The sequence below is a fragment of the Streptomyces sp. NPDC003943 genome, from assembly GCF_053605265.1.
This window is the reverse complement of sequence record NZ_JBSGIW010000026.1, coordinates 1-57,671: the sequence shown is the minus strand read 5'-3', so window position 1 is coordinate 57,671 and position 57,671 is coordinate 1. Positions and strand designations below refer to the sequence as shown.

The window sequence follows — 57,671 nt, the reverse complement described above, 5'->3', positions numbered from 1 at the left end:
GTCGCCCAGCGGATCGTGCGGGCCAAGCGCACGCTCGCCCGAGCGGGCGTGCCGTTCGAGGTGCCGTACGGGGCGGACCGGGCGGCCCGGCTCGGTTCGGTCCTGGAGGTCATCTACCTGGTCTTCAACGAGGGGTACGCGGCCACCGCGGGCGACGACCTGCTGCGCCCCGGCCTGTGCGAGGACGCCCTCCGGCTGGCCCGGCAGCTCGCCGCGCTGATGCCCGAGGAGGGCGAGGTGCACGGCCTCGCCGCCCTGCTTGAGCTCCAGGCGTCGCGGACCGCGGCCCGGACCGGGCCCGACGGGGCGCCCGTGCTGCTCGCCGGCCAGGACCGCACGCGCTGGAACCGGCTGCTGATCCGGCGCGGCTTCGCGGCCCTGGAGCGGGCCGTCGAGGCGGGCGGCGGCGCGCCGGGCGGCGCGACCGGGCCGTACGCCCTGCAGGCCGCCGTGGCCGCCTGCCACGCGCGGGCGGTGACGTACGCGGAGACGGACTGGGCCACCATCGCCGCGCTCTACGGGCGGCTCGCCGCCGTCGCGCCCTCGCCGGTCGTCGAGCTCAACCGGGCCGTGGCGGTCTCCATGACCGAAGGCCCCGAGGCCGGCCTCGCCCTCGTCGACGCCCTCGCCGCCGCGCCCGGCCTGGACCGCTACCACCTGCTGCCGAGCGTCCGCGGCGACCTCCTGGCCCGTCTCGGCCGGGCCGCCGAGGCACGCGCGGAGTTCGAGCGGGCCGCCGCCCTGACCCGTAACGAGCGGGAGCGGGCCCTCCTGCTCCAACGGGCCGCCCGGGCCGCCGAGTCCGGAGGTTAGGCTCACGGGCATGTCCCGCCGTACCGCACTGCCGTATCTCCCGCCGCCCCCGCCGCCCGCCGAGCTGCAGAGCTGGCCGGACCGCGCGGCCCGGCTCGCCGACCGGGCGCTCGCCCTGGACGACCTGCTGCGCCGCGGTCTCGGCGTCGGGCGGCTCGCGCTGTTCCTGACCTGGTTCCTGCTGCTCGAACTCGGCTGGGGGTTCGTCGGTGTGGGCCTCACGGCCTTCGACGGCGGCGCGATCGTGGATCCGATCTCCTGGATCCTCTGTCTGTTCAGCGGTGCCCTCGGGCTCGGCGTGCTGGTCCCGGCCGTCTGGCTGACCGTACGGAGCCTGCGCCGCGACCGGGTGGTGCGCGAGCGGCTCGTCGCGTGGGCCGCCCTCGACCGCGACGCCCCCGCCGACGCCCGGCTGCGCGCACCGGGGCTGAGCGTCTGCTGGCTGCTGCTGTCCTTCGCGATGTGCGCGGTCGGCCTGTGGACGGCCTTCGCGGTGCCGCTCAACGCCACGCGGGACAACGGGGGTTATCCCTCCGTCGTGTACGGGATGGGTGCGGCGCTCATCCTCTGGGTGACCGGTCTCACGGGCCTCGCGAAGGCCGTCGGCCACTATCGGATGGCGCTGCGCCTCAGCGGCCCGGTCAGCGGCCCGCGGGGTGACCGATCAGCATCGTCGGGGCTCCCGCGACCCGAGTGAGCAGCACCGTCGCGGAGTTGGGGCCCTTCGGCTTCACCTTGCGGCGGATCTCCTCGGGCTCGACGGCCGAGCCGCGCTTCTTCACGGTGAGCGTGCCGACCTCCCGCTCGCGCAGCAGGGCCTTCAACTTCTTGAGGTTGAAGGGGAGTTCGTCGGTGATCTCGTAGACGGCGGCGTACGGGGTGGCGCGCAGTTCGTCCGCCGTCACGTAGGCGATGGTCTCGTCGACCAGTCCGCCGCCGAGCTCCTCGGCGACCTCGGCCACCAGATGCGCGCGGATGACGGCGCCGTCGGGCTCGTACAGATAGCGGCCGACGGGCCGGACCGCCGGGTCGGGGAGCGTGCCCCCGGTGAGCGACGCGCCGCCGGGCAGCAGGGTGGCGCGGCGGGCGCCGGGCTCGGTGCCGAACCAGAGCACGGCCTCCTTCACGTCCCCGCCGTCCGAGATCCACTCCGCCTCGGCGTCCTCCGGCACCGCCTCGTGCGGGATGCCCGGCGCGATCTTCAGGGCCGCGTGCGGGGCCTTCCGGGCCGCCTCGACCGCCCAGGAGAGCGGCGGCGAGTACGCCTCCGGGTCGAAGATCCGGCCCCGGCCGCCGCGCCGCGCCGGGTCGACGAAGACGGCGTCGTACGGACTCGTGTCGATCTCCGTCACGTCCGCGCACCGCACCTCGATCAGCTCCGCGAGCCCGAGCGCGGCCGCGTTGGCGCGGGCGGCCTCTGCGGTCAGCGGGTCGCGGTCGACGGCGAGCACCCTGATACCGGCCCGGGCGAGCGCGATCGCGTCGCCGCCGATGCCGGAGCACAGGTCGGCGACGCTGCCGACGCCGAGCGCCTTCAGGCGGGCCGCGCGGTAGGCGCCGACGGTGGCGCGGGTGGACTGCTCGACGCCGTTCGGCGTGAAGTACATCCGGTACGCGTCCTCCGCGCCGAACTTCGCCACCGCCCGCTGCCGCAGCCTGGCCTGCCCGAGCGCCGCCGACACCAGCTCGGCCGGATGCTCCCGGCGCAGCCGGGAGGCGACGGCCAGCTCCTGGGCGGGGTCGTAGTCACGCAGGGTGTCGAGCAGGGCCTGCCCCTCGGGGGCGAGCAGGGCGGCGAAGGCGGCGAGGTCGGTCACCCCACCCATTGTCGTGGTCGCGGGCGGTGTGGGCCGCCCGGGGGATGGTGCGGGCGGCGCCGGTGGTGTCGGGGCGGTGGAGCGGCGCGGCGCTGACAGGATGCGGCGCCATGCAGCTAGTACGACAAAAGGGAAAGAGAAGCGCATTCCGCTCGGTGCGGGTGGCCGGCGCCGCCCTGCTCGTCGCGGCGCTCGGCTCCGCCTGCGCCGGATCGGGCGGCGACGCCACCCCCGTACCGGCGAAGGAGCCCAAGCCGGCCGCCGGACAGCAGGCCGCGGGCGAACAGGCGGCGGGCAAGCAGGCCGGGGCCGCGGGCAAGCAGGCGGCGAGGCGGCAGGGTCCGGCCGGGGCGCTCGACGCGTACGTGGAGCGGGTGCGCCAGGCGCGGGCCGCGCGCGTGGCCGCGGCGAAGAAGTGGGGCCTGGCCAAGCCGCCGCTCGACGCGCCCGAGCCGCCCGCGGTCAAGCCGAAGATCACCACCCGCAAGGGGTTCGAGACCGACGGCGAGGGCCTGCCGCCGGTCTTCACCACCGTGCCGACCAAGCAGAAGATCGTCTTCCTGACGATCGACGACGGCGCGGAGAAGGACCCCGACCTGCTCCGCATGATGAGCGACCTGAAGATCCCGTACAGCGCCTTCCTCAGCAACTACCTGGTGAAGGACGACTACGGCTACTTCAGGAAGATGCAGGACTCCGGCGTCTCGATCCACAACCACACGCTCACCCACCCCTATCTGCCCGGTCTCGACTACGACGACCAGAAGGAGCAGATCTGCGGGATGCAGGACATCATCCAGAAGCAGTTCGGCAAGCGGCCCCGGCTCTTCCGCCCGCCGTACGGCAACTACAACCAGGACACCCTGACCGCGGCCAAGGCGTGCGGCGTGAAGGCGGTCCCGCTGTGGGCGGAGGAGGCGTTCCCCGACCACATGGAGTGGCGCGAGTGGGACCGGGACCTGCACCCCGGCGACATCATCCTCACGCACTTCCGGGGCAAGGGGGACTGGAAGGGCACCATGCCGGACATGATCCGGCGGGTGATGAAGACGGTGACGGAGAAGGGGTACGCGGTGGCGAAGCTCGAGGACTACGTGTGAGCCGGGCGCGCCGGCTCACCGCCGCCCTGGCCCTGGCCGGCGCGCTGTTCGCCCTCCCGGCCTGCGCCTCCTCCGTCGACCCGATCGAACGGCTCGGCCGCAAGGCCGCGGAGAAGGTGACCCCGCACCCGCGTCCGCACCCCCGGCCGCACCCGGAGCCGGTGGCGGTGCGCGGACCCTCGGCGTCTCCCGCCCCCGCGGCGCCCCCCGTACCCCTCGTACCCCTCGCACGGAACCGCGGACACCGTCCGGGCGTTCCCCCTTCTCGGCCGGCGGAGCACGCCACGGGGTCGTGAATTGGCACTCCGCTTGACCGAGTGCTAATCGCGGTCATAGTCTCGGCTCTGGCACTCCCCGCAGGAGAGTGCCAACACAGCGACGGGCAGGTCCGGCACCCGCGACGACGGATCCACCTGGTCGCCACCTCAGACAGTTAACCCCGTGAGATCTCCGAAGGGGGAGGTCGGATCGTGACGACCACCAGCTCCAAGGTTGCCATCAAGCCGCTCGAGGACCGCATCGTGGTCCAGCCGCTCGACGCCGAGCAGACCACCGCCTCTGGCCTGGTCATCCCGGACACCGCGAAGGAGAAGCCCCAGGAGGGCGCCGTCCTCGCCGTGGGTCCGGGCCGCTTCGAGAACGGCGAGCGCCTTCCGCTCGACGTGAAGGTCGGCGACGTCGTGCTCTACAGCAAGTACGGCGGCACCGAGGTGAAGTACAACGGCGAGGAGTACCTCGTCCTCTCGGCTCGCGACGTCCTCGCGATCATCGAGAAGTAAGTCACCGAGGACCATCCAAGGCACCTCGCAGATGCTTTGAGCTGCGCCCCCGACCCCCATTCCCGCGGGCGTCGCGGGGCGCAGTTTCGTTACAACGATTTCCGAGAGGGCTGAACCGCTCCCATGGCGAAGATCCTGAAGTTCGACGAGGACGCCCGTCGCGCCCTTGAGCGCGGCGTCAACAAGCTGGCCGACACGGTGAAGGTGACGATCGGCCCCAAGGGCCGCAACGTCGTCATCGACAAGAAGTTCGGCGCCCCCACCATCACCAACGACGGTGTCACCATCGCCCGCGAGGTCGAGCTCGAGGACCCGTACGAGAACCTCGGCGCCCAGCTGGTGAAGGAGGTGGCGACCAAGACCAACGACATCGCGGGTGACGGCACCACCACCGCCACCGTGCTCGCCCAGGCCCTGGTCCGCGAGGGTCTGCGCAACGTCGCCGCCGGCGCCTCCCCGGCCGCCCTGAAGAAGGGCATCGACGCCGCCGTCAAGGCCGTCTCCGACGAGCTGCTCGCGACCGCGCGTCCGATCGACGACAAGGCCGACATCGCCGCCGTCGCCGCGCTCTCCGCGCAGGACCAGCAGGTCGGCGAGCTCATCGCCGAGGCCATGGACAAGGTCGGCAAGGACGGTGTCATCACCGTCGAGGAGTCCAACACCTTCGGCCTGGAGCTCGACTTCACCGAGGGCATGGCCTTCGACAAGGGCTACCTCTCCCCGTACATGGTGACCGACCAGGAGCGTATGGAGGCCGTCCTCGACGACCCGTACATCCTGATCAACCAGGGCAAGATCTCCTCCATCCAGGACCTCCTGCCGCTGCTCGAGAAGGTCATCCAGTCCGGTGGCTCCAAGCCGCTGCTGATCATCGCCGAGGACGTCGAGGGCGAGGCCCTCTCCACCCTCGTCGTCAACAAGATCCGCGGCACCTTCAACGCCGTCGCCGTCAAGGCGCCCGGCTTCGGTGACCGCCGCAAGGCGATGCTCCAGGACATGGCCGTCCTCACCGGCGCCACCGTCATCTCCGAGGAGGTCGGCCTCAAGCTCGACCAGGCCGGTCTGGACGTGCTGGGCACCGCCCGCCGCGTGACCGTCTCCAAGGACGACACCACCATCGTCGACGGCGCCGGCTCCTCCGAGGACGTCGCGGGCCGCGTCAACCAGATCAAGGCCGAGATCGACGCCACCGACTCCGACTGGGACCGCGAGAAGCTCCAGGAGCGCCTCGCGAAGCTGGCCGGCGGCGTGTGCGTGATCAAGGTCGGCGCCGCCACCGAGGTGGAGCTGAAGGAGAAGAAGCACCGTCTGGAGGACGCCATCTCCGCGACCCGCGCCGCGGTCGAGGAGGGCATCGTCTCCGGTGGTGGCTCCGCGCTCGTCCACGCCGTCAAGGTCCTCGAGGGCAACCTCGACAAGACCGGCGACGAGGCCACCGGTGTCGCCGTCGTGCGCCGCGCCGCCGTCGAGCCGCTGCGCTGGATCGCCGAGAACGCCGGCCTCGAGGGCTACGTCATCACCTCGAAGGTGGCGGAGCTGGACAAGGGCAACGGCTTCAACGCCGCCACCGGCGAGTACGGTGACCTGGTCAAGGCCGGCGTCATCGACCCGGTCAAGGTGACGCGCTCCGCCCTGGAGAACGCCGCCTCCATCGCCTCCCTGCTGCTCACCACCGAGACCCTCGTGGTGGAGAAGAAGGAAGAGGAGCCGGCGGACGCGGGCCACGGCCACGGTCACGGCCACTCCCACTGAGGCCAGTAGCTCTCAGTAGCTCTCGGTAGTTCGTAACAGGCCGAGGCCCGGTGCTCCCGTCGCGGGAGCACCGGGCCTCGGTGCGTTTCCGGATCCCTTCACGCCTCGACCGCGCCGAGCATGCCCATCAGCCCGAGCAGGTCGTACTGCCACCACCCCTCGACGATCTTCCCGTCCTCCCGGCAGCGGTAGACGGTCATCCCGGTCATGGCCACCCTCATGCCGGTGGGCTGGAGCCCCATGAAGTCCCCGCTGTGGGTCGCGTTCCAGGTCCAGCGCGTGCACACCCGGTCGCCCTCGGCGATCTGGTCGTTGATCTCGAACTCGAAGTCGAAGCCCTTCCGCCACATCTCGGCCTCGCGCCTGAGCGCGTCCATGCCGATGGTGTCCTGCTCGTTGTTCGGGTCGTGGTCGTGGTACGACTCCGCGACCACCTCGTCGAGCGGCGCCAGCTCTCCCTCGGCCCCGAGCAGCTCGAAGAGACGACGGCAGTTGGCCTTGTAGAGGGCCTCGTCCCGGACGACGTCCAGGTCGGTGAAGGTGGGCATCTCGTCGCAGAGCGCGACCATCTCCTTGAAGATCCGGTCCGTCTCGGGGAGCTGCGAATTGCGCATGGCCACGTCGTACGAGGGGAACTCGACGATCTCCACGACATGGGAGGAGTCGGAGCGATCCTTGCCGACGATGCTGTGGGTGGCGGTCCGCCTGCCCTTGGTCGTTTCGATCCACTGGTCCATCAGCCGGTTCAGGTCGTCCGCCCGGCTGGTCTTGAGATCGATGATCTGTACGAAGGTCATGGCGCCTCCCGGAGACGTCCGCGAGCCCGGTAGGACCCTTCCAGTCTAGGTCCGGGAGCGCGGGATGCCCTGGCAGCACGGGGGACGCGCGGGTCCGCGGGCCGCTAGGCCGAGTGCCGGAGGTCCGACGCCCGCACCTCCTCCGCGAACGGCTCGCCCCGCCCGTACCGCGCCACCTCCTCAAGGGCCTGGTCGGCCATCCGGTGCAGCTCGTTGCCGAGCGAGCCGGCCACGTGCGGGGTCAGCAGCACGTTGGGCAGGTCCCACAACGGGGAGTCCGGCGCGGGCAGTTCGGGATCCGTCACGTCGAGGACCGCGTGCAGCCGGCCGCTGATCACGTGCGGCAGCAGCGCGTTCTCGTCGACCAGTGAGCCGCGTGCGGTGTTGATCAGGGTCGCGCCGTCGGGCATCGAGGCCAGCTGCGCGGGGCCGATCATGCGGTGCGTGGCGGGGAGCTGGGGCGCGTGGACGGAGACGACGCCGCTGCGGGCGCACAGCTCGTCGAGGCCGACGAGTTCGACGCCGGGCGGGGGAGTGGTGACGTACGGGTCGTAGAGCAGGACGTCGAGGTCGAAGGGGCGCAGCAGGTCGAGGACCCGGCGGCCGATGCGGGAGGCGCCGACGATGCCGACGGTGCGGCGGTAGTTGCCCCAGGTGGCGGACTCCTCCAGCCAGGCGTGTTCGGCGCGCAGTTCGGCGTATCGCCGTGCCGAGCGGAGGACCTGCTTGCCGGCGAGGAGGATCGCCGCGAGCGTGTACTCGGCGACCGGCAGCGCGTTGGCGGCGGCGGCCGAGGTGACGCGGATGCCGCGCTCCCAGCACGCGTCGGTGATGTGGTGCTTGACCGAGCCGGCGGCGTGGACGACGGCCTTGAGGCGCGGGGCGCGGGCGAGGACGTCCGGGGTGAGCGGGGTGGCGCCCCAGCAGGTGAGGAGGAGTTCGGCCTCGGCGAGGGCGGCGGCGACCTCGGGTGCGGGCGCCGTGAGGTCGTGGGCGACGAGGTGCGGGTCGGTGCGGGTGAGGGCGGCGAGGCGGGCCCGGTGGGCGTCGGTGAGCAGGCGGTCGGAGACGCCCGGGCCCATGGCCAGCAGGAGTCGGGGGCGGTTGTCAGTGGCGGGGTGCATGCTGGGATTCGTGCTCCTCACTTGACGCTGCCGGCGGTCAGGCCCGCCTTCCAGTGGCGCTGGAGGGAGACGAAGGCGACGACGAGGGGGACGACGGCGAGCAGGGATCCGGTGACGACGAGGGGGTAGTAGCCGGGTTCGGCGTGGGCGTTGCTGTTCCACGCGTAGAGGCCGAGGCTCAGCGGGAAGAGCTTCTGGTCCGAGAGCATCACCAGGGGGAGGAAGAAATTGTTCCAGATCGCGGTGAACTGGAAGAGGAAGACGGTCACGAAGCCCGGCATGATCATGCGCAGCCCGATGGACCAGAAGGTGCGCAGCTCGCCGGCCCCGTCGATACGGGCGGCTTCGAGAGCCTCGTCGGGGATGTAGCCGGCGCTGAAGACCCGGGCGAGGTAGACCCCGAAGGGGTTGACGAGGACGGGGACGAGGACGGCCCAGTAGGTGTTGACGACGCCCACCTTGCTGGCGAGCAGGTACATGGGCAGGGCGAGCGCGGTGGTCGGGACGAGCACGCCCAGCAGGACGACGCCGAACAGCTGCTCCTTGCCGCGGAAGTCGTACTTGTCGAAGGCGTATCCGGCGGCGACGCTCACCAGCGAGCAGCCGAGCGCGCCCAGGACCGCGTAGAGGAGGCTGTTGAGGTACCAGTGGAAGTAGATGCCGTCGTTGTAGGCGGCGAGCCGGCTCAGGTTGCCGCCCAGGTCGAAGCCCTCGAAGGAGAAGGCGTCTCCGGCGAGGAGCCCGCCGGCGTCCTTGGTGGCGGCGGTGAGCAGCCAGACGAGGGGGAAGAGCATGTAGACGACGGCGAGGACGAGGGCGCCGTTGACGGCGGCCTTGGACAACCACACGCTCTGGGGGCGGTTGCGGGTGGTGCTCATGCGGCCTTCCCCTTCCGGCTGGTCAGCCTCGTCACCGCGAACGACAGCAGCGCCGCCGTCAGGGCGAGCAGTACGGCCGCGGCGGCGGCCAGGCCGTAGTCGTTGCGGTCGAACGCGGCGGTGTACGCGTACATGTTGGGCGTCCAGGTGGAGGTGACGGCCGAGCCCGTGCCCTTGTTGAGGATCAGCGGTTCGGTGAACAGCTGGAGCGAGCCGATGACGGTGAACAGGGCCACCATCACCAGCGAGGGCCTGATCAGCGGGAGTTTGATGGCGAGGGCCGTGCGCCAGGCGCCGGCGCCGTCGACGGTGGCGGCCTCCAGGACGGAGCGGTCGATGGCCTGGAGCGCCGCGTAGAAGATCACCATGTTGTAGCCGAGCCATTCCCACAGCGCGATGTTGACGACGGAGGGGAGGGAGCCTGAAGGGGAGAAGAAGTCGAAGCCGACGCCGCCGGCCTCCATGGCCTGGACGACCGGGCTGAGCTGGGGTGTGTAGAGGTAGACCCAGATCAGCGCGGCGATGATGCCGGGCACGGCGTGCGGCAGGAAGAGCGCCAGCTGGAAGAAGCGGCGGGCGCGGGCGAGCGCGGAGTCGAGCAGCAGGGCGAGCCCGAGGGCGCCGGCGAGCAGCAGCGGGATGTAGAGCAGGCAGTAGCCGAGCAGCACGCCGAAGCCCTCGCGGAAGGCCCGGTCACCCAGCGCCGCGGTGTAGTTGTCGAGTCCGCTGAAGACGGTCTCGGTGCCGCCGAAGCCGAGTCCCGACTGCTTCTCGGTGAAGAGGCTGAGCCAGACGGCGTAGCCGATCGGCACCACCATCACCGCGGTGAACAGCAGGAAGAACGGGGTCAGCAGGGTCGCCGCCGCGCGGGTGCGGGCCTTCACGGGATCAGCCCTCGACCTTCAGGCCGCGCTTGGTGAGTTCGGCGACGGTGGCGTCGTGGCCGGCCTTCACGGCGTCGGCGATGGTCGGGCCGCCCTTGGCGATCCTGCCGAACTGGTCCTTGATGGTGGTGTTGGTGGTGCCGGTGGTCGGCCCCCAGGCCCAGTTCTTCTGGATGGTCGCGCCGGACTGCTCGAAGAGGGCGTAGATGTCCTCGCCGCCGTAGTAGCTCGCGTCGAAGACGGACTTGGCGACCGGGCGCAGCGCGGTGGCGGCGGGGAAGGCGCTGGAGGTGCCGGAGGCGATGCGGGCCTTCACGCCGGCCTCGGTGGTGGACATCCACTCGGCGAACTCGACCGCGGCCGCCTTCTTCCCGCTGTCCTTGGTGACGGCGAAGGAGGTGCCGCCGAGCATGCCGCTGGCGGGGGTGCCCCAGTTCGGCATGGGCGCGACGGCCCACTTGCCGCTCTGCTCGGGCAGGGTGCCCTTGAGGACGCCCGCGCCCCAGGAGGCGCCGAGGTAGCCGATGGTGGTGCCGTTCTTCAGGGAGCCGGTCCACTCGGGGCTGAAGGAGGCGTTCTTGTGGACGAGGTCGGCGTCGAGGAGGCCCTGCCAGAAGTTCGCGACCTTGGTGGTGGCCGGGTCGGTGGTGTCGATCTTCCAGGTGTCGTTCTCCGCCTTGAACCACTGGGCGCCGGCCTGCCAGGCCATGGCCTCGAAGGTGGTCGGGTCGTCCGGGAAGAAGGTGGCGATGCGGGTCTTGGCGTCGGCCTTCTTGACCTTCTCGGCCGCCGACCTGAACTCGTCCCAGGTCCGGGGGACCTCGACCCCGTACTTCGCGAAGAGGTCCTTGCGGTAGTAGAAGGCCTGCGGGGCGGCGTCGAAGGGCACGGCCCAGCTCTTGCCGCCGAGGGTGGTGAGCTCGACGGCCTGCGGCAGCAGTTTGGCCCGGTCCTGCTCGGTGAACTGGTCGCCGATGTCCTGCAGGGCGCCGGAGGAGACGAACTCGGGGAGCGAGGCGTACTCGATGGAGACCAGATCGGGGGCGTTGCCGGCCTTCACCGCGTTGGAGATCTTGGCGTAGCCGCCGGCGGTGCCCGAGGGGATCTCCTCGAAGGTCACCCGGATGTCCTGGTGCGTGGCGTTGAACGCGTCGACGACGTCCTTGGAGCCCTTGGCCCAGCCCCAGAACGTGATGGTCACGGGCCCGGACGAGTCCTTGGAGGTGCCGGAGTCACCGTTTCCGCCGCAGGCCGTGAGGACGGCCAGGGCGGTGGCGGTGCCGGCTATGACACGGGTGGTTCTGGTCCAACTGCTCCAACTGAGGCTCACGGCACGGCTCCTGACACGGCGGCGTGGACGGGTTGGCCGTGATCCTGGGGCGGTTCATGAGCGAAGTCAAGAGCGAAAGATTGATTGATCGAAAAAAGATCAGACTGTCTGTGTCCGGGACGCGCCGCACGAGGCCCGCACCCGCAGCCGCGGCAGCAGACTCAGATGCCGCCTCGCGGGCTCCTCCCCGGCGCCGCCCGCGGACGCCTCCGCGAGCCGCTCCACGAGCAGTTCCGTGGCGTGCCGGCCCACCTGCCGCTTGGGCGGGGCGACCGCCGTCAGCGGGGTGTCGGCGAGCGCGGCGACCTCGTCGTCGTACGCGATCAGGGCCAGGTCCTCCGGCACCCGCACCCCGAGCTCGGCGAGCCGCTGCACGATCTGGATCGCGTCCACGTCGTTGTGCACGAGCGCCGCGCTCGCCCGCCCCTCGGCCACCGCCTCGTGCAGCGCCCGCACCGCCCGCTCGAAGCCCTCCGGGTCGGTCTCCGCCGGCACGGAGTCGATCACCGCGCGGGGTGCCCGCAGCCCCAGGGTGCCGAGCGCCTCGGCGTAGCCGGCGCGCACCGCGACCGCCGTCGGGCTGTCCCCGCGCGCCACCAGGAGCGGGGTCGCGTGGCCGAGTCCGAGCAGGTGGCGCACGGCGAGCAGCACCCCGTGCGCGTGGTCGGACGACACCCGGTCGAGGCCGTCGAGCGGGCTGCCCGGATCGGCCCGGCGCTCCACGAGCACGGCCGGCACCGGCAGTTCGGCGAGCCAGTCCCCGTACGCGAGCCGGTCCTCGGGCCCGCGCCAGCCGGGCGCCACCAGCACGCCCTCGGCGCCCGCCGCGAGCAGGCCCTCGGTGCGGGCCCGGTCCTCCTCGGGCCGGTAGTCGGAGATCCGCAGGATCAGCCGGGCGCCGGCCCGGGCGGCGGCCTCGTGGGCGCCCCGGATGACCTCGGCGAAGTAGTACGTGGCGGAGGGCGCGAGCAGGCCGAGCACCAGGCCGCCGGCGCCGGTCCCGGACCCCGTGGGCCCCGGGGCGCCCCGCGGCCAGGACACCTGGCCGTGCACCCGGTCGAGCAGCCCCTTCTCGGCCAGCGCCTCGACGTCCCGGCGCGCGGTCACGGGGGAGACGCCGAGCAGCCCGGCCAGGTCGGAGACGCGGGCCGTGCCGCGCTCGCGCACCAGGGCCAGCAGTCGGTCGTGTCGTTCGGCAGCACTCTCGCGCACGGTGCGGTTCCCCCTTGCGGTGGTGGGTGTCACCCGACCTTAGACCAGGCCGGGGTGGAGTGATCGAACGGAAGCAGTTTCGATCATTCGCTCCCTCGCCTCTTGACGTTCGATCGAAGCGTCTTCAGGATTCGGGCGACGCCGAGGTCCCAGCGAGTTCCAGGGAGCATCATGCCCACGCCGCCCGAGAACCGTGAGCTCAGCCCGTACACCGGCTGGACCCGCGCCCACTGGGAGGACGCCGCCGACCGCCTCCTGCTCGCCGTCCGCCCCCACGCCTCCCCCGGCGGCGGCCTGATCGGCCTCCCCGGCCCCCGCCCCAGCTGGTCCGGCGCCCGCTCCGACGGCCTGGAGGGCTACGCCCGCACCTTCCTCCTCGCCGCGCTCCTCGGCAGGGACGCCCACCTCGACCGCTACGCCGCCGGACTCGCCGCCGGCACCAAGAAACCCGGCGGCGACGGGCCCGACGCCTGGCCGCTCATGACCGACACCCGCCAGGCCGTCGTCGAGTCCGCCTCCGTCGCCCTCGCCCTGCGCCTCACCCGCGCCCGCCTCTGGGACCGGCTCGACGACCACGTCCGCCGGCGGACCGTCGACTGGCTGCTCCCCGCCCTGGATCCGTCCCCCGTCGACAACAACTGGTGGCTCTTCGGCCTCACCGTCGCCGGCTTCCTCCAGGACGCCGGCATCGAGACCGACCGCGCCGCCGCCACCATCACCCGCTCACTCGACCGGATCGAGCGCTGGTACCTCGGCGACGGCTGGTACAGCGACGGCGACAACCGGGCCTTCGACCACTACAACGCCTGGGCCCTGCACTTCTACCCGGTGCTGCACGCCCACCTCGCCGGCGACCGGGAACTGCTCGACCGCTACGGACCCCGCCTCCGCGCCCAACTCGACGACCACGTCCACCTCTTCGACGCCAACGGCGCCCCCGTCCCGTACGGGCGCTCCCTGACCTACCGCTTCGCCGCCGCCGCGGCCCCCTGGCTCGGCGCCCTCACCGGACACACCCCGCTCACCCCGGGCGCCACCCGCCGGCTCGCCTCCGGCGCCCTGCGCCACTTCCTCGACCGGGGCGCCACCGACGAACACGGCCTGCTCACCCTCGGCTGGTACGGCCCCTACGAGCCCGTCCTCCAGGCCTACTCGGGACCCGGCTCCCCCTACTGGGCGTCCAAGGGCTTCCTCGGCCTGCTGCTCCCCGCCGACCACCCCGTCTGGACCGCCACCGAGGAGCCGCTGCCCGCCGAACGCGCCGACACCGTGCGGCCCTTCGGCCCCACCGGCCTGCTCGTCCAGACCACCGCGGCCGACGGACTCGTCCGCCTCCACAACCACGGCAGCAACCACGTCGGGGCCGGCGAGCGGGGCGCGGACGACGAGCCCGGCTACGCCCGCCACGCCTACTCCACCCGTACCGGACCCACCACCGCCCCCGATCCCGCCGACAACCACTTCGCGCTGCTCCGGCCCGACGGCACCGCCACCGCCCGCGGCCCCGCCACCCCGCTCGGCGCCGGCCCCGACCGGGCCCTCTCCGCACACCGCCCGCTGCCCGGCGTCCGGGTCGTCTCCGCCGTCCTCGTCCACGGCCGCGCCGAGGTCCGCGCCCACCTCGTCCTCGGCGCCCCGGAAGGGACCCCCGTACGGCAGACCGGCTGGACGGTGCACGACGACGGCCCCACCTCGCAGCTCCACCCGGTCCACGGCTACGGCCCCGACCTGGCCCGACTCCCCAGCGGCGGCACCCTCCAGGGCCCGGCCCCGACCCGTACCCCCGCCCTGCACGGCACCACCACCGGCCCCGCCGCCCTCTTCGTCGCCCTCGCCTCCCTCACGGGAGAACCCCACCCGGCCCCCGTGGCCGACCTCGCAGACGTCCGGGTCACCGGCCCCCACACGCTCACGGTGACCTGGTGGGACGGCACCACCGCACGTCTCGCCCTCGACTGCTGAGGCGGCACGGGGACCGGTCCGAGAACGCCGTGCCGGCGACGGCGGCCCCGAACATCGGCGCGTACGAGGGCCCGGGCGTGGACCAGTGGACCAGTCGTACGAACGCGTCACTGCGGGCCGTACTTGCGGCCCGCCTTCGACGACACCCCGCCGAGCAGCGCGCGCGGTGCCAGCTTCACCACGCCCATCAGCGCCTTGTAGCGGGGATCGGGGATGGACAGCGTCTTGCCCCGGGCCAGGTCGGTGAGCGCCGCGGCCACCAGCTTGTCCGCGTCCAGCCACATCCAGCCCGGGATGTTGTCCGTCCCCATCCCCGCCCGCTCGTGGAACTCCGTCCGTACGAAGCCGGGGCACAGCGCCATCAGCCGCACCCCGCTGCCCGCGAGGTCCCGCGCCGCGCCCTGGGTGAACTGCACGACCCACGCCTTGGACGCCCCGTACGTGCCGCGCGGCACGAACGCGGCCACCGAGGCCACGTTCACCACGCCGCCCCGGCCGCGCGTGCGCATCGCCCCGGCCGCCGCCGAGGTCAGCCGCAGCACCGCCTCGCAGTGCACCTTCAGCATGGTCAGCTCGTCGGCCATGGACACTTCGAGGAAGCGGCCCTTGTTGCCGAACCCGGCGTTGTTGACGAGCAGATCGACCGGGCGCCTGGTGTCGGAGAGCCGCGTCTCCACGGTCGTGATGCCCTCCTCCGTGGAGAGGTCCGCGGTGAGCACCTCGGCCTCGATCCCGTGCCGGTCGTGGAGCTCGGTGGCCTGCTCGCGCAGCCGCTTCACGTCCCGGGCCACGAGAACCACGTCATGCCCGTCCGCGGCGAGCCGCCGCGCGAAGGCGGCGCCGATGCCCGCGGTCGCGCCCGTAATCAGTGCAGTCGTCATACGCGGCACGTTAGCCCGCGGCGTGTGAAGGCCGTGTGCGGGAATCCACCGCCCTCGACGCCTCTCCTTATCGCTCGCCGTACTTGTCGGTGTACCGCTGGACCAGCCCGAGCAGCCCCGACTCCATCCACTCGGCCGCCGGCTGCATCTCCGCCAGCAGCGTGCGGTCGAGGGTCGCCGCGTGGTGCAGCCGGGCGACCGTGATGTCGTGGTCGGGGCGGTGGACGACCTCGATGCGGTCGCCCGCCCTGACCTCGCCCGGGACGATCACGCGGCAGAACGCGCCGGGCCCGGCCGCCGACTCGTTGAAGCGCTTGACCCAGCCGGCCTCCTCCAGGAAGCCGGCGAAGGTGCGGCACGGGATGCGGCCGCCGGTCACCTCCAGGACCACGTCGTCGCCGACCCGCCAGCGTTCCCCGATCAGGGCGTTGTCGACGTCGAGGCCACGGGTGGTGAGGTTCTCGCCGAACGTGCCGGGGGCGAGGGCGCGGCCCAGTTCGCGCTCCCAGTGGTCCAGGTCCTCGCGGGCGAAGGCGTACACGGCCCGGTCGTTCCCGCCGTGGAAGCGCAGGTCGCAGACGTCGTCCCCGGCGACCCCGCTCGCGGCCGTCCCGGGCGGGCCCGGCGCCTCGACCCGTACGGCCCCGGCCACCGGCCGCTTGTCGATGCCGGTCAGGCCCGACGGGGCGTTGGTGTACTCCACGGCCTTGGCCCGGCCCGCGTTCACGCTCAGCAGCTCCATGGACTCCATGGCGGCACCCTAGATCGCTGTCTCAAAGTTGACCAGCGAAATTCGCCTGCGGCCCCAAGAGTCACTTATGCTCGACCTATGATCGAGGCCCGCCACCTCCGTGTCCTGCGCGCCGTCGCCGCCACGGGCTCCTTCTCGGCCGCCGCGCGCGAACTCGGCTGTACCCAGCCCGCGGTGAGCCAGCAGATGAAGGCGCTCGAAGCCTCCGCCGGCACCCCGCTGCTCGTGCGCACCGGCCGCGAGATGCGGCTCACCCAGGCCGGCGAGGCCCTGGTGCGGCACGCCTCCGGCATCCTCGCCGGGCTCACCGCCGCCGAGGAGGAGGTCGCCGCCATCGCGGGCCTGCGGGCCGGCCGGGTCCGCCTGGTCTCGTTCCCGAGCGGCAGCTCCACCCTCGTCCCGACCGCCCTCGCCGCGCTGCGCGCCGCCCACCCCGGCACCCGGGTCTCCCTGGTGGAGGCCGAGCCGCCGCGCTCGGTGGAGATGCTGCGCGAGGGCGACTGCGACGTGGCGCTCGCCTTCCGTTACGGGACCGGGCCGGACGCCGCGGGCCGCGACGCCTGGGACGACCTGGTCGTCCGGCCGCTGCTCGCCGACCGGCTCGTCGGCCTCGTCCCCGAGGACCACCGGCTCGCCGGCGCCGGCTCCGTCGCGATCGGCGAACTCGCCGAGGACCCCTGGATCGCGGGCTGTCCGCGCTGCCGCCGCCAGCTGGTCGACGTCTGCGAGACGGCCGGCTTCACGCCCCGCATCGACTTCGCCACCGACGACTACCCGGCCGTGATGGGCCTGGTGGGCGCGGGCCTGGGCGTCGCCGTCCTGCCGGCGCTCGCCATCGAGTCCGTACGGCCGCGGGGCGCGGTCACGGTCACCGTCGAACCGGCCGTCGAGCGCGAGATCGTCGCCCTGACCCTGCCCGACCTGGCCCAGGTCCCGGCCGTCGCCGCAACCCTCGACGAGCTCGACCGCGCGGCCGCCCGCGCGGCGACCCGGTCGGGCGCGGTGGGCGCGTAGCAACAGCCCCGCGGATTGCACCGGGCTCCCGGCCGGCGGCCCGCGCCGTAGCCCCGGGGGCGCGGGAGGTGGGGACAGGCCCCGGCGGCCGTTCGGCGCATCGGGCCCGGCCCGGGCCGTATGGCGACACGCCCGGCCCGCGCGGTGGTCTCGGCCCGCGTGGCCGTGGTTCGCCGTGGCGCCGGAGGGCGTCGCATCGCTCGCTCGGCGCGTGCTGCCCGCCGCCGTTCGGGTGACGTGCGGGCTGGGCCGTACGAGTGGTCCGCGGCCCGGCCGTACGGGTGACGCCACACCCTCGCCCGGCCGAGCGTGCGGGGGTGTACGGGCGTGCGCCCCGGGGCCGTTCGGGTGAGGCGGTGCGGGCCGTCGGAGTGAGTGCCCCGGACCCGTACGGGTGACGGCCCCGCCGCCGTACGGGGGACGACGGCGGTTGCGGGCCGGGACCGTACGGGTGAGACGGGTCCGGCCGAACGGGGTCGGCGCTTCTCCGGCCCCGGTCCGCCGGACGGGTCCTGCCCGCGCCGCGCGCCCCCGGGCCGCGCACGGTGCGGCGCCCGGTGTGCCGGCCCGTCAGATCCCGTACGGGCAACCCCGGACGAATCCCGGACGAGTCCGATCGGTGAAACGTTCCTTCAGGTCGTGGCGGCCGCCCTCGCCGTCGTCGCCGGGCCGGGTGGCCCGGCTGTCGTGGTGACCAGGCGGTTGCGCGCCCGGCCCATGAGTTCCTCGCGTTCGTCCTCGGTGAGGCCGCCCCAGACGCCGTAGGGCTCCCGTACGGCGAGCGCGTGTGCCGCGCACTCCGCGCGTACGGGGCACCGCATGCAGACCTCTTTCGCCGAGTTCTCGCGCGCACTCCGTGCCGCGCCGCGCTCTCCCTCAGGGTGGAAGAACAGGGAGCTGTCCACTCCGCGGCAGGCCGCGAGGAGTTGCCAGTCCCACAGATCGGCGTTGGGTCCGGGAAGGCGGGAGAAATCTGCCATTGCGCTTGTCCCCTTGAAACCGTGTCGAGTGGATACGGATTGGTGGGCGGGTGGATGGCTGATCGACGGGGGCCCTTCGCCCCTCGTGGGTCTCGGATACCTACGTCTACTGTCTAAGTAGATGTAAATATGACTCATTGCGAATCTAGCCACAGACACCGCAAAAAGGGAAGAAAACCCGCTAAATGGGGCATAGCTTCGGGTGAAGGACGGATGACCTGCGACGCTCTCCTCCGCTTACGGTCCCTCACGTAGAGTGCCGAAGGTCGCCGTCCGACCCGTAACTCTTTCGGGTGACCATCGTTGAGAGTGCGAGGCGGTTGAAGGAACAAGCGCTCGGGCAGGTGTCCGAGGGCGTCAACCGCACAGGTGACCCGACGTACCAGCCCTGGAGGCTCAAGGTGACGCGCATCAGCTGCGAGAGCCGCGGAGGTCAGTCATGACATCCGTCCTCGTCTGCGACGACTCCCCGCTTGCCCGAGAGGCGCTCCGCCGCGCGGTCGCGACCGTGCCCGGCGTCGAGCGCGTGACCACCGCGGCCAACGGCGAGGAAGTCCTCCGCCGCTGGGGCGCGGACCGCTCGGACCTCATCCTGATGGACGTGCGCATGCCCGGTCTGGGCGGCGTGGAGACCGTCCGCCGGCTGCTCTCCGCGGACCCCGGCGCCCGCATCATCATGCTCACCGTCGCCGAGGACCTGGACGGCGTCGCGCTCGCCGTCGCCGCCGGTGCCCGTGGCTATCTGCACAAGGACGCCTCGCGCGCCGAACTGCGGGCCACCGTCACCCAGGCCCTCGCCGACCCGACCTGGCGGCTCGCCCCGCGCCGTCTGCGCTCGGCCGAGATGGGCGCCGCGCCCACGCTGACCGCCCGCGAGATCCAGGTCCTGGAGGGCATGAGTCACGGCCGGTCCAACGCGGAGATCGGCCGCGAGCTCTTCCTCTCCGAGGACACCGTCAAGACGCACGCCCGGCGTCTGTTCAAGAAGCTGGGCGCGTCGGACCGGGCGCACGCCGTCGCGCTCGGCTTTCGCTGGGGCCTGGTCCGCTGACCTGCGGCCGTCGGCCGCATCCCCGTCCGCCGCGGGGCGGACGGGGTGGGCTTGTGTCACTTCCCCGCGGAATGCCGCATCCTTGAAGGCGTGGAGTTCCTCGGGGACGAGACGAGCGAGCCGGCGGAAGACAAGCGGAAGGGGAGGGCGCAGGATATGAGTCCCGGCGCACCTGCTCATAACGCTTCGGTGCACAACTACGGACACGGTGCCGCGAACCAAGCGGCGCCGGGGCACCATGGAGCGATGCGCGACGACGAGACCATGGGGTCACCCGTGCCCGCCGGGCAGGGGGAGATCGGTGCACTCGTACACCGTGCCGTGGACGGCGACGCGCAGGCCACGCACGACCTACTGGCGCGCGTGCACCCGCTCGCCCTGCGCTACTGCCGCACCCGGCTGAACCGGCTGCCCGGTGACGCCCGCCACTTCGTGGAGGACCTCGCCCAGGAGGTCTGTGTCGCCGTCCTGATGGCGCTGCCGCGCTACAAGGACACGGGCAGGCCCTTCGAGGCGTTCGTCTTCGCCATCGCCGGACACAAGGTCGCCGACCTCCAGCGGGCCGCCATGCGGCACCCGGGGTCGACGGCGGTGCCGTCCGACGAGATGCCCGAGCGGCCCGACGACTCGCTGGGGCCCGAGGAGCGGGCGCTGCTCAGCGACGACGCCGAATGGGCCAAGAAGCTGCTCGCCAACCTCCCGGAGAACCAGCGCGAGCTGCTCGTGCTCCGGGTGGCCGTCGGGCTGACCGCGGAGGAGACCGGCCAGATGCTCGGCATGTCGCCGGGCGCGGTCCGGGTGGCGCAGCACCGCGCGCTGAGCCGGCTGCGCGCGCTGGCCGAGCAGTAGTCCGGCGAGTAAGCCTCGCGAGGGCCGGATGTCCCTCACGTACACGTAGGAATGTCCAAAGATCCTTGCTGATCTTGCTCGTGGAATGAGACACGGCCGCAGCCCGTTAGCATGGACATCCGCACCGATCAAGGCCATTGGGGAAGGTGTCATGACCAACGTCGACGGAGTGCCCGAAAAATTCGCGACACTCGGGCTGACCTACGACGATGTGCTGCTGCTGCCCGGAGCCTCGGACATGGCTCCCGACCAGATCGACACCTCTTCGTACATCTCGAAGAACGTGCGGGTGAACATCCCGCTGCTCTCCGCCGCGATGGACAAGGTCACCGAGTCCCGGATGGCCATCGCCATGGCCCGCCAGGGCGGCGTCGGTGTCCTGCACCGCAACCTCTCCATCGCCGACCAGGCCAACCAGGTCGACCTGGTGAAGCGCTCCGAGTCCGGCATGGTGACCGACCCGATCACCGTGCACCCGGACGCCACGCTCGCCGAGGCCGACGCGATCTGCGCCAAGTTCCGCATCAGCGGCGTCCCGGTCACCGACCCGGCCGGCAAGCTCCTCGGCATCGTCACCAACCGTGACATGGCCTTCGAGTCCGACCGCAGCCGCCAGGTGCGCGAGGTCATGACCCCGATGCCGCTGGTCACCGGCCACGTCGGCATCTCCGGCGTGGACGCCATGGAGCTGCTGCGCCGCCACAAGATCGAGAAGCTTCCGCTCGTCGACGAGGGCGGGCTGCTCAAGGGCCTCATCACGGTCAAGGACTTCGTCAAGGCCGAGAAGTACCCGAACGCGGCCAAGGACAAGGAAGGCCGGCTGCTCGTCGGCGCCGCCGTCGGTGTCGCCGGCGACGCGTACGAGCGCGCCCAGGCCCTGATCGAGGCGGGCGTCGACTTCATCGTCGTCGACACCGCCCACGGCCACTCCCGCCTGGTCGGCGACATGGTCGCCAAGATCAAGTCGAACTCCTCGGTCGACGTCATCGGCGGAAACGTCGCCACCCGCGACGGCGCCCAGGCGCTGATCGACGCCGGTGTCGACGGCATCAAGGTCGGTGTCGGCCCGGGCTCCATCTGCACCACCCGCGTGGTCGCCGGCATCGGCGTCCCCCAGGTCACCGCGATCTACGAGGCCTCCCTCGCCGCCAAGGCGGCCGGCGTCCCGGTCATCGGCGACGGCGGTCTGCAGTACTCCGGCGACATCGCGAAGGCCCTGGTCGCCGGCGCCGACACGGTGATGCTCGGCTCGCTGCTCGCGGGCTGCGAGGAGTCCCCGGGCGAGCTGCTCTTCATCAACGGCAAGCAGTTCAAGTCGTACCGCGGCATGGGCTCGCTCGGCGCCATGCAGTCCCGCGGCGAGCAGCGCTCCTTCTCGAAGGACCGCTACTTCCAGGAGGGCGTCGCCTCCGACGAGAAGCTCGTGCCCGAGGGCATCGAGGGCCAGGTGCCCTACCGCGGCCCGCTCTCGGCCGTCGTCCACCAGCTGGTGGGCGGCCTGCGCCAGTCGATGTTCTACGTCGGCGGGCGCACGGTGCCGGAGCTCCAGGCGAACGGCCGCTTCGTCCGGATCACCTCGGCGGGTCTCAAGGAGAGCCACCCGCACGACATCCAGATGACGGTCGAGGCGCCGAACTACAGCAGGAAGTAACAGCGCGCGACGGAAGGGGCGGTTCCGGCATGTGGCCGGAGCCGCCCCTTCGGCGTGGGTCGGGGATACTGGTAGGCGCAGACACAGAGGGAAAGGCCACACATCGTGACTGAGATCGAGATCGGGCGCGGCAAGCGCGGCCGCAGGGCGTACGCGTTCGACGACATCGCCGTCGTACCGAGCCGGCGCACCCGGGACCCGAAGGAGGTCTCGATCGCCTGGCAGATCGACGCCTACCGCTTCGAGCTGCCCTTCCTGGCCGCCCCCATGGACTCGGTCGTCTCGCCGCAGACCGCCATCCGCATCGGCGAGCTCGGCGGCCTCGGCGTGCTGAACCTCGAGGGCCTGTGGACCCGCTACGAGGACCCGCAGCCGCTGCTCGACGAGATCGCCGAGCTGGACGAGGCCGCGGCGACCCGGCGTCTGCAGGAGATCTACGCTGCGCCGATCAAGGAGGAGCTGATCGGGCAGCGCATCAAGGAGGTGCGCGACGCGGGTGTGGTCACCGCCGCCGCGCTCTCCCCGCAGCGCACCGCGCAGTTCTCGAAGGCCGTCGTCGACGCCGGCGTGGACATCTTCGTCATCCGCGGCACGACCGTCTCCGCCGAGCACGTCTCCGGTGCCGCCGAGCCGCTGAACCTGAAGCAGTTCATCTACGAGCTCGACGTCCCCGTCATCGTCGGCGGCTGCGCCACCTACACCGCCGCCCTGCACCTGATGCGCACCGGCGCCGCGGGCGTCCTGGTGGGCTTCGGCGGCGGCGCCGCCCACACCACCCGCAACGTCCTCGGCATCCAGGTCCCGATGGCCACCGCCGTCGCCGACGTGGCCGCCGCCCGCCGCGACTACATGGACGAGTCCGGCGGCCGCTACGTGCACGTCATCGCCGACGGCGGCGTGGGCTGGTCCGGCGACCTCCCGAAGGCCATCGCCTGCGGCGCCGACGCCGTCATGATGGGCTCCCCGCTGGCCCGCGCCACGGACGCCCCGGGCAAGGGCCACCACTGGGGCATGGAGGCCGTCCACGAGGACGTCCCGCGCGGCAAGCTGGTCGACCTGGGCATCGTCGGCACCACCGAGGAGATCCTCACCGGCCCGTCGCACATCCCGGACGGCTCCATGAACTTCTTCGGCGCCCTGCGCCGCGCGATGGCCACCACCGGCTACAGCGAGCTCAAGGAGTTCCAGCGCGTCGAGGTCACCGTGGCGGACGCGCAGCACAAGCGCTGACGCCCCTGGCGTACGCAGAAGGGCCCCGCACCGGGTGGTGCGGGGCCCTTCGCCGTCCGGGGGGGGGCGGGCCTACAGCCGGTGCGCCGCGCCCGCCGGGGTCGCGCCGCGGGTGTCGAGGAGGAGCTGGGCCTTCACGGCCAGGCCCTGGAGGTCGTACGTCCGGTGGTGCTGGAGCAGGATCGTGAGGTCGGCGTGGGCGGCGGCCTCGTAGAGGGAGTCGGCGCGCGGGACCGGCAGGTCGCGGACGCGCCAGTCGGGGACGTAGGGGTCGTGGTAGCTGACGGCCGCGCCCAGGTCCATCAGACGACGGGCGATCTCGTCGGCGGGGGAGCCCTGGCGGTCGGCCAGGTCGGGCTTGTAGGTGATCCCGAGCAGCAGGACGCGGGCGCCGCGCGCGGACTTGCCGTGCTCGTTGAGGAGCGTGGCGGAGCGCTGGACGACGTATCCCGGCATGCGCTCGTTGACCTGGCCGGCGAGCTCGACCAGGCGCAGCGGGCGGTGGGCGCCGATGGTGTCCACGGGCACTCCGTGGCCGCCGACGCCGGGCCCGGGGCGGAAGGCGTGGAAGCCGAAGGGCTTGGTCTCCGCGCAGCGGATGACGTCCCAGAGGTCGACGCCGAGCTCGTGGCAGAGCACCGCCATCTCGTTGACGAGGGCGATGTTCACGTGCCGGAAGTTGGTCTCCAGGAGCTTGACGGTCTCGGCCTCGCGCGGTCCGCGGGCGCGGACGACCTTGTCGGTGAGCCGGCCGTAGACCGCCGCCGCGGACTCGGTGCAGGCGGGGGTCAGGCCGCCGATCACCTTGGGGGTGGCGGCGAAGTCGCGCGCCCCGCCGGGTGTCCGGCTGCCCGGGTCGAGCCGGCCGGGGGAGTACGCGAGGTGGAAGTCGCGCCCGGCGCGCAGCCCCGAGCCGGTCTCCAGGAGCTCGCGCAGCAGGCCCTCGGTGGTGCCGGGCGGCACCGGGGACTCCAGGAGGACCGTGGTGTGCGGGCGCAGCCGGGCGGCGAGGGCGCGGGCGGCCGCGGTGACGGCGCCGAGGTCGAGCGTGCCGTCGGGCGCGGGCGGTGTGGGGGCGCAGATGACGGCGGTGCGGACCCGGCCGAGCTCGGCGGGGTCGGTGGTCGTGCGGAAGCCGGCGGACAGCATCCGGCGGATCTCGGCGGCGGTGAGGGAGCCGTCGACCGGGGGGCGTCCGGCGGCGAGTTCGGCGACGGGGCGGGGGTCGGTGTCGTAGCCGATGGTGTCGACGCCGGCCGCGGTGGCCGCCTGGGCGAGTGGGAGTCCGTGGTGGCCGAGGCCGATGACGGCGAGATCAGCGGGCATGGGGGATGGGCCGTCCTTCCCAGAAGCCGGTTAGCCGGAGGGGACGCGGTGCGCAAGCCCTGTGGACCGAAGGTGACTGACGCAATGTCAGACTAAGCGTAAATATGACCGATATGCGGCATTGCCGGGACGAAGGTCGCCGAGTGTTATCCACAGGGTGGGACAGGGGCGGTGGCTGAAGTCGGTGGGCCGGGACAGAATCAAGTCTGTGAGCCGGACCACACAGGCCCGGTTCGTGTGCTGGACAGACGGGGGACGACGGGAGGCACCAACCGTGAGGACAGCGACACTGGGACCCGCCGAGCGCACCCAGGCGCTCGCGGCCATGGCCGAGCGCGAACTGGACGTACTGGTCGTCGGCGCCGGAGTCGTCGGCGCGGGCACCGCCCTCGACGCCGTCACCAGAGGACTCTCCACCGGCCTCGTCGAGGCCCGCGACTGGGCCTCCGGCACCTCCAGCCGGTCCAGCAAGCTGATCCACGGCGGTCTGCGCTATCTGGAGATGCTCGACTTCGCACTCGTCCGCGAGGCCCTCAAGGAGCGCGGCCTGCTCCTCGAACGGCTCGCCCCCCACCTGGTCAAACCCGTCCCGTTCCTCTACCCGCTCCAGCACAAGGGCTGGGAGCGGCTGTACGCGGGCTCCGGCGTCGCCCTGTACGACGCCATGTCCGTCTCCTCCGGCCACGGCCGCGGGCTCCCGGTGCACCGCCACCTCAGCCGGCGCGGCGCCCTGCGCGTCGCCCCCTGCCTCAGGAGGGACGCCCTCGTCGGCGCCCTGCAGTACTACGACGCCCAGATGGACGACGCCCGCTTCGTCACCACCCTCGTCCGCACCGCCGCCTACTACGGGGCCAGGGTCGCCAGCCGGGCCCGGGTCGTCGGCTTCCTGCGCGAGGGCGAGCGGGTGGTCGGCGCCCGCGTCCGGGACGTCGAGGCCGGCGGCGAGTACGAGATCCGCGCCCGCCAGATCGTCAACGCCACGGGCGTGTGGACCGACGACACCCAGGCCCTCATCGGCGAGCGCGGCCAGTTCCACGTCCGGGCCTCCAAGGGCATCCACCTCGTCGTGCCCAAGGACCGCATCCACTCCAGCACCGGACTCATCCTGCGCACCGAGAGGTCCGTCCTCTTCGTCATCCCCTGGGGCCGGCACTGGATCGTCGGCACCACCGACACCGACTGGGACCTCGACAAGGCCCACCCCGCCGCCTCCAGCGCCGACATCGACTACCTGCTCGAACACGTCAACGGCGTGCTCGCCACCCCGCTCACCCGCGACGACGTCCAGGGCGTCTACGCGGGCCTGCGCCCCCTCCTCGCCGGCGAGTCCGACGCCACCAGCAAGCTCTCCCGCGAACACACCGTCGCCCATCCCGTGCCCGGCCTGGTCGTCGTCGCCGGCGGCAAGTACACGACCTACCGCGTCATGGCGAAGGACGCCGTCGACGAGGCCGTCCACGCGCTCGACAAGCGCGTCGCCGCCTGCGTCACCGAGGACACCCCGCTGCTCGGCGCCGAGGGCTACAAGGCCCTGTGGAACGCGCGCGCCGGCATCGCCGCCCGCACCGGCCTCCACGTCGCCCGCGTCGAGCATCTCCTCAACCGCTACGGCTCCCTGACGGAGGAGATCCTCGACCTCGTCGCCGCCGAACCCGCCCTCGGCGCGCCCCTCCCGGCCGCCGAGGACTACCTGAAGGCCGAGATCGTCTACGCCGCCTCCCACGAGGGCGCCCGCCACCTCGACGACGTCCTCACCCGGCGCACCCGCATCTCCATCGAGACCTTCGACCGGGGCACCCGCAGCGCCCGCGAGTGCGCCGAACTCATGGCCCCGGTGCTCGGCTGGGACTCCAGCCACATCGACAAGGAGGTCGAGCACTACGAGAAGCGGGTCGAGGCCGAACGCGAATCGCAACGCCAGCCCGACGACCTGACGGCCGACGCGGCCCGCCTCGGAGCGCCGGACATCGTGCCGATCTAGGACCTCGGGGGTGTCCTGGGCGTGTCCCGGCGTTCTCGCACTTCGGACCCGGGGGAGGCGCCGGTCGCGGAGTGAGGGACAATGAGCTCTCTTTCAGGGCGGGTTGCCGCAGAACGCGGGAGCTCCGGACGCGGGCGAGAAACAGGGATCGCAGAGGGGACGCATGTCGGAGGCGGAGCAGTCGCGGAACACGGGGCAGGCCCCCCGGCGGAACGCCGCCGCGGGCGCCGCCACCGACGCCGACCGGGACAGGATCCCGGCCGCGCGCACGGCGGACGCACCGGAGGCACCGGAGTCGAAGGACGGGCGTGTGACCGGCGCGCCCGGCGCCGGGCCGGCGCCCGAGCCGGCGCACGATGGCGAGGGCGCCGAAGGCGGCGAGGGCGCACGGGCCACGGACGCGCCGGACGCCGAACCGGCCGCGGCTCAGGACGAACCGGCCACCGGGCGTGCCCCGGTGGAGCCGGAGGACGCGCGGCCGCAGGGCGCGCCGGTGCGCGGATCGGGCGTCGCCGACCCCCGGCGGCCGGTGGACCGGTCCGCGCCGCGCGCCGGAGCGGCGGGCGACAAGGCCCAGGCCGCGCCGCGGCCCGCGGTCGGGCTGACCAAGAGCGCCGGCGGCAGCGGGTCGACGGACGGGGCCGCGCCGGCGGCCGGGTTCGGGGCCGACGCCACCGGAACCGGCGGGCGGGGCCGGAAGGCTGACGCGTCGTCCGCCGAAGGGCGGCTGCTCGCCGGGCGGTACCGGCTCGGCGCGGTCCTCGGCCGCGGCGGCATGGGCACGGTGTGGCGCGCGGTCGACGAGACGCTCGGCCGGACCGTCGCCGTGAAGGAGCTCCGCTTCCCCAACAGCATCGACGACGACGAGAAGCGACGCCTCATCACCCGGACCCTGCGCGAGGCCAAGGCCATCGCCCGGATCCGCAACAACGGCGCCGTGACCGTCTACGACGTCGTCGACGAGGACGACCGCCCGTGGATCGTCATGGAGCTCATCGAGGGCAAGTCCCTCGCCGACGCGATCCGCGAGGACGGCACGCTCACCCCGCGCCGCGCCGCCGAGGTCGGCCTCGCCATCCTCGACGTGCTGCGCTCCGCGCACCGCGAGGGCATCCTGCACCGCGACGTGAAGCCGTCGAACGTGCTGATCGGTGAGGACGGCCGGGCCGTCCTCACCGACTTCGGCATCGCCCAGGTCGAGGGCGACCCCTCGATCACCTCCACCGGCATGCTCGTCGGCGCCCCCTCGTACATCTCGCCCGAGCGCGCCCGCGGCCACAAGCCCGGCCCCGCCGCCGACCTCTGGTCGCTCGGCGGTCTGCTCTACGCGGCCGTGGAGGGCAGCCCGCCGTACGACAAGGGCTCCGCCATCGCCACGCTCACCGCCGTGATGACCGAGCCCGTCGACCCGCCGAAGAACGCGGGCCCGGAGCTGGAGAAGGTCATCTACGGCCTGCTCGCCAAGGACCCGGCCGAGCGGCTCGACGACGCCGGCGCCCGGGCGCTGCTGCGCGCCGTGCTCGACGCCCCCGAGGCGCCGCCGGAGCCGGGCCCGGAGGCGACCAGGGTCGTACCGCTGCCGCCGCTCCCGCCGCTGCCCGAGCGCCCGGCCTCGCCCCCGGCCACGCCCGGCCGGGAGAAGCCGGCCCGCGAGAAGGCCGGCGAGGCGACGGCCGAGCGGCTGCGCGGCGCGCTGAAGTCGGTGCGGAACGCGGCCGCCGGCGCGGCCGCGCCCACGCGCCCGGCCGGTCCCGGCGCCCCGGACCGGCCCGCGCCCGCCAAGGCGTCGCTCACCGACGTCGTGCCGCGCCGGACCCTGGTGATCACCGCCGCGGTCGTCCTCCTCGCGCTGCTCGGCACGATCCTGTACGTCGCCCTCGGCGGCGGCCAGGACGACACCGACCAGGGCAAGGGCGCCACGTCCGGCGGCACCACCGCCTCCGCGGGCGCCGCGTCCGGCGGCGGGAACACCGGCATCTCGCCGAGCGGTCCGACCCAGCAGGGCGGCGGCAAGCCGGCCGCCGACAGCGGCGGCCAGAGCGGCAGCACGCCCAGCGGGACACCGGGCGGCGGCGACCAGGGCGGCGGCGCCGACGACAACGGCAACGGCGGCGGCGCGAAGCTGCCCGCCGGGTACGTCATGGTGACGAACGACCGCTTCCACTTCTCCATGGCGATGCCCGCCTCCTTCCGGCTCACCGCCATAGCGGGCCAGAACTCGGGCGGCATCTTCAACGCCTCCGCGGGCGCCTTCCCGCGCGTCCAGGTCGACTTCAACGACAGCCCCAAGGACGACGCGGCCGCCGCCTGGCGCGCCGCCCTGGCCGCGGTCGCCGCGACCAGCAACGGCTACCGGCACATCGGCATACACCCGGTCTCGTACAAGGGCTATCCGACCGTCGCCGACTGGGAGTTCGAGCGCAACCAGGGAGGCCAGCGCGTCCACGTGCTCAACCGCGGCTTCAAGGTCGACGGCCGGCGCGGCTACTCGATCATGGTCAGCTGCCGCTCCGACCTGTGGGACGCGGCCGAGTGCAAGACGCTGCGGGAGACCGCGTTCGCCACGTTCAGCCCCAAGGACTGACCGGCGGACGTATCGTGAGAAGCCCCGTCCCGAGACCGTGAGGGCGGGGCACGGGGGACGGCAGGCGCGTGGGGAGGCGTCGTGGACGACTACGCGGGAAGGGTGCTCGCGGACCGCTACCGCCTGCCCCTGCCGCCGCCCGACGCGTACGAACTCGTCGAGACGCGCGCCTTCGACACGTACAGCGGCCAGGAAGTGCGGATCCGTCAGGTGCCGCTGCCCGAGGTCGTCGACGCCGAACTCCTCGACGGCCGGCCCTACGCGGACCCCGGCCGGGCCACCCGAAGACCGGCCGACCCGGCCGTCCGCCGCGCCGTCGAGGCCGCGCAGGCCGCCGCCCGCATCCCCGACCACCCGCGCCTCGACCAGGTCTTCGACGTGTTCGCCGAGGCCGGCTCGCTGTGGATCGTCAGCGAGTCCGTCCCCGCCGTCCCGCTCTCCGACCTGCTCACCGAGGGCCCGCTCAGCCCCTACCGCGCCGCCGAGATCGGCGCCGACCTCCTCACCGCCCTGCGCGCCCTGCACGCCCACGGCTGGACCCACCGCAACGTCACCGCCCGCACCGTCCTCGTCTGCGACGACGGCCGCGTCGTCCTGACCGGCCTCGCCGCCGGCGCGGCCGAGGAGGCCCTGTGCGGCTACGCCCCGGTGCCGCCGGAGGACGAGTTCGGACCCGAGCCGTTCGAGCCGTACGAGCCCGAGGTGTACGGGCCCGAGACGTACGAGCGCGAGGGGTACGAGCGCGAGACGTACGCGGAGGAGGACGAGCCCGAGTCCGAGGCCGGGGACGACGCGTACGAGCCGGCTGCCGACGCGCCCGACGAGGCGTACGGCCCGCACGGCACTCCGTACGGCGCCTCGGTCGTGTCCCCGCGCGGCGTCGAGGACGGCCCCGACGGGCCCGGGGCATCCGGAAGCCGCAGCGGCTACGGGCCCCACGGCGGCACCCCCTACGGCGACGCCGGACGCGCGGGCGGCAGGCCCGAGTTGCCGGCCGCGTCCGGGGTGCCCGCGGCCGGGGTGCCGGCCGGCGCGGATGTGCGGGCGGCCAGGGCCGGGGCGATCGCGGCGTACCGGGCGGGGGCCCGGGCCGCGGCGAGCATCGGGGACACCGGGGCGCTGCCGGTCCAGCGCCCGGCCCCGGAACCGCAGGCTCCGCCCGCGCCTCCCGGGCCGCCGGTCCCGCCCGAGCCGCAGTGGTGGGCGCGGACGGGCGACGACGACGATGACGACGCCGACGCCGACGTCGACGACGAGCAGGACGGGCCCACCCCGCCGCCCCGCGCGTACCTCGCCGGGAGCTGGAGCGACGGGCCGCACGCCTCCCGCGACGGCGGGCGCAACGTTCCTGCGGGCGGCGGCGGCCCCGCGCTGCCCGCGCTGCCGGCCGGTTACACGGCGGCCACCCCCGCCCAGCGCCCCGCGTCCGAGCCCGTCACCGGCTCCGCCGCGGGTCACGGGACGACGCCCGGGGCGGAGCCCGGTGCGGGACCCGGCACGGAGCCGTACCGCGGCCCGGTGACGCGGCTCGCCGCCGAGCGGGCCCGGCAGACCCGGATGGCGGTCGTCGGCGCGGTCACCGAGCGCTGGGCGCCCGAGCAGGCCGGCCCGGTGCACGAGCACTGGCGGCTCGCCCCGCCCATCGGCCCCGCCACCGACCTGTGGGCGCTGGGCGCGCTGCTCTACCGGGCCGTCCAGGGTCATGCCCCGTACCCGGAGGACAGCGCCGCCGAACTGGTCCAGCTGGTCTGCGCCGAGCCGCCCGCGTTCGCCGAGGAGTCCGGCCCGCTGCGGCCGGTCGTCGAGTCGCTGCTGCGCCAGGACCCGACCGAGCGCCCCGACGTGGAGGAGCTGAGCGGCTGGCTGCGCTCCCTCGTACGGTCGGCGCCCGAACCGGACGCCGGCCTCGGCGTCGTACCGCTGCCGTCCCCCGACGCCGCCCGGCTGCCCATCGTGCGCCGACGGGGCGAGCTGGTGCGGCGCCGCCGCCGCGGTGCCGCCGCGAACGGGCGGCACCGGCACGCGAAGGGCCGCGGCGCGCGCGAGGAGCTGCACCAGGACGCCTCCCTGCACGACCTGATGCACGACGCGTTCCACGAGCGCGAGCACGAGCCGGTGCACGACGAGATCCCCCAGCGCGCCCCGCGAGCTCCCCGTGCTCCCGGGCGCCCCGCGGGCTCCCCGCGCGCCCTCGGCCGCACGCTGCTGCTCCTGATCCTGCTGCTGCTCGGCGGGGCGGTCGCGTACGCCGTGCTGTTCATGCCCGAACAGGGCGCGGAGAACGGGCCGTCGGCGCAGACGCCCCCGGCCTCGGCCGCGCCGTCCACCGGCGCCCCGTCCTCCGCCCCGGCCAGCCGCCCGCCCGCGTCCTCCCGGCCCCCGGCCGCCACCACCCCGCCCGCCGCGGACCCCTCGGCACCCGTGCTCGCCTCCGGTTACGTCCTGCGCAAGGACCCCGAGGGCTTCCAGGTCGGCGTGCCGAGCGGCTGGCGGCGCAGCCCGATCAACGACGCCGGGCAAGTGCGCTTCACGGGCGGCGACTTCACCCTGGTGGTCGTCCCCGGCCGGGACACGGTTCAGGCCAACGGTGACGACCCGCTGCGCTACCAGAGCACCAAGGAGCGCGAACTCACTCCGTGGCGCGAATCCTCCTGGTCGAGCGCCTCCGGCCTGCGCCGTGTCGACATCGGCCAGCGCGCCACGGCCGAGGGGCAGTTCACCTGGCAGGACAGCACCGGGCGCGAGGTCTTCGTGCGCAATCTGGCGCTGATCGACCGCGGCCGCTACCACGTGGTCCAGGTCATCGGCCCGGAGGGTGAGCGCGACAAGGTCTCCGAGATCTACGAGCAGGCGGTGAAGGCGTACCGCGCCACCCGCTGAGTGACGGTCCGACAGTGCTTGAGCGGCGCTCGAACGGCGCCCAAATGACATGCGAACGGTGCTTGCCGGACTGGCCGAAACTCGCCCCCGGTCACAGAGTTGTTCCTTAACCCGCCCCGAGGTTCCGCGCACCGCCCTTCGCTCCGTACCCTTGCTTCCGAAGCAAACAGGCGGGGGCACGTGGAACAGTCTGAGAGCACCGGAACCGGACTTCTGCTGGCCGGGCGTTACCGGTTGGGCGAGTCCATCGGGCGTGGCGGCATGGGCAAGGTCTGGCGCGCGCACGACGAGGTGCTGCACCGTGTGGTGGCCGTCAAGGAGTTGACGGCGGGCCGGTTCGTGGCCGAGGCCGACCGGCTGGTCCTGCATGCCCGGACCCAGAAGGAGGCCCGGGCGGCGGCCCGCATCACCCACCCGGGCGTGGTCACCGTGCACGACGTCCTGGAGCACGACGACCGGCCGTGGATCGTCATGCAGTACGTGGACGGCCCCTCGCTCGCGGACGCCGCCAAGGAGGCCGGCACGATCGCGCCGCGCGAGGCGGCCCGGATCGGCCTGCACGTCCTCGGCGCCCTGCGCGCCGCGCACGCGGCCGGCGTGCTGCACCGGGACGTGAAGCCCGGCAACGTGCTGCTCGCCCGCGACGGCCGGGTCCTCATCACCGACTTCGGCATCGCCGCGATCGAGGGCGACAGCTCCATCACCCGTACCGGCGAACTCGTCGGCTCCATCGACTATCTGGCGCCCGAGCGGGTGCGCGGCGGCGACCCGGGACCGGCCTCCGACCTGTGGTCGCTCGGCGCGACGCTCTACACGGCGGTGGAGGGCACCTCGCCGTTCCGCCGCAGCTCGCCGATCAGCACCATGCAGGCGGTGGTGACCGAGGAGCCGCCGTACCCGGAGCAGGCGGGTCCGCTCGCCCCGGTCATCGTCGCGCTGCTGCGCAAGGACCCGGACCAGCGCCCGCGCGCGGACGAGGCCGAGCGGATGCTGCTCGAGGCCATGGAGGGGCGCGAGCCGCAGGCCGCGCAGGCGTACGTGCCGACGCAGCCGGTACCGGCGGAGGAACTGGCCGCCGCCGCGCCGTCCGTGACGACACCGCTGCCCGTCCCGCACGACGAGCCCCGGCCCGCCCCGGTGCCCGCCCCGGCCCCCGCCCCGACGCCGACGGCAGCCACCGCCGCCTCCGGCGTGCCCGCTTCCGCCGCCCCGCGCCGCGGCCGCTGGCGCGGCGCGCTGCTCGCCGCCGTGGTCGCGGGCCTGCTCGCCGGCGGCGCGGTCTTCGCCGCCATGACCCATCTGGGCGGCCTCGGGGGCGGCAAGGGCGGCGACCGGAACGGCAAGGTCACCGATCCCACCGCCGGCCCCACCTCCGGCGCGGACAAGAACGCCGGCAAGGGCACCATCCCGGTCGGCTGGCACCGCGTCGACGACCCGGAGGGCGTCAGCCTGCTCGTCCCCGACGGCTGGAAGCGGCAGAAGGACGGCGACTCGATCGACTACACGCCGGACAACGGCCGCCACCGGATCCGGATCAGCATCGACAAGTCCCCGGACTTCGAGAACCCGTACGTGCACATGCTCGACGTCGAGAAGAGCCTGCAGAAGCGGCTGCCCGCCTACCAGCGGGTGATGCTGGACCAGAACACCTTCCGCGACCAGGTCGACTCGTGCGTGTGGGAGTTCACCTGGCACGAGCGGAAGACCTTCCCCGGACCGCGCCACGCGATCGACCAGGTGTACTACGAGGACGACGGCACGGAGTACGCCGTGTACATGTCCTCGCCGGAGGAGGACTGGGCCCGTACGAGGGAACAGTTCGACATCGTGAAGAAGTACTGGCGGACCCCCGCGGACGCCGTGAGTCCCTGACAAGCCCCTGATCAGGGCTTATGTGCCAGCGATCGCTGGCGCGATGTGCGGGGAGGGTGAAAAGACGTTACCGCCGGGTACCCAAAGCCCGGAATGCGGCCTACCCTCGCCCTCATGACCGACTCGCAGGCTCTCCCTGTCACGGACCGGCCCACCACGACGACGGCCGCGACCTCGATCGCCCCCGGCGGCACCAACCCCGTCGCGCCCGCGCCGGCCGGCGCCCGTACCGCCGCCGACGTGGTCACGCCCGAGCTGGTCGCCCGGCTCACCCGCGGGGTCGCGGGCTCCGGCCGTACCGCCAACCACACCCCCTTCACCGGGGAGAAGCTGGCGGACCTGCCCGAGTCCACCCCCGAGGACGTCGCCGACGCCTACGCGCGCGCCCGCGCCGCCCAGCGCGCCTGGGCCGCGACCCCCGTCCGGGCCCGCGCCGCCGTGCTGCTGCGCTTCCACGACCTGATCCTCCGGCGCCAGTCCGAGGTCCTCGACCTCATCCAGCTCGAGACCGGCAAGGCGCGCCTGCACGCCCACGAGGAGATCCAGGCCGTCGCCGTCGCCGCGCGCCACTACGGCCGCAAGGCCCCCGCGTACCTGCGCCCCAAGCACCACACCGGTGTCGTGCCGACCCTCACCAAGGTCACCGAGCTGCGCCAGCCGCGCGGGGTCGTCGGCCAGATCGCGCCCTGGAACTACCCGCTCGAGCTGTCGGTCGGCGACGCCCTGCCCGCCTTCGTCGCCGGCAACGCCGTCGTCATGAAGCCGGACACCGAGACCGCGCTGACCGCCCTGTGGGCCCGCGACCTGCTGATCGAGGCCGGGCTGCCCGCCGAGGTCTTCCAGGTCGTCCTCGGCGAGGGCCCGGTCGTCGGCCCCGAGGTCGTCCGGCACGCCGACTACGTCTCCTTCACCGGCTCCACCCGCACCGGCCGCGAGGTCGCCCAGGGCGCCGCCGCCCGGCTCGTCGGCGTCAGCCTGGAACTCGGCGGCAAGAACGCGATGATCGTCCTCAAGGACGCCGACGTCGAGAAGGCCGCCGCCGGCGCCGTCCGCGCCTGCTTCTCCTCCGCCGGCCAGCTGTGCATCTCCATCGAGCGGCTGTACGTGCACGAGTCCGTCGCCGACGACTTCGTGGCCCGCTTCGCCGCCCGCACGAAGGCCATGCGGCTCGGCCACTCCCTCGCGTACGGCGCCGAGATGGGCTCCCTCGTCGGCGAGCGCCAGCTGGCGACCGTCACCCGGCACGTCGAGGAGGCCGTCGCCAAGGGCGCCAGGCTGGTCGCGGGCGGCGTCGCCCGGCCCGACATCGGCCCCTACTTCTTCGAGCCGACCATCCTCGACGGCGTCGAGGCCCCGATGGCCGTCTGCGCCGAGGAGACCTTCGGCCCGGTCGTCTCCGTCTACCGCTTCACCGACGAGGACGAGGTCGTCGAGCTGGCCAACGCCACCCCGTACGGCCTGAACTCCTCCGTCTGGACCACCGATTCGCGCCGCGGCCACGCGGTCGCCGCCCGGCTGCGCACCGGCACCGTCAACATCAACGAGGGGTACGCGCCCGCGTACGGCAGCGTGCAGTCCCCGATGGGCGGCATGAAGGACTCCGGCCTCGGCCGGCGCCACGGCTCCGAGGGCATCCTCAAGTACACCGAGGCGCAGACCGTCGCCCAGCAGCGGCTGCTTCCGCTCGCGCCCTCCTTCGGGATGGACGACGAGAAGTACGCGGCCTTCATGAGCACCTCCCTGAAGGTGATGAAGGCCCTGCGCCTGCGCTGACCCCCGCTTCCCGGATCCCGTTCCGCCCCTTTTCCGTACGAGGAGAGCCATGACCGCGGTACCCCCGGCCCGAAACCAGGATTCGGATGGTTCGGACGGTTCGTACGACTACGACGTCATCGTCGTCGGCTCCGGCTTCGGCGGCTCGGTCACGGCCCTGCGGCTGACCGAGAAGGGCTACCGGGTCGGCGTCCTGGAGGCCGGCCGCCGGTTCGCGCGCGCCGAGCTGCCGAAGAACTCCTGGGACCTGAAGAACTTCCTGTGGGCCCCGGCGCTCGGCCTCTACGGCATCCAGCGCATCCACCTGCTCGGCAACGTCATGGTGCTCGCCGGCGCGGGCGTCGGCGGCGGCTCGCTCAACTACGCCAACACCCTCTACGAGCCGCTCGCGCCGTTCTTCGACGACCCGCAGTGGAAGGACATCACCGACTGGCGCTCCGAGCTCGCGCCGTACTACGACCAGGCCAAGCGGATGCTGGGCGTCCGGCTCAACCCGACGATGACCCCGTCGGACGTGCACCTGAAGGCGGCCGCCCAGAACATGGGCATCGGCGACACCTTCCACATGGCGCCGGTCGGCGTCTTCTTCGGCGACGGCAAGGACGCCGTCGGCGAGGACGGGGCCGGTACGGCGAAGGTGAAGCCGGGCGCCGAGGTGGCCGACCCGTTCTTCGGCGGCGCGGGCCCCTCGCGCAAGGCGTGCGTCGAGTGCGGCGAGTGCATGACCGGCTGCCGGCACGGCGCCAAGAACACCCTCAACGAGAACTACCTCTACCTCGCCGAGAAGGCGGGCGCGGTGGTCCACCCGATGACCTCGGTCGTCGCGGTCACCGAGGACTCCCGGGGCGGCTACGCGGTCCGGACCCTCCCGACCGACAACCGCAAGAAGGGCGCGGGCCGCACCTTCACCGCCCCCAAGGTCGTGATCGCCGCCGGCACGTACGGCACCCAGACGCTGCTGCACCGGATGAAGGACACCGGCCTGCTGCCGCACATCTCCGGCCGCCTCGGCGAGCTGACCCGCACCAACTCCGAGGGCCTGGTCGGCGCCCAGACCACCGACCGGCGCTACCGCAAGCGGCACGGCGCACCGAAGGCCGACTTCACCCGCGGCGTCGCCATCACCTCGTCCGTCCACCCGAACGAGAACACCCACATCGAGCCGGTCCGCTACGGCAAGGGCTCCAACTCGATGGGCAGCCTCACCGTCCTCCAGGTGCCCTACGGCGCCCACCGGGTCCGCAACTGGCTGCTCAACCTGGTCAGGCACCCGGCGCTCGCGGTCCGCTCGCTGTCCAACTGGCACTGGTCGGAGCGCACCATCATCGGCCTGGTCATGCAGTCCCTGGACAACTCGCTCACCACCTACCGCAAGCCCGGCGGCCTCGGCAAGGGCCTGCTCACCGCCCGCCAGGGCCACGGCGCGCCCAACCCGACCCAGATCCGCGAGGCCACCCAGGCCGCCACCCTCCTTGCCGAGGAGATCAACGGCTTCGCCGGCTCCAACGTCGGCGAGCTCATGGGCACCCCGCTCACCGCGCACTTCCTGGGCGGCTGCCCGATCGGCGCGGACGCGGAGTCCGGCGTCATCGACCCGTACCACCGGCTCTACGGCCACCCGGGCATCTCCGTCGTCGACGGCGCGGCGGTCTCCGCCAACCTGGGCGTCAACCCGTCGCTGACGATCACGGCGCAGGCGGAGCGGGCCATGTCCTTCTGGCCCAACAAGGGCGAGGAGGACCAGCGGCCGCGTCAGGGCGAGGCGTACGTGCGGGTGGCCGCCGTCGAGCCCAAGTCGCCGGCGGTCCCGGCCGACGCGTTCGGCGCGCTGCGGCTGCCGTTCCTGGGCATCCCGACCGTCCCGCCGAAGGAGGCGTGAGCCACCGCCGGAATCTCCTCCGGAGAAGATTCCGGAAAACAGAAGAGGCGCTGCACCCCCCTCCGAGTGCAGCGCCTCTCCAGTTTCTGGGTGGTGCTGCATAGGAGACCGGTGACCTGGGGGATTGGTTGTAGCCCTCTCATGGAATCTTTATGTGACGCGCGTCACGTCCTGCGGGGTGTGGCGTCCGTGAGCACCGCAAGGGCCCCGCGGCGCGATTCCGGTCGCGGCGCGGGGCCCTGCTGCGGGCGCCGGGGGAGGCGGGCGCCACGCGGGGTGGGAGGGAGGGATCAGGGTGTGGGGGAGCGGGGTGTGGGGGAGCGGGGGACGCGGGATGTCGGATCGTTCGGCCGGTTGCGGTCGGCCCCGGGCGTCCCCGGGACCGACCGCCCTTTCTGGGTGACCGGGCTGCTGTCCCCTGCCGTCCGGTCACGCGCGCTGGGGCGAGGTCCCACGACGTACCGAAGTACGCCACACGCCCCAGCGAAGCCACGCGTGGTCTTCATCGGGCCCGCCCCTGGCTGGCACGGACACCACGACCAACGAACCGGCGCCGGGCCCGGTCACGCGCCGTACGGGTGAGACGGCGACCGAACTCGGGTGCGGGGACCAACCCCGTACGGGGTCCCCGGCCGACTCCGGGATCCGTGCGGGCCGACCTCGTACGGGATCGGCCCGGGGATCGGTACTGCTCGGGGATCCGTACGGGCCTCGGCGGCGCCCTTACGGGTCAGACGCGGCCGCGGCACAGCTCCAGCATCGTCATCGCGAGCGCCGTGCCCGGCTTGCCGAGGGCGTCCCGGTAGTGGCCGAGGACCTCCATCTCGCGGGCCAGGTTCACCCGGCGGCCGCCGGAGGAGATCCGGGCCTCCTGGATGACGGCCGAGACGGCCATCCGTTCCTGGATCAGGCCGATGATCCGGTCGTCGAGCGCGTCGATCCGCTCGCGGGCGTCGCCGATCAGGGCCGCGGCCTCGTCGGTGCGGGCGCCGGTCTGCTCGGCGACGGTCTTGCCGGCGGTCTTGGTGGCGGTGCTGGTGCTCATGGTGGGGCTCCTCGTCCGGTGTCGGGGTCGGTTGCCCCGGAGCGACACGGTCCGGGAAACGACAGGCGCCCCGGGCCTTGTCGGCCCGGGGCGCCTGGGAAGTCGCTTGTCAGTTGCTCAAGCAGCACGACCATGGCATCCGGACCGGCCGGTGCCATAGGTAAAGACGAAGGTCGTGAGCTCGCGCATGGGGCACAGTATGGACCCCGCGCGGCGCCCCGGGGCAACTCGGGCCCGGATCGTGAGACGAAGGCCACCCCGGTTCGGATGGTGAGACGAAGGGCAAGCGCGGCGCGCCGGTAGAATCGACAAATAGCCCCCCTCTCGGGGGAACCCCTCCTACCGCCGGAAGGCCGCCGTAGTGTCATCAGCGACTCCCGCTGCCGCGCCCGACGTCACCAACCCGGACGTAGTCCTCGTTGTCGACTTCGGCGCGCAGTACGCACAGCTCATCGCCCGTCGCGTCCGTGAGGCGCGGGTCTACAGCGAGATCGTCCCGTCCACCATGCCGGTGGCCGAGATGCTGGCCAAGAAGCCGAAGGCGATCATCCTCTCCGGCGGCCCGTCCTCCGTGTACGCCGAGGGCGCCCCGCGCCTGGACCGCGAGCTCTTCGAGGCCGGCGTCCCCGTCTTCGGCATGTGCTACGGCTTCCAGCTGATGGCGACCACCCTCGGTGGCACCGTCGACAACACGGGCGCCCGTGAGTACGGCCGTACGCCGCTGCACGTCTCCAAGGCCGGCTCCACCCTCTTCGAGGGCACCCCGGTCGAGCAGTCCGTGTGGATGTCGCACGGCGACGCCTGCTCCGCCGCCCCCGAGGGCTTCACCGTCACCGCGTCCACCGACGTCGTGCCGGTCGCCGCCTTCGAGAACGACGAGAAGAAGCTGTACGGCGTCCAGTACCACCCCGAGGTGCTGCACTCCACGCACGGCCAGCAGATCCTGGAGCACTTCCTCTACCGCGGCGCCGGCATCGAGCCCTCCTGGACGACCGGCAACGTCATCGAGGAGCAGGTCGCGGCCATCCGCGCCCAGGTCGGCACCAAGCGCGCCATCTGCGGTCTGTCCGGCGGCGTCGACTCCGCCGTGGCCGCCGCGCTCGTGCAGAAGGCCATCGGCTCGCAGCTCACCTGCGTCTACGTCGACCACGGCCTGATGCGCAAGGGCGAGACCGAGCAGGTCGAGAAGGACTTCGTGGCCGCCACCGGCGTCCAGCTGAAGGTCGTCGACGCGCAGGAGCGGTTCCTCACCGCCCTCGCCGGCGTCTCCGACCCGGAGACCAAGCGCAAGATCATCGGTCGCGAGTTCATCCGCGTCTTCGAGCAGGCGCAGGCCGAGATCATCGCCGAGGGCGCCGCCGACGGCGAGGAGGTCGCCTTCCTCGTCCAGGGCACCCTGTACCCGGACATCGTCGAGTCCGGCGGCGGCACCGGCACCGCCAACATCAAGTCCCACCACAACGTGGGCGGCCTCCCCGAGGACCTGGAGTTCGAGCTCGTCGAGCCGCTGCGCCAGCTCTTCAAGGACGAGGTCCGCATGGTCGGCCAGGAGCTCGGCCTGCCCGAGGAGATCGTCCAGCGCCAGCCGTTCCCCGGCCCCGGCCTCGGCATCCGCATCGTCGGCGAGGTCACCAAGGACCGTCTGGACCTGCTGCGCGAGGCCGACGCCATCGCCCGCGAGGAGCTGACGGCCGCCGGTCTCGACCGCGACATCTGGCAGTGCCCGGTCGTACTGCTCGCCGACGTGCGCTCCGTCGGCGTCCAGGGCGACGGCCGCACCTACGGCCACCCGATCGTGCTCCGTCCGGTCTCCTCCGAGGACGCCATGACGGCCGACTGGTCGCGCCTGCCGTACGAGGTGCTCGCCCGCATCTCGACCCGCATCACCAACGAGGTGCGCGACGTCAACCGCGTCGTCCTCGACGTGACCAGCAAGCCGCCGGGCACCATCGAGTGGGAGTAGTCACTCCCCCAAGCCGGTGAAGCCGCCGCCCCCGATTCGCACCGGGGACGGCGGCTTCACCGTTTCCGGGGCGGGCTGGGACTGGGTCGGGACGGGGCGGGCCGATGCGGGCCGGGCCGGGACGGGCCGGGACGGGTCGGGACCGGTCGGGAGGAGGCCGCGGAAAGGTCCGTGGGACCCGGGTCCGTCCGGACTCTGGAGAGTTGACCGGCCGGGCGTTACCTTCCGGCCCATGACCTCGACTCCGGCGCCCGTCCCCGTCGACCAGCTCCACTTCGCGATGCCGCCCGTCCACGCGACGAGCGCCGAGGAGCGCACCCACCGCAAGCAGCGACTCGCCGCCGCGCTCCGGGTCTTCGGACGGCTCGGCTACGAGGAGGGCGTCTCCGGGCACATCACCGCGCGCGACCCGGACCACCCCGACTGCTACTGGGTGAACCCCTTCGGCGCGCCCTTCGCCGAGCTCACCGCGAGCGATCTGATCCTGGTCAACGGCGACGGCCAGGTCGTGTACGGCGCCCACCACGTCAACCAGGCCGCCTTCACCGTGCACGCCCAGGTCCACCGGGCCCGGCCCGACGTGGTCGCCGTCGCGCACACCCACTCCACGCACGGGCGTGCCCTCGCCGCGCTCGGCGAACTGCTCGACCCGATCACCCAGGAGGCGTGCGCCTTCTACCAGGACCACGCCCTCTACGACGCCTACACCGGCGTCACCGTCGACCCGGAGGAGGGCCGGCGGATCGCGGTCGCCCTCGGCGGGCTCAAGGCGCTCGTGCTGCGCAACCACGGACTGCTCACGGTCGGCTCCTCCGTCGACGCGGCGGCCTGGTGGTTCATCGCCATGGAACGCTGCGCCGAGGTGCAGCTCGCCGCGCGGGCCGCGGGCAAGCCGGTGCTGATCGACCACCGTGACGCCGTCGCCACCCGCGAACAGCTCGGCAGCGACCTGGTGGCCTGGATCAACTACCAGCCGCTGTGGCGGCGGATCAGCCGCACGGAACCCGAACTCCTGTCGTAACGGACATCGCGGAAACCGCCTTTCCGTCAATGTGATGACTCTCCAATCACTCGTGTGACAGGGGTGGAACGCCCTGTGTGCGGGCATTCGATGCGACACAATTCCCGGGAATCGACAGCCAGTTGACGGTCATCGGACAACGGGCGACGGACGGATCGGGAAGTGGGCGGCGCCGTGGCGGTGCAAGAGGCGAGACAGTACGGGGCGGACGCGGGCCACGCGCCGGACGGCGGCTGCCCGCACTGCGAACGCTCCGGCCACCGGCGGGCCGTCGCCGCCTTCCTCGCCCGGCGCGACGAGCTCGCCGCCGGCCACGGGGTGCCCGCCGCCCTCGCCCACTCGCCGGTCGCCTCCCGCCAGTGGGTCTCCGACGAACTCGCCCAGTCCGCCCGCACGGTCACCGCCCGCGGCCACGAGGCCGGCCACGCCCGCCGCGGCCGGGTCGAGCGGACCACCCTCGCCACCGTGTGGGGCGCCGTCCTCGCCCTGCTCCTCGGACAGGCCCTCACCGCCCTCGGCGGCGCGGGATGGACCGGCACCCGCACCGCCGCCCTGGGCACCGCCCTGTTCCTCGCCGCCGCCCTGACCACGGCAGCCAGGCTGCACCGCGACCGGGGCGGCGTCCTCGCCCCGCTGCTCGGCGAGGACAACCGGCTCTCCACCTCCCGAACCGTCGCCGCCGGCTGGCTCCTCCTTTCCGGCTACACCGTCCTGCTCCTCTCCCTGCGCCTGGCCACCGGCGCGCCCCACGTCGACCTGGGCCTGCGGCGCGGCGCCGGACTGCTCGCCGTCCTCGCCCTGGTCGGCTGGACCACCGTCACCGCCCGCCTGATCGTCTCGCTGCGGGTCGCCGCCCGGCGCCTCCAGAAGGTCCGCGCCGAACGGCCCCGCCCCGCCGACCTCCTCTGCGACGACGACGGCCGCGCCTCCCTCACCGACGCCCAGTACGTCCTCGTCTCCACCGCCGTCCTCGTCTTCGCAGCCGTCCGCCTCGGCCGCGCACCTGACCGGCTGCCCGATCTGCCCTGGGCGCTGGTGCTGCTCGTCGCCGTCTCCGTGACCGGCTATCTCTTCGGCAAGTGCGCCGAGGGCGGCCGGCCCAAGATCTTCTCGGTGGTCCGGGCCCGCGAGGCCGGCGACCTCGACGCCCCGATCCGCACCGGCGACGACATCGAGATCCGCGGCATCGGCTTCGTCCCGCCGGGCGCGGCCGCCCCCGACCCGCTGACCCGGCTCGTCGTCCGCATCGGCCCGGTCCACGCGCACGTCCCCCTCGTCCCGGTCCCGGGCGGCTTCGCCAACCCGACCGACGCCGCCCTCACCGTCCCGCTCCCCGCCGACGTGGAACCGGGCCGGGTGGAGGTCTGGGTCGTCACCGCCGCCGGAGTCGAGACCAACCGGGTCGCGATCGACGTCGTCGACTGACCTGCCCTGCCCTGCCTCCGCACAGGGATTCCGGGGACAATCTGTTCTCGGACAGAGGTGCGAGATCGGAGAGGTGGCCGCAGATGACGGAACGGACGGACGGCACGACGGACCGGGGCGGCGCCGGCGGCGACCGCGCGGCCCACGGGGCCGCTGCGGCGGCCGGTTCCGGCGGCGCGAGGGGCTCCGGTGGCCTGCAGGCCCTCGCTTCCCGTTATGCCCTGGTCCCGCTGCGGATCTTCCTCGGCATCACCTTCCTCTACGCCGGGCTCGACAAGCTCACCGACGCCGCCTTCCTCTCCGCCACTGGCTCCCAGTCGATCGGCGAGATGATGCGGGGCGTCCGCGACACCTCGGCCCTGCCCGCCCTCGTCGACCTGGCCCTGCACAGCCCGGTCGGCTTCGGTTACGCCCTCGCGCTCGGCGAGCTCGCCGTCGGCATCGGCACCCTCCTCGGGCTCCTCACCCGGGTCGCCGCACTCGGCGGGGCGCTGATCTCGCTGAGCCTCTGGCTGACCGTCAGCTGGCAGGCCACCCCCTACTACCTGGGCAACGACCTGGCCTATCTCATGGCCTGGCTGCCGCTGCTGCTGGCCGGCGCCCCGGTCCTCTCCCTGGACGCCCTCCTCGCCGAGCGCCGGCGTATCAGGTAGGCCGTCCAGGAGGCGACCGCCGCGAGCCCGAGGCCCCCGCACAGCACCGGTATGACCACGTACCAGGCGACGGACCAGGCGCCTGCCGCGTCCCCGGCGAACAGCGCCGCGAGGGCCAGGGCTGCCGCGCCCAGGATCAGCCGGCCGGGGCGGAACTCATGAAGCAGCACGGGTGACCTCCACCTGTCCGAGCGCGACCTCCAGGGAGAGGTCGAGCGTGCCGCCCGGGGTGACCCCCGGCGGCGGGGGAAGCGTCCGGGACTCGTCGAGGCCCGGCGCGATGTCGATGTCCCCGTCCGGGGGCGGGTACGAGGGCGGGGCGGCCGGCGACGGCGCGGTGGGCGCGGTCGGTGCGGCGGGTGCGGTCGGCGCCCCGGACCGCACCGGGGCTGACGGGGCCACCGGCAGCGACGGCACCGCCGCCACGTGCTGCGGCGGCAGCCGCAGGTCGCCCAGGCCCGCCTGGGCCCGCAGCTTCACCGTCGCGTTCCGCGGCACGATCACCTTCAGCTTGCCCGCGCCGACCTCCACCCGCGTGGTCACCGTCGTCCCGGCCGGGACGGCCAGGTGCGACAGGTCGAGCGTGCCGATCCCGGTCCCCAGCTCGTACCGCGGCTGCACGGCCGCGACCGTCGCCGGGCGCCAGGTCTCCCGCGCCCACACCGTCGAGATCTCCTTCGGCAGCACCGACGCCACCGCCAGCAGACCCGTGGTCAGGATCATCAGACACAGCGTCCCGAACCCGGTGCGGCCCAGGAAACTGCTGACGGCCAGACCCACGCCGATCACGCCGAGCGCGGCGGCCAGACCGATCTGCAGGCTGGTCCCCAGCGGGTGGCTGTGCCACGTCAGCCCCGTGCCCAGACCGCCCGCAAGCAGGGCGAGCAGGAACACCAGGCCGCCGATGGACACCTGGCTGTCGTCCGCCCTGCGGGCCGGGGCCGCCGGCCGGCCCGGCGCCACCGGCGGGCCCCACTGCCCGCCGGGCTTCGGCACCTCGCCGTTGACCAGACCGTCCTTGTCGACGATCCCGTGCGGGCCCCACAGATAGCCGATGGCCACCTTCCCGGTCGAGCCGTCCTTGACGATCGGGTCCCGCCACCAGGACGGGAACTCCACCAGCGGCGGCGCCTTCGTCTCCGGCGGCGCCTCGGCGACCGCGAGGGCGGCGGCCGGGTCTATCCGGCCGCCCTCCTCGGCGGTCGCCGCGACCGCCCGCCGCCGCTGCGACCACACCGCCGCGCCGCTCACCGCGAGCGACAGGACGAGCGTGAACGCCAGCAGGCCCCCGTTGTGCAACGTCGACAGGAAGATCCCGCAGCCCACCAGCGCCATCAGCACCGCGGACAGCGAGGAGCCCGAGACCCGGCCGGTCAGCAGCCTGCGCCCCTCGTTCTCCTCCTCGTCCGCGAGCGGGACCAGCAGCCACGCGAAGCCGTAGAAGATCAGCCCGACGCCCCCGGTCACCGCGAGCACGCCCAGCACGACCCGGAAGATCACCGGGTCCACGTCGAAGTGCCGGCCGAGACCGCCGCACACGCCGGCCACGACCTTCTGCCCGCGCGACCGCCGGAGCGACGGGGCGGGCGGGGCGTCCGCCGGCGGCGGGGCCTCGTGCTGCGAAGGCATCGAACTCGTCATGCGTCCATGGTGACCGCCCGTGACCCCGGAACGGCACCGGGACCGACCCTGGCCCGACCCTGATCTTCCGCACGCCCGCCACCCTGAGAAGGTTCCAGGGTCGATATCCGGGCCGACCCTGATGTCCGAGCGCCGCCGGACGTGTGACGATCAATTCATGTCCGCAGCCGCTCGCGTCGCCGACCTCGACGAACCGCCCGTCCGCAAGCTCTACCGGAGCGCCGACGGGCGATGGCTCGGCGGTGTCGCGCGCGGCCTCGCCGGACACCTCGGCCTGCCCGTCGTGTGGGTCCGCGCGTTCTTCGTGGCGCTCGGCTTCACGCACGGCCTCGGCGCGCTGCTGTACGCGGTGTTCTGGATCGTCGTCCCGCTCGGCGTCGGCGGCCGCGCCGCGCCCCGCCCCATGTTCGAGACCACGCCCGAGGGCCGCAGACGCCTGCGCAAGCCCGACAAGGGCCAGGTGCTCGCGCTCATCGTGCTCGGGCTCGGCGTCTCCGCCCTCTTCGGCACCGTCAAGATCGACCAGGAGGCCGGCCGCTACATCTGGCCGACCCTCCTCATCGGCGTCGGTGTCGTCCTGGTCTGGCGGCAGGCGGACAACGCCCGCCGGGCCAGCTGGACCGACCCCGACCGGCGGCGGCGCGCCTTCCAGCTCGCCCGCGGTCTCGTCGGCGTCGCCCTCGTCGGCACCGGCCTCGCCGTCTTCCTCGTCCTGCGCGGCTCCGTCACCGAGCTGGGCACGGCGCTCACCGCCGCGGTCGCCGTGCTCACCGGCATAGCCCTGCTCGCCGGACCCTGGCTGGTGCGCATGTCGCAGGACCTCAGCGAGGAGCGCACGCTGCGCATCCGAGCCCAGGAGCGCGCCGAGGTCGCGGCCCACGTCCACGACTCGGTCCTGCACACGCTGACCCTGATCCAGCGCAACGCCGACGACGCCGGCGAGGTCCGCCGGCTCGCCCGGGCCCAGGAGCGGGAGCTGCGGAACTGGCTGTACAAGCCGGAGGGCACGGGCAAGGACGAGGAGCCGGCCACGCTCGCCGAGGCGGTCAAGCGGGCCGCGGCCGAGGTCGAGGACAAGCACGGCGTCCCGCTGGAGGTCGTGGTCGTCGGCGACTGCCCGCTCGACGAGAAACTCGCCGCGCAGATGCAGGCCGCGCGCGAGGCGATGGTCAACGCCGCCAAGTACGGTGGCGAGGGCGGGCCGGTGCAGGTCTACGCGGAGGTGGAGGGCCGGACGGTGTTCGTCTCCGTGCGGGACCGCGGGCCCGGCTTCGACCTGGACGCGGTACCGGGCGACCGGATGGGCGTACGAGAATCGATCATCGGCCGGATGCAGCGCAACGGCGGATCGGCGCGGCTGAGATCCGTGCCGGGCGGGGGCACCGAAGTGGAGCTGGAGATGGAGAGGGCGGACGGATGAGCGACGGGAACGGGACCGAGACGGCGGGGCGGGGTGCGGAGCGCCGGGTGCGGGTCGTGCTCGTCGACGACCACCGCATGTTCCGCACAGGCGTGCAGGCGGAGATCGGCCGGCCCGACGTGACGGGCGTCGAGGTGGTCGGCGAGGCCGCGGACGTGGACCAGGCGGTCACGGTCATCACGGCCACCCGCCCCGAGGTCGTCCTCCTCGACGTGCACCTGCCGGGCGGCGGCGGGGTCGAGGTGCTGCGCCGCTGCGCGAGCCTGATGGCGGCGCCGGAGAACCCGGTCCGCTTCCTCGCCCTGTCGGTCTCCGACGCCGCAGAGGACGTCATCGGGGTCATCCGGGGCGGCGCCCGCGGCTATGTCACCAAGACGATCACCGGCACCGACCTGGTCGACTCGATCTTCCGGGTTCAGGAGGGCGACGCCGTCTTCTCCCCGCGCCTGGCCGGCTTCGTCCTCGACGCCTTCGCCTCGACGGACGCGCCGCCGGTGGACGAGGACCTGGACCGGCTCACCCAGCGGGAGCGCGAGGTGCTCCGGCTGATCGCCCGCGGCTATGCCTACAAGGAGATCGCCAAGCAGCTCTTCATCTCGGTGAAGACGGTCGAGTCCCATGTGTCGGCGGTGCTGCGCAAGCTCCAGCTCTCCAACCGGCACGAGCTGACCCGCTGGGCGACCGCCCGCCGCCTGGTCTGAATCGCGGGCCGCCCGCCGGGGCGGCCCGCACGGGTGAGCCGCCTCGGTCAGCCGACCCGGGTGGCGCCCGCGAAGGGCATCTCGTCGATCGGTGCGATCCGGACCGGGGCGCCCGGCCGGGGGGCGTGGATCATCTGGCCGCCGCCGATGTAGAGGCCGACGTGGCTGATGCCGGAGTAGAAGAACACCAGGTCGCCCGGGGCCAGTTCGGAGCGCGAGACCCGGCGGCCGGCGTTGATCTGGGTGTAGGTGGTGCGCGGCAGCGACACCCCGGCCGCCCGCCAGGCCGCCTGGGTGAGCCCCGAGCAGTCGTAGGCGGAGGGGCCGGTCGCGCCCCACACGTACGGCTTGCCGAGCTGGGCCTCGGCGAAGGCGATGGCCGCCGCGGCCCGGCCGGTCGGCGCCGTGAGAGGTCCGCGGCCGGCCGAGGCCCGGTCGGCGCGGTCCGTCGCCGCGCCCACGACCGGGCCCGCTCCGGCCGCGTCATGGCGTCCGGCGGTCACGGCGGCCTCGTACCGGGCCCGCTCCTCGGCGGTCAGCCGGGCGAGCAGGGCGCGGGCGGCGTCCAGCTTGGTCCGCACGGTCGCCTTCTGCTTCCGCAGCTCCGCCTCGTGCGCCTTCAGCTCGCGCAGCCGGTCCGCCGAGCGGGCGCGCAGCTGGCGTACGGCGGCCAGCTCACGCCGTACGGAGGCGATGGCCACGGCCTGCCGGTCGCCGGCCTTCTCGGCGAGGGCGGCCCGCTCCAGGTACTGGTCCGGGTCGGAGGTGAGGACGAGCTGGACGGCCGGGTCGAGGCCGCCGGAGCGGTACTGGGCGGCCGCGACGGCGCCCAGGGCGTCGCGGGAGCGGTTGAGCCGCTCGGTGCGGCGGGCGGCCTCGTCGCGCAGCCGGTCGAAGGCGGCCCGAGCCTGGCCGGCCTGCTCCTTCGCGCCGTTGTACTTCTCGGTGGCGACCTCGGCCTCCTCGTACAGCCGGTCGACATCGGCCTTGACCTGCGCGGGGGTGGGGCGGGGGGCGGCGTGCCCGGAGCCCTCGAAGACGGTCGCGGTGGCCGCGGAGGCGAGGGCCAGCGTGGCGGCGGTGCGGACGGCCTGGCCGCCGAGCGGGGAGTGCCTGGGCTTGCGGTGCGCTGCCACGAGGGCGGTCACATCCTCTCCCTGTGGGGGACGCTGCCCGCCGGGGCCGGCGGCGGTCCGCACAGGGGAGACGGGCCGCCGCCGGTTTCCCCGGCGGGGGTGGCCGACGACCGCCGGGCTGCGGCGGAGGTGGGGAGTCGGCCACCTGGGTGAGGACGCTAAACCTGGCTGCCGACGGCGAGCGGGAGTTGACCGCTATTGGCGCCAGATGTCGTTCCGGGACCGGTCCCGTCCGACTGGCGTGAGGTCACGCGGTGCTTCCGGCAGCCGCCTGACCGAAGCCCGGGACAAGCTGGACCCGCCAGGAAGGCGGTGCTATGGCCCCGGTTAGGCTCCGCCACATGGACGTACTCATTCATGTCTTCGTCGCCCTGCACATCATCGGAATCGGCGCGTTGCTCGGCGGATTCCTCACCCAGATGAAGGCGATGGGGGCCGGTACGGCCCGCTTCACCCCGGCGATGCTGCACGGCGCCCTGACCATGCTGGTCACCGGCGCCGTCCTGGTCGGCATCCACCAGGCCGAGGGCCACACCCTGAACAACATCAAGATCGGTATCAAGATGGCGTTCCTGGTCGTCATCCTCGGCCTGGTCTACGTCAAGCGCGACGAGGAGCAGGTCGACAAGGCCCTCTTCGGTGCGGTCGGCGGCCTGACCGTGGCGAACATCCTCATCGCCACCCTATGGGTCTGACCGCCCACGCCGAAGGTCCTCAGGCCGGGCGCACCGCGCCGTAGATCGGCATGTAGTAGATCGACTCCTCGCGCACGTACGCGCCCGGCTTCGGCGCGTGGATCATCTTGCCGTCGCCGATGTAGATGCCGACGTGGCTGATGTCGTCGTAGAAGAAGACGAGATCGCCGGGGAGCAGATCGGCGGTGGCGACCCGGGTGCCCACCTTCACCTGGTCCCAGGTGGTCCGCGGCAGGTCGACGCCGGCCGCGCGCCAGGCGGCCTGGGTGAGGCCGGAGCAGTCGTACGAGCTCGGGCCGGTCGCGCCCCACACGTACGGCTTGCCGATCTGGGCGCGGGCGAAGGCGAGCGCCTCGGCGGCCTTGGTCGCGTACGAGGAGCCGGAGGGCGGCGGCGTGGTGGGAGACGTGGTCGGGGTGGGCGTGGGCGTGGGGGTGGGCGTGGCGTTCTGCTCCTCGCGCTTGCGGGCCGCCTCCGCCTTCGCCCGCTCCTCGGCCTTGCGGCGGGCCTCCGCCTCCCGCTCGCGCTCCAGCTCCGTGAGCCGGGCCTTCTCCTCGGCCGTCAGCTTCGCCAGCAGGGCGCGCGCCTCGGCGAGCTTGTCCTGCACGGTCTGCTTGCTCGTGCGCAGCGCCTGCTGCGAAGCGGTCAGCTCGGCCAGGCTGCGGGTCGCCTCGGTCCGCTCCTTCGCCGCCGCGGCGCGCTGGGACTCGTACTCCTGGACGGCGGTGCCCTGCCGCTCGGAGAGCCGGTCCATCAGGTGCCGCTGCTCGAAGTAGTCCTGCGGGCTGTCGGCGAAGATCAGGGTGGCGGTCGGGCCGACGGCGCCGGCGCGGTACTGGGCCGCCGCGTACGAGCCGAGGGCCCGGCGCGAGACGTTGATCTGTTCCGTGCGGCGGGCCACGTCGTCGAGGATCCGGCCCACCTTGCGCCGCTGGCGGTCGGTGGCCTCCTTGGCCCGGTCGTACTCCTGTGTCGCGGCCCCGGCCTCCCGGTACAGCCGGTCGACCTTCTTCTGGACCTCCTCGACCGTCGGCTTCGGCGCGGCGGGCGCGGCCTGCGCGCCCTGTGCGGGCAGCAGGGCGACGGAGGTGACGGAGGCGAGTGCGGCCGTCGTGACACCGACGGCGGTGGCGTGGGGGCGGGTGGGGCGCGGCTTGCGATGGGATGCCAAGGCCGGCATCTCCTTCCGTGGACGCCGACCGGTGCGGGTGGGGGTTCGGCGTGGGCCGCCCGCTCGGCGTGGTTCGCCGACGGAAGCGAGGGGTAGGGGACGGGCCGCTTGGGCGAGCACGCTAGCGAGCCGTGGGGCGGCTGGGAAGGCCGGTGCGCCTTATGTCCGATACGTTTTTGTGACCTGAAGCGGACCGTCGCCCTCCGTGAGTTCGCGGTCACTTCCGGGGACTTCCGGGGACGGGGGCCGACTGTCAGTCCGGCGCCCTAGACTCGATAGGCGATGAGCAACAGCCTCTTTGACGACAGCTTCCTGGCGAGCCTCCAGCCCCACGCGGAGGAGCCCCCGCCCCTCCCCGAGGACGACCTGCACGGCGCGTACGACGACGAGCACGGCGCCCCGGCCGCGGAGGAGGTCCCGCACGACCTCTTCGGGGACCACTTCGACGCGCCCCCGGCCGAGCGGGACGCGTACTACCGCGACGGCGCCCACCGCCCCGTCGTGGACCCGGCCGCGCTCCTCGACGGGCTGAACGAGCAGCAGCGCGCCGCCGTCGTCCACACCGGCTCACCCCTGCTCATCGTGGCCGGCGCGGGCTCCGGCAAGACCCGGGTGCTCACCCACCGCATCGCCCACCTCCTGGCCACCCGGCACGTCCACCCGGGCCAGATACTGGCGATCACCTTCACCAACAAGGCCGCCGGCGAGATGAAGGAGCGCGTCGAGCAGCTCGTCGGCCCGCGCGCCAACGCCATGTGGGTGTCCACCTTCCACAGCGCGTGCGTCCGCATCCTGCGCCGCGAGTCGAAGAAGCTCGGCTTCACGTCCTCCTTCTCGATCTACGACGCCGCCGACTCCAAGCGCCTCATGGCGCTGGTCTGCCGCGACCTGGACCTGGACCCGAAGCGCTTCCCGCCGAAGTCCTTCAGCGCCAAGATCTCCAACCTGAAGAACGAGCTGATCGACGAGGAGACCTTCGCCGACCAGGCCGCGGACGGCTTCGAGAAGACCCTCGCCCAGGCGTACCGGATGTACCAGTCGCGGCTGCGCGAGGCCAACGCGCTGGACTTCGACGACATCATCATGACGACGGTCCATCTGCTCCAGGCATTCCCGGACGTGGCCGAGCACTACCGCCGCCGCTTCCGTCACGTCCTCGTCGACGAGTACCAGGACACCAACCACGCCCAGTACACGCTCGTCCGCGAGCTGGTCGGCGAGGGGTACGAGGACCTCGGCGCGGCCGAGCTGTGCGTCGTCGGCGACGCCGACCAGTCGATCTACGCCTTCCGCGGCGCGACCATCCGCAACATCCTCCAGTTCGAGGAGGACTACCCGGACGCGACGACGATCCTCCTGGAGCAGAACTACCGCTCCACGCAGACGATCCTGTCCGCCGCCAACGCCGTCATCGAGCGCAACGAGTCCCGCCGCCCCAAGAACCTGTGGACGAACGCGGGCGCCGGCGCGCAGATCACCGGCTACGTCGCCGACACCGAGCACGACGAGGCCCAGTTCGTCGCCGACGAGATCGACCGGCTCACCGACGCCGGCGACGCCAAGGCCGGCGACGTCGCCGTCTTCTACCGCACCAACGCCCAGTCCCGCGTCTTCGAAGAGATCTTCATCCGCGTCGGCCTGCCCTACAAGGTCGTCGGCGGCGTGCGCTTCTACGAGCGCAAGGAGGTCCGGGACGTCCTCGCCTACCTGCGGGTCCTCGCCAACCCCGAGGACACCGTGCCGCTGCGCCGCATCCTCAACGTGCCGAAGCGCGGCATCGGCGAGCGCGCCGAGGCGATGATCGACGCCCTCTCGCTGCGCGAGAAGATCACCTTCCCGCAGGCGCTCAAGCGCGTCGACGAGGCGTACGGCATGGCGGCCCGCTCCGCCAACGCCGTCAAGCGCTTCAACACGCTCATGGAGGAGCTGCGCACCATCGTCGACTCGGGCGCCGGACCCGCCGTGGTCCTGGAGGCCGTGCTCGAACGGACCGGTTACCTCGCCGAGCTGCAGGCGTCCACCGACCCGCAGGACGAGACCCGGATCGAGAACCTCCAGGAACTCGCGGCCGTGGCCCTGGAGTTCGAGCAGGAGCGCGGCGAAGAGGGCGGCTCGCTCTCGGAGTTCCTGGAGCAGGTCGCGCTCGTCGCCGACTCCGACCAGATCCCCGACGAGGACGAGGACGGCTCGGGCGTCATCACCCTGATGACCCTGCACACCGCCAAGGGCCTGGAGTTCCCGGTGGTCTTCCTCACCGGCATGGAGGACGGCGTCTTCCCGCACATGCGCGCCCTCGGCCAGACCAAGGAGCTGGAGGAGGAGCGCCGCCTGGCGTACGTGGGCATCACCCGCGCCCGCGAGCGGCTCTACCTGACCCGCTCCGCGATGCGCAGCGCCTGGGGCCAGCCCTCGTACAACCCGGCCTCCCGCTTCCTGGAGGAGATCCCGGCCGCGTATCTGGAGTGGAAGCGGACCGGCCCGATGGCCAAGCCCGCCGGGCCGACCTCGGGGATCACCTCCTCGCTGTCCTCCTCGCGCTCGCGCTCCGGCCCCTCGGGCTTCGCCACCCGCCGCACCAGCGACAAGCCGGTGATCTCGCTGCAGGTCGGCGACCGGGTCACCCACGACCAGTTCGGCCTGGGCACGGTCATGGCGGTGCAGGGCGCGGGCGCGGACGCGCAGGCCACGATCGACTTCGGCGACGAGAAGCCGAAGCGGCTGCTGCTGCGGTACGCGCCGGTCGAGAAGCTGTAAGGGCGGGCATACGGAAGAGGGCCCCGGCCGCTTCGGCGGTCGGGGCCCTCTTCCGTGTCCGTACGGGGTCAGCTCAGCGGGTCGAGGCCGTGGCTGCGCAGCCAGGGCAGCGGGTCGATCGCCGCGCCGCCGTTCGGCCGGACCTCGAAGTGGAGGTGCGGGCCGGTGGAGTTGCCGGAGTTTCCGGAGTACGCGATGACGTCGCCGGCCTTGACGCTGCCGGAGCGGATCTTGGTGCTGCTGAGGTGGCAGTACCAGGTCTCGGTGCCGTCCGGGGCGGTCACGATCGCCATGTTGCCGTAGGCGCTGTTCCACTGGGTGCGAACGGTGCCGTCGGTCGCGGACATCACCGGCGTGCCGTACTGCACGGGGAAGTCGATGCCCGTGTGCAGCGACATCCAGTTGACGCCGGCCTGCCCGAACCGGGCGCTGAGCTGGTGCAGCGTCACCGGCAGGAGGTACTTGGGCCGCAGCGCCTCCTTGCGGGCGGCCTCCTCCTCGCGCTTCTTCCGCTCCGCGTCCTGACGCAGCTTCAGGTCGATGCGCTCCTGGGTGCGGCTGGCGCGGTCGCCGAAGTCGCGGGCGTCGGCACTGAGCGCGGCGAGCTGGGTGTCCAGCTTGCTGTTGGCGGCGACCTGCTTCACGGAGGCCGGGTCGGCGGCGGCCATGGACGTCGTGTCGTCCTTGGTGTCGGCGCCGTCGGTGAGACCGCTGACCGAGGCGGCGGCGATGCCGGCCACGCCCATCACACAGGCGGACGGGACGGCGACGGTCAGGAGCGCGGAGCGCTTGGCGGGGGTGCGGCGCCGGCCGCGGCTGCCACCGCCGGAGCGGCGCACGGGGCGGGCCTGGAGTCCGGCGTCCGCGGTGGGAGCGGGGGTGGCGGCGAGGTCGGAGTCGCTGTCGTGGTCGGCGTCGTCGTACCGGGAGTCGTACGCGGCACCGAGGAGGTCCTGGTCGAGCTCCAGGGCGATCATGGTCTCGGCGTCGTGGAAGGCGTCGAGCCGGAGCTCCGGCTCGACCTCCGGGGCCTGCGGCTGCTGCTCGTACTGCTCCTGGTACTGCTGCTCCTGATACTGCTCCTCGTACGGAGCCTGGTACTGCTCCTGGTACTGCTGCTGTTCGTACGCCGCCGGGTCGTAGGAGTACCCGCCGGTGGCCTCGGGGCTGTACTGCTGCGGGACGACCGGCTCGGCCGCGACCTGGTTCCAGGCGGTGGCGTCGTACGCCCCGGTGTCGTAGCCCTGCTGCGTCCACTGCGCGGTGGTGTCGTACGAGGCGAAGGCGGCGGCCTCGTACTGGCCGGTCTGCTGGGCCTCGGTCCAGGCGGTGGCGTCCCACTGCGCCGTGGCGGTGTACGAGCCGTAGGAGTTCGTGTCCCACTGGCCGGTGGTGTTGCCGTGGTCGTACTGCGCGTACGAGGTGTACTGCGTGTGACCGCTCTGACCTGCGTCGTAACCGGTTTCGGCGTAGGTGCCGAAGAGGGGGTCGACGGAGTAGCTGCCCGTGGTCTGGGTGGCGTCCGTGCCGTACCCGGCGTGGGGGTGCTGGTCGTTCACCAACTTCTCTCTCGCCTCGACAGCAGGGGGTGGAGCTGGGTGGAGCGGGGGGTCAAGCAGTGGCGTGACTGTACCCGGCGGTACACGGGGCGGACAATCTTCGGAGGGTTTCGAGCCGCCGGGAAACGGGCAATCGGCCGCGTTTCGGGGGGTAGCGGAGAGAGCTTTGGCCCTGTGTTCGAAGAACGTTCGAAGAACGGCAACCGGAACGGCAACCGGAACGAGATCTTCTGGCGGTCGGTCAGGCCACGGAAGCGGTTTCGGGCCCGGCGTGAGGGCCGTCTTCGCGTCCGTCCCGCACATCGTCCGGTGCCCCGGCCGGCGCGTCCTCCTGTGCGCCGTCCGGTGCGCCGGACGCCGGGCCGCCGTCGGCGAGCACCCGCAGGATGCCGGCCGAGACCGCCGGATGGACCGGCAGCGCGAGGTGCCCGACGCCGCTGACCCGCACGTTCTCCACGACGAGGTCCGGGTGGTCGAGCCGGGCCGTCCGGACCGGGACCATCACCTCGTCCAGATCGCTCCAGAAACTCACGAACCGCGTACGGCAGCCCGGTGCCGGGCCCGCCAGCTCGCGCAGCACCTCCGAGCCCGGCCGCATCTGGCGCACCAGCGGGTGCGCGTCGGCCAGCGGCACGATGGTGGTGCCGGAGTGCGGGGTGCCGAGCATGACGAGGGTGCGCACCCGGGTGTCGCCGCCCAGGCGCTGTACGTAATAACGGGCGATCAGGCCGCCCAGGCTGTGGCCCACCAGATCGGCCTCGGTGTGGCCGGTGCGGGCGAGCAGCTCCTCCACCCGGCGGGCCAGCAGCTCGGCGGCGGTGCGCAGGTCGCCGGTGAGCGGGGAGTAGTTGAGCGACTCGATCCGGTCACGGCCGCGGCCGTCGCGGGCGAGTGCGCGGCGCAGCAGGACGAAGACGGAACGGTTGTCGACGAAGCCGTGCAGCAGGATCACCGGGCGCGGGCCGCTCGCGACGGCCGTAGTCGCCGTAGTGGGGCGGCGGCGTTCGGCGATCAGGCCGGAGGGGTAGAGGACCAGACGGCCGGCGAGGACCGCGAGCTCCAGAGCGGCTGCCTTCATCCGGTCGGCGAGCGCACCGACGGACATGCCGGTGGCCGACGGATCGGCGGGTGACGGGGTGGGGGTGGGCTCCATCGCCGACCTCCGTACGGTGCGGCGGGCCGCCGTACCTCCGTGCCGTGCGGCTGTCGGCGCGGGTGTACGGCGGCTCCGTGGCGGCTCCTCCGGGGGCGATCAAACGTCCCACGTGTGATTTCCCCCTCCCCGGCCACCGCGAAACGGCCAGGTGCGGGATGCTGGCGATAACGTTCGTTCACCTCCCCGGCAATCAGGCGCGGGGGTCGCATGTGGAGGCAGTGATGGGTGTGACCGGTCCGATCCGCGTGGTGGTCGCCAAGCCGGGTCTCGACGGCCACGATCGCGGGGCCAAGGTGATCGCGCGGGCGCTGCGCGACGCCGGTATGGAGGTCATCTACACCGGGCTGCACCAGACGCCCGAGCAGATCGTCGACACCGCGATCCAGGAGGACGCCGACGCCATCGGCCTGTCGATCCTCTCGGGCGCGCACAACACGCTCTTCGTGAAGGTCCTCGAACTCCTGAAGGAGCGCGACGCGGAGGACATCAAGGTCTTCGGCGGCGGCATCATCCCGGACGCGGACATCCCGCCGCTGAAGGAGAAGGGCGTCGCGGAGATCTTCACCCCGGGCGCGACGACCGCGTCGATCGTGGAGTGGGTCAACGCCAACGTCCGCGTGGCGGCCTGACGGCTTCTCGCGTTTTCGCGGTCGGTGACGCGAGCCGATGTCGTACGGGGCGGCCGCCCCGTACGACATGTGCCGCGGCCCGTCAGGCGGCCGCCAGCTCCGTGTGCATCGCGGCGCGCAGTTCCAGGGTGGACACCAGGCGTTGGAAGGCCTCCGACCAGTAGCCGCCGGCACCGGGGGAGGCGTCCTCCGCTTCGGCGGGTAGCGCGGTCAGGGCCGCGAGCCGGCCGGCCGTCGCCGGCGCGAGGCAGCGCTCGGCCAGGCCCATCACCCCGCTGAAGCTCCACGGATAGCTGCCCGCGTCCCGCGCGATGTCCAGGGCGTCGACCACCGCCCGGCCCAGCGGCTCCGACCACGGCACCGCGCACACCCCGAGCAGCTGGAACGCCTCCGACAGGCCGTGCGCCGATATGAACGAGGCCACCCACGCGGCCCGCTCCTCCGCCGGGAGCGTCGAGAGCAGCTGGGCGCGCTCCGCGAGCGAGGACGTGCCGGGACCGGCCGTCTGCGGAGCGGCCGGGGTGCCGAGCAGGGCCCGTGACCAGTCCGCGTCCCGCTGCCGCACCGCCGCCCGGCACCAGGCCGCGTGCAGCTCGCCCCGCCAGTCGTCGGCGACCGGCAGCGCCACTATCTCCTCCGGGCCACGGCCCCCGAACCGCGCCGCCCAGCAGTCCAGCGGCGCGGCCTCCACCAGCTGGCCCAGCCACCAGGAGCGCTCGCCGCGCCCCGCGGGCGGGGTCGCCGACACGCCGTCGTGCCGCATGCCCGCGTCGCACTCGTGCGGCGCCTCCACCACGATCGCCGCCGCCCCCTCCGTACGGTCGAGGGACACGCACGACGCGGCCCGCTCGGCCATCCGCGCGGCCAGCGCCGACGACGGCAGCGCGGACAGCAGCTCGGCGGCCGTCGCCCGCACGTTGCGACTGCGGTCGGACAGGGCTGCTTCCAGGAACTCCTCGTCCGCCGCGCCGAGCCCCGCGCGCAGCGAGTCCAGGAACATCAGCCGGTCCTCCGCCCGCTCGGCCCCCCACGTCGACGCCAGCAGCTCCCGGCCCTCGTCCGGGTCCTGCGCCCGTACGGCGGTGAGCAGCGCGACCCGCTCGGCGAACAGGCCCTCGTCCCACAGCTCCAGGACCGCCTCCCGGTCCGCCGGGTCCGGCAGCGCGCCGCCCCCGCCCGCGCCGCGCAGCGCGAACTTCCACTCCGGGTTCAGCCGGGCCAGCCACAGCCCGCGTGGCCCCGCGAACGCCAGCGCCTGCGGCCGCAGATCGGTCCGGGCCCGCGCCGCGTCCAGCAGCGCGGGCAGCGCGGCGGCCGGCGCGCGATAGCCCCGCTCGTTCGCCGCCGCAAGCCACTGCGGCAGCAGCTCCGCCAGATCCGGCGCCGCCCCGCGCCGCCCCCCGGACGGCACGGGCGCGGCCCTGCCCGCGAGCAACTGCCCCAGCCTGCGCCGCGCCACCGACGTCAGCGCGCGCAGATAGCCGGGGACGTCGCCGGCCGGGACGCCGACCGTCGAGGCGAAGGCCGAGTTCTTGGCCGGCTCGTCGGCGAG

45 protein-coding genes (1 of these 45 running past the window's edge) are annotated in these 57,671 nt (G+C 73.1%); 27 read left to right on the top strand and 18 right to left on the bottom strand.

Annotated features, from left to right (window positions below; translation table 11 throughout):
• Both ACWEV0_RS13900 and ACWEV0_RS13895 read left to right on the top strand, forming a co-directional pair.
• Positions 1–813, top strand: the 3' portion of a protein-coding gene (locus ACWEV0_RS13900; protein ID WP_453149420.1) for an RNA polymerase sigma factor. 417 nt of this gene lie to the left of the window's left edge; the window shows 813 of its 1,230 coding nt (coding positions 418–1,230); its start codon lies beyond the left edge, outside the window; it ends in the stop codon at positions 811–813.
• Between the two features lie 10 nt (positions 814–823).
• A complete protein-coding gene (locus ACWEV0_RS13895; protein WP_453149387.1) occupies positions 824–1,510 on the top strand; it encodes a hypothetical protein in 687 nt (228 codons plus the stop codon).
• Here the strand turns inward: ACWEV0_RS13895 and ACWEV0_RS13890 are convergent.
• Complete coding sequence (locus ACWEV0_RS13890; protein WP_453149385.1) at positions 1,455–2,639, bottom strand: THUMP-like domain-containing protein; 1,185 nt, start codon at positions 2,637–2,639, stop codon at positions 1,455–1,457. The two genes, ACWEV0_RS13895 and ACWEV0_RS13890, sit on opposite strands and share 56 nt — an antisense overlap.
• Positions 2,640–2,740: 101 nt before the next feature.
• Between ACWEV0_RS13890 and ACWEV0_RS13885 the strand changes: the two genes are divergently transcribed.
• From ACWEV0_RS13885 to groL, 4 genes are all read left to right on the top strand, one after another.
• Positions 2,741–3,730: a polysaccharide deacetylase family protein gene (locus ACWEV0_RS13885; RefSeq protein WP_453149383.1), complete on the top strand. Its 990-nt coding sequence runs from the start codon at positions 2,741–2,743 to the stop codon at positions 3,728–3,730.
• Positions 3,727–4,026 carry a hypothetical protein gene (locus tag ACWEV0_RS13880; protein WP_453149381.1) on the top strand — a complete coding sequence of 100 codons (300 nt, stop codon included), beginning with the start codon at positions 3,727–3,729 and terminating at the stop codon, positions 4,024–4,026. The genes ACWEV0_RS13885 and ACWEV0_RS13880 overlap by 4 nt, the downstream gene beginning before the upstream one ends.
• 174 nt (positions 4,027–4,200) lie before the next feature.
• Entirely contained in the window at positions 4,201–4,509 is a 309-nt protein-coding gene (gene groES, locus ACWEV0_RS13875) for a co-chaperone GroES (protein ID WP_020132158.1), read from the top strand.
• Between the two features lie 123 nt (positions 4,510–4,632).
• Positions 4,633–6,261 carry a chaperonin GroEL gene (gene groL / locus ACWEV0_RS13870; protein WP_453149380.1) on the top strand — a complete coding sequence of 543 codons (1,629 nt, stop codon included), beginning with the start codon at positions 4,633–4,635 and terminating at the stop codon, positions 6,259–6,261.
• A gap of 98 nt (positions 6,262–6,359) precedes the next feature.
• Here groL and ACWEV0_RS13865 read toward each other — a convergent pair whose 3' ends face one another.
• The 6 genes from ACWEV0_RS13865 to ACWEV0_RS13840 all read right to left on the bottom strand — a co-directional run bounded on the left by ACWEV0_RS13865 (position 6,360) and on the right by ACWEV0_RS13840 (position 12,486).
• On the bottom strand, positions 6,360–7,058 hold the full coding sequence (locus tag ACWEV0_RS13865; protein WP_453149378.1) for an ester cyclase: 699 nt from the start codon (positions 7,056–7,058) through the stop codon (positions 6,360–6,362).
• Positions 7,059–7,162: 104 nt separating this feature from the next.
• Positions 7,163–8,182 (bottom strand): hydroxyacid dehydrogenase, encoded by a 1,020-nt coding sequence (locus tag ACWEV0_RS13860; protein WP_453149376.1) that lies wholly within the window; start codon positions 8,180–8,182, stop codon positions 7,163–7,165.
• Between the two features lie 17 nt (positions 8,183–8,199).
• Positions 8,200–9,060: a carbohydrate ABC transporter permease gene (locus tag ACWEV0_RS13855; RefSeq protein WP_453149374.1), complete on the bottom strand. Its 861-nt coding sequence runs from the start codon at positions 9,058–9,060 to the stop codon at positions 8,200–8,202.
• The gene (locus ACWEV0_RS13850) at positions 9,057–9,944 is read right to left on the bottom strand and encodes a carbohydrate ABC transporter permease (protein ID WP_453149372.1); all 888 of its coding nucleotides are present in this window, start codon (positions 9,942–9,944) and stop codon (positions 9,057–9,059) included. The genes ACWEV0_RS13855 and ACWEV0_RS13850 overlap by 4 nt, the downstream gene beginning before the upstream one ends.
• Before the next feature lie 4 nt (positions 9,945–9,948).
• Positions 9,949–11,274 carry an ABC transporter substrate-binding protein gene (locus tag ACWEV0_RS13845; protein WP_453149370.1) on the bottom strand — a complete coding sequence of 442 codons (1,326 nt, stop codon included), beginning with the start codon at positions 11,272–11,274 and terminating at the stop codon, positions 9,949–9,951.
• A 99-nt stretch (positions 11,275–11,373) separates the two neighbouring features.
• Complete coding sequence (locus tag ACWEV0_RS13840; RefSeq protein ID WP_453149368.1) at positions 11,374–12,486, bottom strand: substrate-binding domain-containing protein; 1,113 nt, start codon at positions 12,484–12,486, stop codon at positions 11,374–11,376.
• 171 nt (positions 12,487–12,657) lie between these two features.
• On the opposite strand from ACWEV0_RS13840, the gene ACWEV0_RS13835 reads away from it, so the two are divergent.
• Positions 12,658–14,448, top strand: coding sequence for a DUF2264 domain-containing protein (locus ACWEV0_RS13835; RefSeq protein ID WP_453149366.1), 1,791 nt, complete (start codon positions 12,658–12,660; stop codon positions 14,446–14,448).
• Positions 14,449–14,555: 107 nt separating this feature from the next.
• Here ACWEV0_RS13835 and ACWEV0_RS13830 read toward each other — a convergent pair whose 3' ends face one another.
• Together ACWEV0_RS13830 and ACWEV0_RS13825 are read right to left on the bottom strand one after the other, a co-directional pair.
• The gene (locus ACWEV0_RS13830; protein ID WP_453149365.1) at positions 14,556–15,329 is read right to left on the bottom strand and encodes an SDR family NAD(P)-dependent oxidoreductase; all 774 of its coding nucleotides are present in this window, start codon (positions 15,327–15,329) and stop codon (positions 14,556–14,558) included.
• Positions 15,330–15,396: 67 nt separating this feature from the next.
• A complete protein-coding gene (locus tag ACWEV0_RS13825; RefSeq protein WP_453149418.1) occupies positions 15,397–16,071 on the bottom strand; it encodes an MOSC domain-containing protein in 675 nt (224 codons plus the stop codon).
• An 87-nt stretch (positions 16,072–16,158) separates the two neighbouring features.
• Between ACWEV0_RS13825 and ACWEV0_RS13820 the strand changes: the two genes are divergently transcribed.
• Complete coding sequence (locus ACWEV0_RS13820) at positions 16,159–17,094, top strand: LysR family transcriptional regulator (RefSeq protein ID WP_453149363.1); 936 nt, start codon at positions 16,159–16,161, stop codon at positions 17,092–17,094.
• Between the two features lie 632 nt (positions 17,095–17,726).
• Here ACWEV0_RS13820 and ACWEV0_RS13815 read toward each other — a convergent pair.
• On the bottom strand, positions 17,727–18,074 hold the full coding sequence (locus ACWEV0_RS13815; protein WP_403795581.1) for a WhiB family transcriptional regulator: 348 nt from the start codon (positions 18,072–18,074) through the stop codon (positions 17,727–17,729).
• Positions 18,075–18,513: 439 nt separating this feature from the next.
• Between ACWEV0_RS13815 and ACWEV0_RS13810 the strand changes: the two genes are divergently transcribed.
• The 4 genes from ACWEV0_RS13810 (at position 18,514) to ACWEV0_RS13795 (ending at position 22,855) form a co-directional block, all read left to right on the top strand.
• A complete protein-coding gene (locus ACWEV0_RS13810) occupies positions 18,514–19,125 on the top strand; it encodes a response regulator transcription factor (RefSeq protein ID WP_003948568.1) in 612 nt (203 codons plus the stop codon).
• A 246-nt stretch (positions 19,126–19,371) separates the two neighbouring features.
• The gene (locus tag ACWEV0_RS13805; RefSeq protein ID WP_453149361.1) at positions 19,372–19,974 is read left to right on the top strand and encodes a sigma-70 family RNA polymerase sigma factor; all 603 of its coding nucleotides are present in this window, start codon (positions 19,372–19,374) and stop codon (positions 19,972–19,974) included.
• Between the two features lie 151 nt (positions 19,975–20,125).
• A complete protein-coding gene (gene guaB / locus ACWEV0_RS13800) occupies positions 20,126–21,625 on the top strand; it encodes an IMP dehydrogenase (protein ID WP_453149360.1) in 1,500 nt (499 codons plus the stop codon).
• 105 nt (positions 21,626–21,730) lie between these two features.
• The gene (locus ACWEV0_RS13795; RefSeq protein ID WP_453149358.1) at positions 21,731–22,855 is read left to right on the top strand and encodes a GuaB3 family IMP dehydrogenase-related protein; all 1,125 of its coding nucleotides are present in this window, start codon (positions 21,731–21,733) and stop codon (positions 22,853–22,855) included.
• Between the two features lie 72 nt (positions 22,856–22,927).
• Here the strand turns inward: ACWEV0_RS13795 and ACWEV0_RS13790 are convergent, their stop codons facing one another.
• Positions 22,928–24,181 (bottom strand): nucleotide sugar dehydrogenase, encoded by a 1,254-nt coding sequence (locus tag ACWEV0_RS13790; protein WP_453149356.1) that lies wholly within the window; start codon positions 24,179–24,181, stop codon positions 22,928–22,930.
• Between the two features lie 274 nt (positions 24,182–24,455).
• Here ACWEV0_RS13790 and ACWEV0_RS13785 point away from each other — a divergent pair, with 274 nt between their 5' ends.
• The 6 genes from ACWEV0_RS13785 to ACWEV0_RS13760 all read left to right on the top strand — a co-directional run bounded on the left by ACWEV0_RS13785 (position 24,456) and on the right by ACWEV0_RS13760 (position 37,150).
• Positions 24,456–26,162, top strand: a complete 1,707-nt coding sequence (locus ACWEV0_RS13785; RefSeq protein WP_453149354.1) for a glycerol-3-phosphate dehydrogenase/oxidase — start codon at positions 24,456–24,458, stop codon at positions 26,160–26,162.
• A gap of 163 nt (positions 26,163–26,325) precedes the next feature.
• Positions 26,326–28,746 (top strand): protein kinase domain-containing protein, encoded by a 2,421-nt coding sequence (locus ACWEV0_RS13780; protein ID WP_453149352.1) that lies wholly within the window; start codon positions 26,326–26,328, stop codon positions 28,744–28,746.
• Positions 28,747–28,827: 81 nt separating this feature from the next.
• Entirely contained in the window at positions 28,828–31,626 is a 2,799-nt protein-coding gene (locus ACWEV0_RS13775; RefSeq protein ID WP_453149350.1) for a protein kinase, read from the top strand.
• 180 nt (positions 31,627–31,806) lie between these two features.
• The gene (locus tag ACWEV0_RS13770) at positions 31,807–33,498 is read left to right on the top strand and encodes a serine/threonine-protein kinase (protein WP_453149348.1); all 1,692 of its coding nucleotides are present in this window, start codon (positions 31,807–31,809) and stop codon (positions 33,496–33,498) included.
• A gap of 114 nt (positions 33,499–33,612) precedes the next feature.
• Positions 33,613–35,271, top strand: coding sequence for a succinic semialdehyde dehydrogenase (locus ACWEV0_RS13765; protein WP_453149346.1), 1,659 nt, complete (start codon positions 33,613–33,615; stop codon positions 35,269–35,271).
• Between the two features lie 49 nt (positions 35,272–35,320).
• A complete protein-coding gene (locus ACWEV0_RS13760) occupies positions 35,321–37,150 on the top strand; it encodes a GMC oxidoreductase (RefSeq protein WP_453149345.1) in 1,830 nt (609 codons plus the stop codon).
• A 730-nt stretch (positions 37,151–37,880) separates the two neighbouring features.
• On the opposite strand, the gene ACWEV0_RS13755 is transcribed toward ACWEV0_RS13760, so the two are convergent.
• Entirely contained in the window at positions 37,881–38,195 is a 315-nt protein-coding gene (locus ACWEV0_RS13755) for a chorismate mutase (RefSeq protein WP_403795611.1), read from the bottom strand.
• Positions 38,196–38,556: 361 nt separating this feature from the next.
• Between ACWEV0_RS13755 and guaA the strand changes: the two genes are divergently transcribed.
• From guaA to ACWEV0_RS13735, 4 genes are all read left to right on the top strand, one after another.
• Entirely contained in the window at positions 38,557–40,158 is a 1,602-nt protein-coding gene (gene guaA / locus ACWEV0_RS13750) for a glutamine-hydrolyzing GMP synthase (protein WP_453149343.1), read from the top strand.
• Between the two features lie 232 nt (positions 40,159–40,390).
• A complete protein-coding gene (locus ACWEV0_RS13745; RefSeq protein ID WP_453149342.1) occupies positions 40,391–41,179 on the top strand; it encodes a class II aldolase/adducin family protein in 789 nt (262 codons plus the stop codon).
• A gap of 174 nt (positions 41,180–41,353) precedes the next feature.
• Positions 41,354–42,604, top strand: coding sequence for a hypothetical protein (locus ACWEV0_RS13740; RefSeq protein ID WP_453149340.1), 1,251 nt, complete (start codon positions 41,354–41,356; stop codon positions 42,602–42,604).
• 83 nt (positions 42,605–42,687) lie between these two features.
• A complete protein-coding gene (locus ACWEV0_RS13735) occupies positions 42,688–43,257 on the top strand; it encodes a DoxX family protein (protein WP_453149338.1) in 570 nt (189 codons plus the stop codon).
• 156 nt (positions 43,258–43,413) lie between these two features.
• Here ACWEV0_RS13735 and ACWEV0_RS13730 read toward each other — a convergent pair whose 3' ends face one another.
• A complete protein-coding gene (locus ACWEV0_RS13730) occupies positions 43,414–44,898 on the bottom strand; it encodes a PspC domain-containing protein (RefSeq protein ID WP_453149336.1) in 1,485 nt (494 codons plus the stop codon).
• A 157-nt stretch (positions 44,899–45,055) separates the two neighbouring features.
• On the opposite strand from ACWEV0_RS13730, the gene ACWEV0_RS13725 reads away from it, so the two are divergent.
• Together ACWEV0_RS13725 and ACWEV0_RS13720 are read left to right on the top strand one after the other, a co-directional pair.
• The gene (locus tag ACWEV0_RS13725; protein ID WP_453149334.1) at positions 45,056–46,318 is read left to right on the top strand and encodes a PspC domain-containing protein; all 1,263 of its coding nucleotides are present in this window, start codon (positions 45,056–45,058) and stop codon (positions 46,316–46,318) included.
• Complete coding sequence (locus ACWEV0_RS13720; protein WP_453149333.1) at positions 46,315–47,019, top strand: LuxR C-terminal-related transcriptional regulator; 705 nt, start codon at positions 46,315–46,317, stop codon at positions 47,017–47,019. The genes ACWEV0_RS13725 and ACWEV0_RS13720 overlap by 4 nt, the downstream gene beginning before the upstream one ends.
• A gap of 47 nt (positions 47,020–47,066) precedes the next feature.
• Here the strand turns inward: ACWEV0_RS13720 and ACWEV0_RS13715 are convergent, their stop codons facing one another.
• Positions 47,067–48,155, bottom strand: coding sequence for an NlpC/P60 family protein (locus ACWEV0_RS13715; protein WP_453149416.1), 1,089 nt, complete (start codon positions 48,153–48,155; stop codon positions 47,067–47,069).
• Positions 48,156–48,496: 341 nt separating this feature from the next.
• On the opposite strand from ACWEV0_RS13715, the gene ACWEV0_RS13710 reads away from it, so the two are divergent.
• Entirely contained in the window at positions 48,497–48,850 is a 354-nt protein-coding gene (locus tag ACWEV0_RS13710; RefSeq protein ID WP_403795632.1) for a hypothetical protein, read from the top strand.
• Positions 48,851–48,869: 19 nt separating this feature from the next.
• Here ACWEV0_RS13710 and ACWEV0_RS13705 read toward each other — a convergent pair whose 3' ends face one another.
• Positions 48,870–50,030, bottom strand: a complete 1,161-nt coding sequence (locus tag ACWEV0_RS13705; RefSeq protein WP_453149331.1) for an NlpC/P60 family protein — start codon at positions 50,028–50,030, stop codon at positions 48,870–48,872.
• Between the two features lie 273 nt (positions 50,031–50,303).
• Here ACWEV0_RS13705 and pcrA point away from each other — a divergent pair, with 273 nt between their 5' ends.
• Complete coding sequence (pcrA, locus tag ACWEV0_RS13700) at positions 50,304–52,775, top strand: DNA helicase PcrA (protein ID WP_453149329.1); 2,472 nt, start codon at positions 50,304–50,306, stop codon at positions 52,773–52,775.
• Positions 52,776–52,843: 68 nt separating this feature from the next.
• Here pcrA and ACWEV0_RS13695 read toward each other — a convergent pair whose 3' ends face one another.
• A complete protein-coding gene (locus ACWEV0_RS13695; RefSeq protein WP_453149327.1) occupies positions 52,844–54,334 on the bottom strand; it encodes a M23 family metallopeptidase in 1,491 nt (496 codons plus the stop codon).
• Between the two features lie 241 nt (positions 54,335–54,575).
• Complete coding sequence (locus tag ACWEV0_RS13690) at positions 54,576–55,487, bottom strand: esterase/lipase family protein (RefSeq protein ID WP_453149326.1); 912 nt, start codon at positions 55,485–55,487, stop codon at positions 54,576–54,578.
• A gap of 224 nt (positions 55,488–55,711) precedes the next feature.
• Between ACWEV0_RS13690 and ACWEV0_RS13685 the strand changes: the two genes are divergently transcribed.
• Positions 55,712–56,119, top strand: a complete 408-nt coding sequence (locus ACWEV0_RS13685; protein ID WP_403795639.1) for a cobalamin B12-binding domain-containing protein — start codon at positions 55,712–55,714, stop codon at positions 56,117–56,119.
• An 82-nt stretch (positions 56,120–56,201) separates the two neighbouring features.
• Here the strand turns inward: ACWEV0_RS13685 and ACWEV0_RS13680 are convergent.
• Positions 56,202–57,671, bottom strand: a 1,470-nt coding sequence (locus ACWEV0_RS13680) for a DUF5691 domain-containing protein (RefSeq protein WP_453149324.1), incomplete at its 5' end; no start/stop codon positions are given.

Coding starts and splice junctions, on each gene's coding strand:
- ACWEV0_RS13825 (WP_453149418.1), bottom strand. CDS start 16,071: ATGGAGCTGCTGAGCGTGAACGCGGGCCGGGCCAAGGCCGTGGAGTAC.
- ACWEV0_RS13710 (WP_403795632.1), top strand. CDS start 48,497: ATGGACGTACTCATTCATGTCTTCGTCGCCCTGCACATCATCGGAATC.
- ACWEV0_RS13720 (WP_453149333.1), top strand. CDS start 46,315: ATGAGCGACGGGAACGGGACCGAGACGGCGGGGCGGGGTGCGGAGCGC.
- ACWEV0_RS13855 (WP_453149374.1), bottom strand. CDS start 9,060: ATGAGCACCACCCGCAACCGCCCCCAGAGCGTGTGGTTGTCCAAGGCC.
- ACWEV0_RS13760 (WP_453149345.1), top strand. CDS start 35,321: ATGACCGCGGTACCCCCGGCCCGAAACCAGGATTCGGATGGTTCGGAC.
- ACWEV0_RS13765 (WP_453149346.1), top strand. CDS start 33,613: ATGACCGACTCGCAGGCTCTCCCTGTCACGGACCGGCCCACCACGACG.
- groL (WP_453149380.1), top strand. CDS start 4,633: ATGGCGAAGATCCTGAAGTTCGACGAGGACGCCCGTCGCGCCCTTGAG.
- pcrA (WP_453149329.1), top strand. CDS start 50,304: ATGAGCAACAGCCTCTTTGACGACAGCTTCCTGGCGAGCCTCCAGCCC.
- ACWEV0_RS13755 (WP_403795611.1), bottom strand. CDS start 38,195: ATGAGCACCAGCACCGCCACCAAGACCGCCGGCAAGACCGTCGCCGAG.
- ACWEV0_RS13705 (WP_453149331.1), bottom strand. CDS start 50,030: ATGCCGGCCTTGGCATCCCATCGCAAGCCGCGCCCCACCCGCCCCCAC.
- ACWEV0_RS13860 (WP_453149376.1), bottom strand. CDS start 8,182: ATGCACCCCGCCACTGACAACCGCCCCCGACTCCTGCTGGCCATGGGC.
- ACWEV0_RS13690 (WP_453149326.1), bottom strand. CDS start 55,487: ATGGAGCCCACCCCCACCCCGTCACCCGCCGATCCGTCGGCCACCGGC.
- ACWEV0_RS13780 (WP_453149352.1), top strand. CDS start 26,326: ATGTCGGAGGCGGAGCAGTCGCGGAACACGGGGCAGGCCCCCCGGCGG.
- ACWEV0_RS13815 (WP_403795581.1), bottom strand. CDS start 18,074: ATGGCAGATTTCTCCCGCCTTCCCGGACCCAACGCCGATCTGTGGGAC.
- ACWEV0_RS13810 (WP_003948568.1), top strand. CDS start 18,514: ATGACATCCGTCCTCGTCTGCGACGACTCCCCGCTTGCCCGAGAGGCG.
- ACWEV0_RS13790 (WP_453149356.1), bottom strand. CDS start 24,181: ATGCCCGCTGATCTCGCCGTCATCGGCCTCGGCCACCACGGACTCCCA.
- ACWEV0_RS13685 (WP_403795639.1), top strand. CDS start 55,712: ATGGGTGTGACCGGTCCGATCCGCGTGGTGGTCGCCAAGCCGGGTCTC.
- ACWEV0_RS13885 (WP_453149383.1), top strand. CDS start 2,741: ATGCAGCTAGTACGACAAAAGGGAAAGAGAAGCGCATTCCGCTCGGTG.
- ACWEV0_RS13835 (WP_453149366.1), top strand. CDS start 12,658: ATGCCCACGCCGCCCGAGAACCGTGAGCTCAGCCCGTACACCGGCTGG.
- ACWEV0_RS13735 (WP_453149338.1), top strand. CDS start 42,688: ATGACGGAACGGACGGACGGCACGACGGACCGGGGCGGCGCCGGCGGC.
- ACWEV0_RS13725 (WP_453149334.1), top strand. CDS start 45,056: ATGTCCGCAGCCGCTCGCGTCGCCGACCTCGACGAACCGCCCGTCCGC.
- ACWEV0_RS13865 (WP_453149378.1), bottom strand. CDS start 7,058: ATGACCTTCGTACAGATCATCGATCTCAAGACCAGCCGGGCGGACGAC.
- guaB (WP_453149360.1), top strand. CDS start 20,126: ATGACCAACGTCGACGGAGTGCCCGAAAAATTCGCGACACTCGGGCTG.
- ACWEV0_RS13805 (WP_453149361.1), top strand. CDS start 19,372: ATGCGCGACGACGAGACCATGGGGTCACCCGTGCCCGCCGGGCAGGGG.
- ACWEV0_RS13730 (WP_453149336.1), bottom strand. CDS start 44,898: ATGACGAGTTCGATGCCTTCGCAGCACGAGGCCCCGCCGCCGGCGGAC.
- ACWEV0_RS13830 (WP_453149365.1), bottom strand. CDS start 15,329: ATGACGACTGCACTGATTACGGGCGCGACCGCGGGCATCGGCGCCGCC.
- ACWEV0_RS13895 (WP_453149387.1), top strand. CDS start 824: ATGTCCCGCCGTACCGCACTGCCGTATCTCCCGCCGCCCCCGCCGCCC.
- ACWEV0_RS13820 (WP_453149363.1), top strand. CDS start 16,159: ATGATCGAGGCCCGCCACCTCCGTGTCCTGCGCGCCGTCGCCGCCACG.
- ACWEV0_RS13745 (WP_453149342.1), top strand. CDS start 40,391: ATGACCTCGACTCCGGCGCCCGTCCCCGTCGACCAGCTCCACTTCGCG.
- ACWEV0_RS13890 (WP_453149385.1), bottom strand. CDS start 2,639: ATGGGTGGGGTGACCGACCTCGCCGCCTTCGCCGCCCTGCTCGCCCCC.